This is a genomic window from Duganella sp. S19_KUP01_CR8, assembly GCF_036688705.1.
Classification (GTDB): Bacteria; Pseudomonadota; Gammaproteobacteria; order Burkholderiales; family Burkholderiaceae_D; genus Rugamonas.
Genome location: NZ_JAQQPR010000010.1, coordinates 1 through 56,805 on the forward strand (window position 1 = coordinate 1; position 56,805 = coordinate 56,805).

The 56,805-nt window shown below is 64.0% G+C and carries 52 protein-coding genes (1 of these 52 only partly in view); 33 read left to right on the forward strand and 19 right to left on the reverse strand.

Annotation, left to right across the window (positions count from 1 at the left end; translation table 11 throughout):
* The 4 genes from V6M89_RS11895 to V6M89_RS11910 form a co-directional block, all read left to right on the forward strand.
* Positions 1-1,315, forward strand: a 1,315-nt coding sequence (locus tag V6M89_RS11895; RefSeq protein WP_332853364.1) for a response regulator, incomplete at its 5' end; no start/stop codon positions are given.
* An 18-nt stretch (positions 1,316-1,333) separates the two neighbouring features.
* Positions 1,334-2,152 (forward strand): CheR family methyltransferase, encoded by an 819-nt coding sequence (locus V6M89_RS11900; RefSeq protein ID WP_332853365.1) that lies wholly within the window; start codon positions 1,334-1,336, stop codon positions 2,150-2,152.
* Positions 2,149-2,787 carry a chemotaxis protein CheB gene (locus tag V6M89_RS11905; RefSeq protein ID WP_332853366.1) on the forward strand — a complete coding sequence of 213 codons (639 nt, stop codon included), beginning with the start codon at positions 2,149-2,151 and terminating at the stop codon, positions 2,785-2,787. Before V6M89_RS11900 ends, V6M89_RS11905 begins: the two co-directional genes overlap by 4 nt.
* Positions 2,757-3,956 carry a hybrid sensor histidine kinase/response regulator gene (locus V6M89_RS11910; RefSeq protein WP_332853367.1) on the forward strand — a complete coding sequence of 400 codons (1,200 nt, stop codon included), beginning with the start codon at positions 2,757-2,759 and terminating at the stop codon, positions 3,954-3,956. Before V6M89_RS11905 ends, V6M89_RS11910 begins: the two co-directional genes overlap by 31 nt.
* Here the strand turns inward: V6M89_RS11910 and V6M89_RS11915 are convergent.
* The 7 genes from V6M89_RS11915 to V6M89_RS11945 all read right to left on the reverse strand — a co-directional run bounded on the left by V6M89_RS11915 (position 3,953) and on the right by V6M89_RS11945 (position 10,394).
* On the reverse strand, positions 3,953-4,345 hold the full coding sequence (locus V6M89_RS11915) for an EF-hand domain-containing protein (protein WP_332853368.1): 393 nt from the start codon (positions 4,343-4,345) through the stop codon (positions 3,953-3,955). The two genes, V6M89_RS11910 and V6M89_RS11915, sit on opposite strands and share 4 nt — an antisense overlap.
* A gap of 41 nt (positions 4,346-4,386) precedes the next feature.
* A complete protein-coding gene (locus V6M89_RS11920) occupies positions 4,387-5,955 on the reverse strand; it encodes a S10 family peptidase (RefSeq protein WP_442881970.1) in 1,569 nt (522 codons plus the stop codon).
* 97 nt (positions 5,956-6,052) lie between these two features.
* The gene (locus tag V6M89_RS11925; protein ID WP_332853370.1) at positions 6,053-6,532 is read right to left on the reverse strand and encodes a nucleoside deaminase; all 480 of its coding nucleotides are present in this window, start codon (positions 6,530-6,532) and stop codon (positions 6,053-6,055) included.
* Positions 6,529-7,551 carry an aromatic ring-hydroxylating dioxygenase subunit alpha gene (locus V6M89_RS11930; RefSeq protein WP_332853371.1) on the reverse strand — a complete coding sequence of 341 codons (1,023 nt, stop codon included), beginning with the start codon at positions 7,549-7,551 and terminating at the stop codon, positions 6,529-6,531. The genes V6M89_RS11925 and V6M89_RS11930 overlap by 4 nt, the downstream gene beginning before the upstream one ends.
* Positions 7,548-8,630 (reverse strand): BMP family ABC transporter substrate-binding protein, encoded by a 1,083-nt coding sequence (locus V6M89_RS11935; RefSeq protein WP_332853372.1) that lies wholly within the window; start codon positions 8,628-8,630, stop codon positions 7,548-7,550. Before V6M89_RS11935 ends, V6M89_RS11930 begins: the two co-directional genes overlap by 4 nt.
* 24 nt (positions 8,631-8,654) lie before the next feature.
* Positions 8,655-9,506: an outer envelope protein gene (locus tag V6M89_RS11940; protein WP_332853510.1), complete on the reverse strand. Its 852-nt coding sequence runs from the start codon at positions 9,504-9,506 to the stop codon at positions 8,655-8,657.
* 135 nt (positions 9,507-9,641) lie between these two features.
* Positions 9,642-10,394 carry a GntR family transcriptional regulator gene (locus V6M89_RS11945; RefSeq protein ID WP_332853373.1) on the reverse strand — a complete coding sequence of 251 codons (753 nt, stop codon included), beginning with the start codon at positions 10,392-10,394 and terminating at the stop codon, positions 9,642-9,644.
* A gap of 274 nt (positions 10,395-10,668) precedes the next feature.
* Between V6M89_RS11945 and V6M89_RS11950 the strand changes: the two genes are divergently transcribed.
* From V6M89_RS11950 to V6M89_RS11970, 5 genes are all read left to right on the forward strand, one after another.
* Positions 10,669-12,225 carry an ABC transporter ATP-binding protein gene (locus tag V6M89_RS11950; RefSeq protein WP_332853374.1) on the forward strand — a complete coding sequence of 519 codons (1,557 nt, stop codon included), beginning with the start codon at positions 10,669-10,671 and terminating at the stop codon, positions 12,223-12,225.
* Complete coding sequence (locus V6M89_RS11955; RefSeq protein WP_332853375.1) at positions 12,212-13,300, forward strand: ABC transporter permease; 1,089 nt, start codon at positions 12,212-12,214, stop codon at positions 13,298-13,300. Before V6M89_RS11950 ends, V6M89_RS11955 begins: the two co-directional genes overlap by 14 nt.
* A complete protein-coding gene (locus V6M89_RS11960) occupies positions 13,297-14,223 on the forward strand; it encodes an ABC transporter permease (RefSeq protein WP_332853376.1) in 927 nt (308 codons plus the stop codon). Before V6M89_RS11955 ends, V6M89_RS11960 begins: the two co-directional genes overlap by 4 nt.
* A 197-nt stretch (positions 14,224-14,420) precedes the next feature.
* Positions 14,421-16,067, forward strand: a complete 1,647-nt coding sequence (locus V6M89_RS11965) for a methyl-accepting chemotaxis protein (protein ID WP_332853377.1) — start codon at positions 14,421-14,423, stop codon at positions 16,065-16,067.
* A gap of 42 nt (positions 16,068-16,109) precedes the next feature.
* On the forward strand, positions 16,110-16,415 hold the full coding sequence (locus tag V6M89_RS11970; protein ID WP_332853378.1) for a 2Fe-2S iron-sulfur cluster-binding protein: 306 nt from the start codon (positions 16,110-16,112) through the stop codon (positions 16,413-16,415).
* Between the two features lie 59 nt (positions 16,416-16,474).
* On the opposite strand, the gene V6M89_RS11975 is transcribed toward V6M89_RS11970, so the two are convergent.
* On the reverse strand, positions 16,475-16,783 hold the full coding sequence (locus V6M89_RS11975) for a hypothetical protein (protein WP_332853379.1): 309 nt from the start codon (positions 16,781-16,783) through the stop codon (positions 16,475-16,477).
* 88 nt (positions 16,784-16,871) lie between these two features.
* On the opposite strand from V6M89_RS11975, the gene V6M89_RS11980 reads away from it, so the two are divergent.
* Positions 16,872-17,141: a MoaD/ThiS family protein gene (locus tag V6M89_RS11980; RefSeq protein WP_116991118.1), complete on the forward strand. Its 270-nt coding sequence runs from the start codon at positions 16,872-16,874 to the stop codon at positions 17,139-17,141.
* 1 nt (position 17,142) lies between these two features.
* Entirely contained in the window at positions 17,143-18,231 is a 1,089-nt protein-coding gene (locus tag V6M89_RS11985) for a WD40/YVTN/BNR-like repeat-containing protein (RefSeq protein WP_332853380.1), read from the forward strand.
* 1 nt (position 18,232) lies between these two features.
* On the opposite strand, the gene V6M89_RS11990 is transcribed toward V6M89_RS11985, so the two are convergent.
* Positions 18,233-18,838 carry a TetR/AcrR family transcriptional regulator gene (locus V6M89_RS11990; RefSeq protein WP_332853381.1) on the reverse strand — a complete coding sequence of 202 codons (606 nt, stop codon included), beginning with the start codon at positions 18,836-18,838 and terminating at the stop codon, positions 18,233-18,235.
* 87 nt (positions 18,839-18,925) lie between these two features.
* Between V6M89_RS11990 and V6M89_RS11995 the strand changes: the two genes are divergently transcribed.
* Entirely contained in the window at positions 18,926-19,996 is a 1,071-nt protein-coding gene (locus V6M89_RS11995) for an MBL fold metallo-hydrolase (protein ID WP_332853382.1), read from the forward strand.
* 89 nt (positions 19,997-20,085) lie between these two features.
* On the opposite strand, the gene V6M89_RS12000 is transcribed toward V6M89_RS11995, so the two are convergent.
* Both V6M89_RS12000 and V6M89_RS12005 read right to left on the reverse strand, forming a co-directional pair.
* Positions 20,086-20,427, reverse strand: coding sequence for a hypothetical protein (locus tag V6M89_RS12000; RefSeq protein WP_332853383.1), 342 nt, complete (start codon positions 20,425-20,427; stop codon positions 20,086-20,088).
* Between the two features lie 134 nt (positions 20,428-20,561).
* The gene (locus V6M89_RS12005) at positions 20,562-23,036 is read right to left on the reverse strand and encodes a TonB-dependent receptor (protein WP_332853384.1); all 2,475 of its coding nucleotides are present in this window, start codon (positions 23,034-23,036) and stop codon (positions 20,562-20,564) included.
* Between the two features lie 230 nt (positions 23,037-23,266).
* On the opposite strand from V6M89_RS12005, the gene V6M89_RS12010 reads away from it, so the two are divergent.
* The 5 genes from V6M89_RS12010 to V6M89_RS12030 all read left to right on the forward strand — a co-directional run bounded on the left by V6M89_RS12010 (position 23,267) and on the right by V6M89_RS12030 (position 29,658).
* Positions 23,267-24,274 (forward strand): LacI family DNA-binding transcriptional regulator, encoded by a 1,008-nt coding sequence (locus V6M89_RS12010; RefSeq protein ID WP_036623020.1) that lies wholly within the window; start codon positions 23,267-23,269, stop codon positions 24,272-24,274.
* 104 nt (positions 24,275-24,378) lie between these two features.
* Complete coding sequence (locus V6M89_RS12015; RefSeq protein WP_332853385.1) at positions 24,379-26,703, forward strand: glycoside hydrolase family 65 protein; 2,325 nt, start codon at positions 24,379-24,381, stop codon at positions 26,701-26,703.
* Complete coding sequence (gene pgmB, locus V6M89_RS12020; RefSeq protein WP_332853386.1) at positions 26,700-27,341, forward strand: beta-phosphoglucomutase; 642 nt, start codon at positions 26,700-26,702, stop codon at positions 27,339-27,341. The genes V6M89_RS12015 and pgmB overlap by 4 nt, the downstream gene beginning before the upstream one ends.
* 30 nt (positions 27,342-27,371) lie before the next feature.
* A complete protein-coding gene (locus tag V6M89_RS12025; RefSeq protein WP_332853387.1) occupies positions 27,372-28,640 on the forward strand; it encodes an MFS transporter in 1,269 nt (422 codons plus the stop codon).
* A 10-nt stretch (positions 28,641-28,650) separates the two neighbouring features.
* On the forward strand, positions 28,651-29,658 hold the full coding sequence (locus V6M89_RS12030) for a substrate-binding domain-containing protein (protein WP_332853388.1): 1,008 nt from the start codon (positions 28,651-28,653) through the stop codon (positions 29,656-29,658).
* On the opposite strand, the gene V6M89_RS12035 is transcribed toward V6M89_RS12030, so the two are convergent.
* Positions 29,651-30,049 (reverse strand): RidA family protein, encoded by a 399-nt coding sequence (locus V6M89_RS12035; RefSeq protein ID WP_332853389.1) that lies wholly within the window; start codon positions 30,047-30,049, stop codon positions 29,651-29,653. The genes V6M89_RS12030 and V6M89_RS12035 overlap by 8 nt on opposite strands.
* A gap of 69 nt (positions 30,050-30,118) precedes the next feature.
* Here V6M89_RS12035 and soxR point away from each other — a divergent pair, with 69 nt between their 5' ends.
* The 4 genes from soxR to V6M89_RS12055 all read left to right on the forward strand — a co-directional run bounded on the left by soxR (position 30,119) and on the right by V6M89_RS12055 (position 33,875).
* Positions 30,119-30,562, forward strand: coding sequence for a redox-sensitive transcriptional activator SoxR (soxR, locus tag V6M89_RS12040; RefSeq protein WP_332853390.1), 444 nt, complete (start codon positions 30,119-30,121; stop codon positions 30,560-30,562).
* Positions 30,563-30,907: 345 nt separating this feature from the next.
* A complete protein-coding gene (locus V6M89_RS12045) occupies positions 30,908-32,353 on the forward strand; it encodes a pectate lyase family protein (protein WP_332853391.1) in 1,446 nt (481 codons plus the stop codon).
* Between the two features lie 29 nt (positions 32,354-32,382).
* Positions 32,383-32,997 carry a PEP-CTERM sorting domain-containing protein gene (locus tag V6M89_RS12050; protein WP_332853392.1) on the forward strand — a complete coding sequence of 205 codons (615 nt, stop codon included), beginning with the start codon at positions 32,383-32,385 and terminating at the stop codon, positions 32,995-32,997.
* 146 nt (positions 32,998-33,143) lie between these two features.
* Positions 33,144-33,875, forward strand: coding sequence for an SDR family NAD(P)-dependent oxidoreductase (locus V6M89_RS12055; protein WP_332853393.1), 732 nt, complete (start codon positions 33,144-33,146; stop codon positions 33,873-33,875).
* 396 nt (positions 33,876-34,271) lie between these two features.
* Here V6M89_RS12055 and icmF read toward each other — a convergent pair whose 3' ends face one another.
* The 3 genes from icmF to V6M89_RS12070 all read right to left on the reverse strand — a co-directional run bounded on the left by icmF (position 34,272) and on the right by V6M89_RS12070 (position 42,441).
* Positions 34,272-37,559, reverse strand: coding sequence for a fused isobutyryl-CoA mutase/GTPase IcmF (gene icmF / locus V6M89_RS12060; protein ID WP_332853394.1), 3,288 nt, complete (start codon positions 37,557-37,559; stop codon positions 34,272-34,274).
* 157 nt (positions 37,560-37,716) lie between these two features.
* Complete coding sequence (locus V6M89_RS12065) at positions 37,717-41,280, reverse strand: indolepyruvate ferredoxin oxidoreductase family protein (RefSeq protein ID WP_332853395.1); 3,564 nt, start codon at positions 41,278-41,280, stop codon at positions 37,717-37,719.
* A gap of 228 nt (positions 41,281-41,508) precedes the next feature.
* Positions 41,509-42,441 (reverse strand): LysR substrate-binding domain-containing protein, encoded by a 933-nt coding sequence (locus V6M89_RS12070; RefSeq protein WP_332853396.1) that lies wholly within the window; start codon positions 42,439-42,441, stop codon positions 41,509-41,511.
* Between the two features lie 132 nt (positions 42,442-42,573).
* Here V6M89_RS12070 and V6M89_RS12075 point away from each other — a divergent pair, with 132 nt between their 5' ends.
* Positions 42,574-43,794: an HD-GYP domain-containing protein gene (locus tag V6M89_RS12075; RefSeq protein ID WP_332853397.1), complete on the forward strand. Its 1,221-nt coding sequence runs from the start codon at positions 42,574-42,576 to the stop codon at positions 43,792-43,794.
* A gap of 9 nt (positions 43,795-43,803) precedes the next feature.
* Here the strand turns inward: V6M89_RS12075 and V6M89_RS12080 are convergent, their stop codons facing one another.
* A complete protein-coding gene (locus tag V6M89_RS12080; RefSeq protein WP_332853398.1) occupies positions 43,804-44,847 on the reverse strand; it encodes a GGDEF domain-containing protein in 1,044 nt (347 codons plus the stop codon).
* 465 nt (positions 44,848-45,312) lie between these two features.
* Between V6M89_RS12080 and V6M89_RS12085 the strand changes: the two genes are divergently transcribed.
* From V6M89_RS12085 to V6M89_RS12135, 11 genes are all read left to right on the forward strand, one after another.
* Positions 45,313-45,492 carry a Flp family type IVb pilin gene (locus V6M89_RS12085; RefSeq protein ID WP_332853399.1) on the forward strand — a complete coding sequence of 60 codons (180 nt, stop codon included), beginning with the start codon at positions 45,313-45,315 and terminating at the stop codon, positions 45,490-45,492.
* Positions 45,493-45,548: 56 nt separating this feature from the next.
* On the forward strand, positions 45,549-46,079 hold the full coding sequence (locus V6M89_RS12090; RefSeq protein WP_332853400.1) for a prepilin peptidase: 531 nt from the start codon (positions 45,549-45,551) through the stop codon (positions 46,077-46,079).
* A 100-nt stretch (positions 46,080-46,179) separates the two neighbouring features.
* Positions 46,180-47,544, forward strand: a complete 1,365-nt coding sequence (locus V6M89_RS12095; protein WP_332853401.1) for an AAA family ATPase — start codon at positions 46,180-46,182, stop codon at positions 47,542-47,544.
* The gene (gene cpaB, locus V6M89_RS12100) at positions 47,541-48,377 is read left to right on the forward strand and encodes a Flp pilus assembly protein CpaB (protein ID WP_332853402.1); all 837 of its coding nucleotides are present in this window, start codon (positions 47,541-47,543) and stop codon (positions 48,375-48,377) included. The genes V6M89_RS12095 and cpaB overlap by 4 nt, the downstream gene beginning before the upstream one ends.
* Positions 48,378-48,384: 7 nt before the next feature.
* Positions 48,385-49,926, forward strand: coding sequence for a type II and III secretion system protein family protein (locus V6M89_RS12105; RefSeq protein WP_332853403.1), 1,542 nt, complete (start codon positions 48,385-48,387; stop codon positions 49,924-49,926).
* Between the two features lie 13 nt (positions 49,927-49,939).
* Positions 49,940-50,218 carry a hypothetical protein gene (locus V6M89_RS12110; protein ID WP_332853404.1) on the forward strand — a complete coding sequence of 93 codons (279 nt, stop codon included), beginning with the start codon at positions 49,940-49,942 and terminating at the stop codon, positions 50,216-50,218.
* Between the two features lie 9 nt (positions 50,219-50,227).
* Entirely contained in the window at positions 50,228-51,400 is a 1,173-nt protein-coding gene (locus V6M89_RS12115) for an AAA family ATPase (protein WP_332853405.1), read from the forward strand.
* A 23-nt stretch (positions 51,401-51,423) separates the two neighbouring features.
* Positions 51,424-52,776 (forward strand): CpaF family protein, encoded by a 1,353-nt coding sequence (locus V6M89_RS12120; RefSeq protein ID WP_332853406.1) that lies wholly within the window; start codon positions 51,424-51,426, stop codon positions 52,774-52,776.
* Positions 52,777-52,780: 4 nt separating this feature from the next.
* Positions 52,781-53,758, forward strand: a complete 978-nt coding sequence (locus V6M89_RS12125; protein WP_332853407.1) for a type II secretion system F family protein — start codon at positions 52,781-52,783, stop codon at positions 53,756-53,758.
* Positions 53,759-53,768: 10 nt separating this feature from the next.
* On the forward strand, positions 53,769-54,704 hold the full coding sequence (locus V6M89_RS12130) for a type II secretion system F family protein (protein WP_332853408.1): 936 nt from the start codon (positions 53,769-53,771) through the stop codon (positions 54,702-54,704).
* Between the two features lie 6 nt (positions 54,705-54,710).
* Positions 54,711-55,412: a LytR C-terminal domain-containing protein gene (locus tag V6M89_RS12135; protein WP_332853409.1), complete on the forward strand. Its 702-nt coding sequence runs from the start codon at positions 54,711-54,713 to the stop codon at positions 55,410-55,412.
* A gap of 57 nt (positions 55,413-55,469) precedes the next feature.
* On the opposite strand, the gene V6M89_RS12140 is transcribed toward V6M89_RS12135, so the two are convergent.
* The 3 genes from V6M89_RS12140 to V6M89_RS12150 all read right to left on the reverse strand — a co-directional run.
* A complete protein-coding gene (locus tag V6M89_RS12140; RefSeq protein WP_332853410.1) occupies positions 55,470-56,249 on the reverse strand; it encodes a GIN domain-containing protein in 780 nt (259 codons plus the stop codon).
* A 33-nt stretch (positions 56,250-56,282) separates the two neighbouring features.
* On the reverse strand, positions 56,283-56,486 hold the full coding sequence (locus V6M89_RS12145; protein WP_332853411.1) for a hypothetical protein: 204 nt from the start codon (positions 56,484-56,486) through the stop codon (positions 56,283-56,285).
* Between the two features lie 124 nt (positions 56,487-56,610).
* Positions 56,611-56,805, reverse strand: partial view of a LysR family transcriptional regulator gene (locus V6M89_RS12150; RefSeq protein ID WP_332853412.1) — the 3' portion only. Its footprint extends 708 nt past the window's final position; 195 of the gene's 903 nt are visible here — the last part of the coding sequence; the start codon falls outside the window, past its right edge; the stop codon is at positions 56,611-56,613.

Genomic DNA, 56,805 nt, shown 5'->3' on the forward strand with positions numbered 1-56,805 from the left:
GGCCCGCTGGGCGGTGGAGATGGCGGCCGCCGGCGCGGCGGCGCCATCACCGGTGCCGGCCCCCGCCCCGGCTGTCCCGCAGGTGCGCGCCTTCGCCGACGACCGCGGGCAGATGGCCGGGCCGGGCGACGGCCGCAAGGTGCTGGTGATCGAGGACGACGCCAGCTTCGCCCGCATCCTGTACGAACTGGCGCATGAAAAACAATACCGCTGCCTGGTGGCGTTCGACGCCGACGAGGGCCTGTCGCTGGCGCGCGAGTACCGGCCGGACGCGGTGCTGCTCGACGTCCGCCTGCCGGACCGTTCCGGCCTGTCGGTGCTGCAGCTGCTGAAGGACGACCCCCACACCCGGCACATCCCGGTGCATGTGCTGTCCGGCGCCGACAACGGCGAGGCCGCGCTGCACCTGGGCGCGATCGGCTTCGCCCTCAAGCCGACCACCCGCGAGCAGTTGATGGAAGTGTTCCGCCGCATCGAAAGCAAGCTGACCCAGAAGATCAAGCGCGTGCTGCTGGTGGAGGACGACGACCGCCAGCGCGACAGCGTGGTGCAGCTGATCTCCGACGACGACGTCGACATCGTCGCCGTCGCCAGCGGCGAGGAGGCGCTGGCGCTGCTGCGCACCACCATCTACGACTGCATGATCATCGATCTGAAGCTGCCCGACATGCAGGGCAACGAGCTGCTGCAGCGCATGTCCGGCGAGGCGCTGGCGGCATTCCCGCCGGTGATCGTCTACACCGGCCGCAACCTGTCGCGCGCCGAGGAGGCCGACCTGCACAAGTATTCGCGCTCCATCATCATCAAGGGCGCGCGCTCGCCGGAGCGCCTGCTGGACGAGGTGACGCTGTTCCTGCACAAGGTCGAGGCCGATTTGTCCAGCGAGCGGCAGGACATGCTGCGCACGGTGCGCTCGCGCGACCGCGTGTTCGAAGGCCGCCGCATCCTGCTGGTCGACGACGACGTGCGCAACATCTTCGCGCTGACCAGCGCGCTGGAGCAGAAGGGCGTGCTGGTGGAGGTGGGCCGCAACGGCTTCGAGGCGATCGACAAGCTCAACGAGGTGAACGACATCGACCTGGTGCTGATGGATGTGATGATGCCGGGCATGGACGGCCTGGAGGCGACGCGCCGCATCCGCCAGGACGCGCGCTTTGCCCGCCTGCCCATCGTGGCCATCACCGCCAAGGCCATGAAGGACGACCAGGAGCAATGCCTGGCGGCCGGCGCCAGCGACTACCTGGCCAAGCCGATCGACCTGTCGCGCCTGTACTCGCTGCTGCGGGTGTGGATGCCGAACGGCGAGCGGAGCTGAATATGCAAAGGTTTAGCCATGCACCATAGCGACACCGACATCGAGCTCAAAGTGTTGATGGATGCCATCTACATGAAGTACAGCTATGATTTCCGCGACTACACCGGCGCCTCGCAGAAGCGCCGCGTGCTGCACGCGCTGCGCGAGATGGAGTGCGCCAGCATTTCGGCGCTGCAGGCGCGCATCATGCACGAGCCGGCCGCGTTCAGCGAGCTGCTGCAATACCTGACGATCCCGGTGACGTCGATGTTCCGCGACCCGAGCTACTACGCCGCGCTGCGCGCGCACGTGATGCCGGTGCTGCGCACCTATCCGTCGCTGAAGATCTGGGTCGCCGGCTGCAGCACCGGCGAGGAAGTGTATTCGATGGCCATCCTGCTCAAGGAGGAGGGCCTGCTGGAGCGCAGCATGATCTACGCCACCGACATCAATCCGCAGTCGCTGGACAAGGCGCGCAAGGGGGTGTTCCCGCTGGACGCGATGCGCGAGTACACGGAAAACTACCAGGCCGCCGGCGGCGCCCGCAGCTTTTCGGAATACTACACGGCGGCCTACAACGCCGCGCTGTTCGACCGCGCGCTGTGCGAGAACATCACCTTCGCCGACCACAGCCTGGCGACCGACGCGGTGTTCGCGGAAACGCACCTGATCAGCTGCCGCAACGTGATGATCTACTTCAAGAAGAAACTGCAGGAGCGCGCCTTCGGCCTGTTCCACGAGTCGCTGTGCCATCGCGGCTTCCTCGGACTGGGCAGCAAGGAAAGCATCGATTTCTCCGCTTACGCGCCGGCCTTCGAGCCGGTGGACAAGCGCGAGCGCGTGTTTCGCAAGCGATGAGCGCCTACCTGCCCGCGATCCGCGCGGCACTGGCCGGCCGCAAGGTGGAAGCGGTGGTGATCGGCGCCTCGGCCGGTGGCGTGGGGGCGCTGTTGCAGCTGCTGCCGGCGCTGCCGGCGGGGTACGGTCGCGCGGTGGTGGCGTTGCTGCACCTGCCGGACGGGCGCCAGAGCCACCTGGCCGAGGTGTTCCAGCAGCGCATGGCGATGCCGGTGCGCGAGGCGGCCGACAAGGAGGCGCTGTCCTCCGGGACGCTGTATTTCGCCGGTTCAGGCTACCATCTGTCGGTGGAGGCCGAGCGCTGTTTTTCGCTCAGTTGCGAGGCGCCGCTGCACTTTGCGCGGCCGGCGATCGACTACCTGATGGAATCGGCGGCCGACGCCTACGGCGCGGCGCTGGCCGGCATCCTGCTGACCGGCGCCAACCACGACGGCGCGGCCGGCATGGCGGCCATCGCCCGCGCCGGCGGCCTGACCGTGGTGCAGGACCCGGACCAGGCCGAAGTGCCGACCATGCCGAGGGCAGCCATCCATTTGCGGCAGCCGGACCTGATCCTGCCGCTGGACGCCATACAAACATTGCTGTTGATGCTGGAGGAGAATGAATGCAAGCCGTGCACCCGACCAAACTGCTGATCGTCGACGATCTGCCGGAAAACCTGCAAGCCTTGAACGCGGTCATCCGCGGCGAGGGACGCGAGATATTCCAGGCGGCGTCGGGCGAGGAGGCGCTGGCGCTGCTGTTGCTGCATGACTTCGCGCTGGCCATCCTGGACGTCCAGATGCCGGGCATGGACGGCTTCGAGCTGGCCGAGCTGATGCGTGGCACCGAGCGGACCCGGCAGATCCCCATCGTGTTCGTGACGGCGGCCGGCAAGGAACTCGACTATGCGTTCAAGGGCTACGAGGCGGGCGCGGTGGACGTGCTGTACAAGCCGCTCGACGCGCGCGCGGTCAAGGGCAAGGTGCAGGTGTTCGTCGCGCTGTACGAGCAGCGCGAGGCGATGCAGCGCCAGGTGGCGGCGCTGGAGCTGGCGCGCCGCCAGCAGGAGCAGGCGGTGGCCGAACTGCACGCGGCGCAGGCCGGGCTGCAGCGCGCGCTGGCGATGCGCGACGAGTTCATGTCGATGGTGTCGCACGAGATGCGCACGCCGCTCAACACGCTGTCGCTGGAAACCCAGCTGCGCAAGATGCAGCTCGATCGCGGCAACATGGCGGCCTTCGGCGCCGAGCAGCTGCAGCGCATGGTGGCGCGCGACGACCGCCAGATCCAGAGCATCATCCGTCTGATCGACGACATGCTGGACGTATCGCGCATGCGCAGCGGCAAGCTGTCGTTGCGGCCGGGCAGGGTCGAGATAGCGGGCTTGCTGCGACGGCTGGTGCTGGACCTGACGCCGCAGGCCGGCGTTGCCGGCAGCAGCATCAGCCTGGACGCCGGGACGCCGGTTTACGGCTGGTGGGACGAATTCCGCATCGAGCAGATCGTGGTCAACCTGCTGACCAATGCGCTGCGCTACGGCGCGGCGCGGCCGGTGCAGGTGACGCTGGTGGCGGAGCGCGACGTGGTGCGGGTGGAAGTGCGCGACCAGGGGCCGGGCATCGCGCCCGAACACCAGGAGAAGATCTTCGAGCCGTATGAGCGCGGCGCCGGCACCGAGGCGCCGGCCGGGCTGGGCCTGGGGCTGTATATTTCGCGCCAGCTGGCCGAGGTGCACGAGGGCAGCCTGGTTCTGCACAGCAAGCTGGGCGAGGGCGCGCTGTTCACGCTGACCTTGCCGCGCCGCGAGGCGCCGCCCGGCTAGCGCGAGCGCGCTTCTTCGCGGCGCTGGATGATGAAGGTCTTCAAGTCTTCGAAGGAGACCGCGCCGCGCTGGGCGCTGTCGATGTGGTCGAAGTTCTTTTCGACGAAGCCCAGTCCGGCCTTGTGCGCTTCTTCGCGGCTCAGGCTGCCGCTGCCGTCCAGGTCGGCCTCTTCAAAGCGTTTCTTCAGTTTTTGCATGGCCTGGAATTGCAACACCGGGCCGGAGGCGCCGTCGCGCGGCGGCTTGCGCATGGCAGGCGGGATGTAGGGATCGGGATGGAGCGGCGCCGACATCATGACCGGCGCGGCTTCCCGGTTCGGCGCCTGGGCGTGCGCGCAGGCGCAGGCCGTGGCGGCGGCCAGCATGGCAATGTGGACTAGCAGTTTCATGATCGTCTCCCCCGCGCGGCGTATTGAGCCTGGCGCATGGCTTATGGTGTCACTGTGACGCTGTTATAGAAATTAATCAAATCCATTTGCTGTGCCCGTCGCGCAGTGTCGTCTAGATACGTCATATGGCCGCTTGCATAATATTTGAGCACAATTAGCGGATTGGCACCCAAACGCGCCAGATCGAGCTCGGTCTGGTGGAACGGCGTGGCCAGGTCGTGGTAGCCATTGAGGGCCAACACCTTCATGGCCGGGTTCAGCGCCATGGCGGCCGCCAGGTCCGGGATGGTGTCCGGCAGCTGCTTGCCGTCGTGGCCGAAGTTCCATTGCTCGACGATGTTGTTGCTGCTGGTGTAGCGCGAGCGGGCGCTGTAATGCAGTTCGTCGGACAAATAGGTCGCGATGCCGTTGATGAAGGCGGAGTTGATCACCGTCAGCGAGGGATCGCCGTCGACCGTCAGCGCGCTGCCGTTGGGCGCGGAGACGCGGGCGTCGTAGCGGCCCACCAGCTTGCCCGGCACGGCGCTCTTTTGATAGAAGTCCGGCCCCATGTCGAAATTCTGCTGCCAGGTCAGCACCGGCAGGCCGGTGTAGCCGACCAGTTGCGCGACCACGCCGGCCGGCGGTGCAACCTTGCTGGCCAGGTAAGCCGTCATGGCGCTGCGATAGTCGCCGGCGGCAAAGCTGCGCGCCTGCTGCACGTAGGCGCTGAAATCGGTGGGCGGCGGGTTGCTGCGCTGGTAGTAGGCGCTGGTGGCGGCGTAGGTCGGGATGTAGCCTTCGCAGCTGATGGCGTCCGGATCGAGCACGCCGCAGTTGCTGTTGTAGTCCATGATGGACGACTGCAGCACCACCGCCGCCACCTGCACGCCGGCCAGTTCCAGCAGGTTGGCCAGCACCGCCGTGCGCGGCGCGCCATACGATTCGCCGAACAGGATCTTGGGCGAGGCCTCGCGCTTGTTGACGGCCACGTAGCGCTGCACGAAATCGCGGAAGGCGGCGGCGTCCGCGTCCACGCCCCAGAAGGTCTGGTTGGTGTTGGGCGCGATGGCCTGCGAGTAGCCGGTGCCGATGGCGTCGACGAACACCAGGTCCGACTGCGCCAGCAGGGTTTCCTGGTTGTCGACCAGTTGCGCCGGCACGACGGTGGCGCTGGGAATGGTGCTGACCAGCCTGCGCGGCCCGAACGAACCGAGATGCAGGTAGGTGGAGGCCGAGCCAGGACCGCCGTTGTAGAAGAAGGTGACGGGCCGCTTGGCCGGACTGGCGCTGGCCACGGTGTAGGCGACGTAGAAGAACGAGGCCGAGGCCTTGCCGGTGCGGACGTCGGTGGCGGTCAGGTGGCCGGTGGTGGCGGTGTAGTTGAACTGCTGGCCGTTCAGCTGGATATGGCTGGCGATGACGGCGGCGTTTTCATTGGGCGCGGACAGCGAGCCGCCGGCAAGGCTGGAATAGGCCAGCGTGTCGTCGAAGGCGCCGGGCACCACGGGCGTGGTGGGCGTGACCGGGGGCGTGGGTGTTATCGCCGCGCTGGAGCCGCCGCCACCGCCGCCGCAGGCAACCAATAATGCGGCGCAGGCGGTATAGGCAACAAACGCCGCCGCGCGCAGTTCATATCGCCATCCGTGCAATTTTGTAGGATTTGCCACTGTGCGCTCCATCAGGCCGGATCACAATTATGATCCTGGCTTGCATGAAATGCATCAGCTATTTTTTCCAGAATCCGGCGTGGGCCAGCCGCGCCTCGTCCTCGCGCAGCGGTCCGATGACTTCAGTCGGGCGCTGGCCGCGCGCGAACACCTCGCGACAGGGCAGTGACAGCGTCGGATTTTCGGGATCGCTGCCGGTCAGTGCCAGCAGGCTTGCTTCGGACATCGCATATACCACCCGTCCGACGCCGCTCCAGTAGGTGCCGCCGGAGCACATGGCGCAGGGTTCGGCGTTGGCGTACAGCGTGGCCGTCGCCAGCTGTTCGGGGCTGTGGCGTTGCGAGGCCTGGCGCAGCGCGTTCATCTCGGCGTGCGCGGTGCGGTCGCTGCTGGAGGCGTTCATCGCTTCGGAGATCACCGTGCCGTCGGCGGCGACCACCATGGCGGCGAAGGGATGGTGGCCCTCGTCGCGCGAGCGCTGCGCCAGTGCCAGCACGCGGGTGAGGAATTCGTGGTCCTGGCCGGTGGCGTTTGTCATGTTGTCTCCTGATCGTTGCGCAGCACCCCGTAGCGCAGGTCCTGCTGTTTGAGATAGCCGCGGTAGGCCAGCGACATGCGGTCGCAGGCCACCGACACTTCGGCGCCCGGTATCAGGGGCAGCCTGGCGGGGCTCTGGCTTTCCAGGATCGGCCGGTCCTGCAGGAAGATGGTGTCCTGGAACTGGCGCAGTTCGTCGTCGCCGGAGGTGAAGTCGTCCAGCGCCAGGATGATCCAGACGCGGGTGGTGGTTTCGGTCAGCGGTTGCAGCATCAGCGCGATGGCTTCGCGCACGCTGGCCACAGGATGCTTGGTCAGCACCGCCGTCAGCGGCCGCACCACGCGGTAGGTGTATTCGATGTCGGCGCCGTCGGTGGCGGCCTTGCTGGCCTGCGGCTGCCATGCGCGGCATTGCCTGGCCCAGACGCCGCTGCCGTAATCGGCGTCGTCGAAGTGCTCGACGGTGTAGTTGGCGATGGCGGCTTGTTCCTGCACGCCCAATATGCCCTCGTGGACAAAAGCGAAATGCGCCATGTCGAGGAAGTTCTCGACGATGCGCGGCCCGCTGCTTTGCACGTCGTACGGGCCGCACCAGACCTTGCGCAGGGCCGGGTCGGAAAATTCGGGAAAGCGCGGCGGCGCAGGCGTGGCCACGGCAGGCTCGCCGAGGCAGACCCACACCAGGCCATAGCATTCCAGCACTTGGAAGGTGGCGACTTGCGCCTTGAGGTTGGCCGCGCCCAGCGCCGGCAGCGCGGGGATGTGCTGGCAGCGGCCTTCGCTGCCGAAGGCCCAGCCGTGATAGGCGCAGCGCAGCGTGTCGCCGTGCAGCGCGCCCATCGACAAGCGGGTGCCGCGATGCGGGCAACGGTCTTCCCACGCGTGCAGCGCACCGCCGCTGTCGCGCCACAGTGCGAGGCGCATGTCCAGCAGGTCGGTGGCGGCGATCGCGCCGGCCACGATCTCTTGCGAGAGCGCGACCGGGTGCCAGTCGTTCAACAGGACCGGATCAGGGTTCACTTCGGAATCGAGCCTTCCACGCCCTGCACGTAGAAGTTCATCGACAGCAGGTCCTTCATCGGCACCACCACGCCGGCCGCGTACTTGACGGCGCCCGACTGGTCCTTGATCGGACCGGTGAACGGCGCGAGGGTGCCGGCGGTCAGCGCGGCCTTCTTCTCTTCGAACACCTTGGCCGCGTCGGCCGGCACCACCGCGTTCAGGACCGACATCTTGACCATGCCTTCCTTCATGCCGCCGTGGTAATCGCCGGTTTTCCAGGTGCCTGCGATGACCGCCTTGGCGGTCTCGATGTAGTAGGGGGCCCAGTTGTTGGTGGCCGCTGTCAAATGCGCCTTCGGTGCGAACTTGGACATGTCCGAATCCCAGCCGAATGCGTACACGCCTTTTTCCTGCGCCACTTGCAGCGTGGCCGGCGAGTCGGTGTTCTGCGCCATCACATCCGCGCCTTGCGCCACCAGGGTTTCCGCCGCCTGGCGTTCCTTGGCCGGGTCGTACCACGAGTTCACCCAGATCACCTTGGTCTTGACGCCGGGATTGACGCTCTGCGCGCCCAGCGTGTAGGCGTTGATGTTGCGGATCACCTCAGGCACGGGGAAGGAGGCGATGAAGCCCAGCGTCTTGGACTTGGTCATCTTGCCGGCGATGACGCCGTTCAGGTAGGCGCCTTCGTATAGGCGCGATTCGTAGGTGCCCAGGTTCTTGCCGGTCTTGAAGCCGGTGGCGTGCAGAAACACCACGCCCGGCGTGCTCTTGGCGACTTTCTCGGTCGGGTTCATGTAGCCGAAGGAGGTGGTGAAAATCAGCTTGTTGCCACCGGCGACCAGCTTGCGGATCACGCGCTCGGCGTCCGCGCCTTCCGGCACGTTCTCGACGTAGGTGGTCTTGACCTGGGCGCCGAGTTCCTTCTCCATCGCCAGGCGGGCCTGGTCGTGGGCGTAGGTCCAGCCGGCGTCGCCGACCGGGCCGACGTAGACGAAGCCTATCTTCAGCGGCTCCGCCGCGAACGCGGAGGCGGACAGGCCGATGCTTGCGGCGGCCAGCGCGGCCAGTGCCAGTACTTTGCGACGATTCATCATACGGTTTCCTTTGGTGGGCATGGTTTAGAAGTGGTACTCGGCGCGGACCATCGGCGTTTTAGCCGTTGCGCCAGGGTTGTTGGTGTCGGAGTTGCCGAACTTGTTTTTCCAGAACTGGTATTCGACGCCGACCTTGAAGGTGTTCTTCGGCGCGCTGACCACGGCGCTCATGTCGTACATGATCTGCATGTCGATGTTGGTCTCGCGCGCGGTGTCGCCGCCGAATTCGTTCTTGCCCTTGGTGCCGATGAAGTTGGCGAAGCCTTCGAACGACAGCGGAATGCCGATGTTGAACGGGATGCCCCAGGCGGCGGTCAGCATCGGGTGGGTCTTGTAGGCGTAGCGCGGCGTGGCGGCGCCGGTGAATGTGTTGAACGGCGCGTTGCTCTCCCACAGCGCGAACAGGCTGACGTCGAGGAAGCCCGGCACGTCCAGCATCAGCGTCGGGCCGGCGACGATCATGCGCTTCTTGGAGTTGTAGCCGGCGTCGGTCTTGCTGTTGAAGTCAAAACCGGCGGTGGCGCCGACGCCGCGCACCGGACCGAAGGCCCAGCTGCTGCCGGTGACTTTGCCCAGGTCCAGCGTGTGGCGGTACAGCGCATAGGCTTCATGCGCGCCGCTCTTGGCGCCGGCCGACGACGGGTCGACCTCCGACGACATCAGGAAGTCGACGCTGAAGAAGTTCTTGCCGTACTTGTAGCCGGACACGCTGCTCAGGTTGACGATGTTCTTGGTGATGTCGTTGTTGTTGAACGGCTCTGCGAACTTGGTGCCGTAGCGGTAGCTGAGCGAGGTGTCGCTCCAGTCGGCGGCGTGGGCGGCGCAGGCGCAGCCGGCGAGGAGGACGAGGGCGGTGCGGGTAGCGAGACGGGACATCATGAACTCCATTCAGTGAGATAAGTGACAGCAAGGCGTGACAGCACGGTTTGTAAGAACTTCTTTTGTATCCAATTTGTTGAGGTGATTGGATTCAATCTCATCGACTTCTCTAGCAATTCCCGGGCCACGCCGCTAATACCCGGACAGCGCCTCGGCCAGATTCACTTTCTTGTCCTGCTCATTCAGATGCAGGCGCGCTTCGATTTCCAGCAGGTGGTGCTCGATCAAATGGGTGGCTTCCTTGACCTTGCCCTGCTCGATCAGGGTGGCCAGGTCCTGGTGCTCGTCGTTCTCGCACATGGTGGCGCCGGGCGCTTCGTACAGGGCGATGATCAGCGAGCAGCGCGACACCAGCTCCGCCATGAAGCGTTGCAGCACCTGGTTGCCGGCCAGTTCCGCCAGCAGGATGTGGAACTCGCCGCCGAGGCGTATCCAGCCGGCGCGGTCGCCGGTGCGGCGGGCCTGGTCCTCGGCGTGCAGCGCGGCGCGGATCTGCTTGAGCGAGGCGGGGGTGGCGTTGCGTATCACCAGCGGCACGATCTCCCTTTCGATGGCGCGGCGGGCGGCGAAGATGTCGCGCGCTTCCTCCGGCGTGGGCGAGGCGATCACCGCGCCGCGATTGGGTCGCAGTTCGATGATGTGGTCGTGCGCCAGCCTTTGCAGCGCCTTGCGCACGGTGGTGCGGCTGACTTGATACAGTTCGCAGAAATCGGCTTCGCCCAGGTGTGTGCCGGGCGGCAGGCGGTGGCTCATGACGGCGTTGACGACCGCGCGGTAGATGCGCAGGTCGACGGCGGTGGTGCCGCGCTTGGTGGCGGCAGGCGCGCCCACGGCGACGGCCGCCGGTGCGGCCTTGCGAGGTTTGCGTTTGCCTGGTGATGGCATCGATCGATTCTCCGTGAGGGTGGTACTCACACTGCATAAAGCAGGAACCATGCTAACTACATCGTGTACAACTGCTACTGCGGATCTGTCTTGTATTGTGTACGAAAGTACTTTGTTTTGTCCTCATTTTTGAGCGCCGCGCACGTTTTTGGTGAGGAAGTGTGTCATATTTAGTGCACTCTTTCGCCCAAAATAGCGCGTTTCAGGCGGATCGTGACTGGCATGTTAATTGCGTCTGTTTTTGTATTCAATTTGTATACGATGGGGGAAGCCGATGACGGAAGCGCCGATGATAGAGCCGCGCCTGAGGATGCTGGGCATCTCCAAGATCTACCCTTCCGTGGTGGCCAACGCCGCCGTCGACCTGACCGTGATGCCGGGCGAAATCCACGCCGTGCTGGGCGAGAACGGCGCCGGCAAGAGCACGCTGATGAAGATCATCTACGGCGTGACCAAACCCGATGAAGGCCAGATCATGTGGGAGGGGAAGCAGGTCCACATCCACTCGCCGCACGACGCGCGCAAGCTGGGCATCGGCATGGTGTTCCAGCACTTCGCGTTGTTCGAGACGCTGACCGTGGCCGAGAACATCGCGCTGGCGCTGGACGAGAAGATCGCGCCGGCCGCGCTGGCGCCGCGCATCCGCGCCGTCTCCGAACAATACGGTTTGCCGCTGGACCCGCAACGGCTGGTGCATAGCATGTCGGTGGGCGAGCGGCAGCGGGTGGAGATCGTGCGCTGCCTGTTGCAGTCGCCGCGCCTGCTGATCATGGACGAGCCGACCTCGGTGCTGACGCCGGACGCGGTGCTCAAGCTGTTCGAATCGCTGCGACGCCTGGCCTCCGAAGGCGTCAGCATCCTGTATATCAGCCACAAGCTCGATGAAATCCAGTCCCTGTGCGACAAGGCCACCGTGCTGCGCGCGGGACGCGTGTCCGGCACCGCCAATCCGAAAGAGGAAAGCGCGAAGTCGCTGGCGGAGCTGATGATCGGCCGCGAGCTGCCGGTGTGCGTGCACCGGCCGCGCGAGCCGGGCGAGGTGCTGCTGGCTATCGACAAACTCAATGTGCGCAGCGACGATCCGTTCGGCACGCGCCTGAAGGACATCAGCCTGGCGCTGCGCAGCGGCGAGATCGTCGGCATCGCCGGCATTTCCGGCAACGGCCAGCAGGAGCTGTTGAAGGCCATCTCCGGCGAGCGCGCGCTGGCTGCGGGCAGCGGGGCGATCCGCTTGTGCGGGCAGGACGTCGGCGGTCTCGATGCGGCGCAACGCCGCCAGCTGGGACTGGGCTTCGTGCCCGAGGAGCGGCTGGGACGCGGCGCCGCGCCCGACCTGTCGTTGGCCGATAACGCGCTGCTGACCGGCTATCTGCCGGCGGCCAACACCGGCATGGTCAAGCGCGGCCTGATACAGCGCGGCGCGGTGCGCGAGTTCGCGCGCAAGGTCATCGAACGCTTCAACGTCAAGTGCGGCGGCGAGCAGTCGGCGGCGGCCAGCCTTTCGGGCGGCAACCTGCAAAAATTCATCGTCGGCCGCGAGATCGCGCTGGCGCCGAAGGTGATGGTGTTCGCGCAGCCGACGTGGGGCGTGGATATCGGCGCCGCCATGCTGATACGGCAGGCCATCATCGACATGCGCGACCAGGGCGTGGCGGTGCTGGTGTTGTCGGAGGAGCTGGACGAATTGTTCATGATGAGCGACCGCATCGCCGTGCTGGCGGACGGCCGCCTGTCGCAAGTGGTGCCGGCGGCCGGCACCAGCATCAACCAGATCGGCGTGTGGATGAGCGGCGATTTCGACTACCAGGGAGCAGAACATGTCGCGGCTTGAACGACGTCCCGAACCATCGCGTTCGATGATGCTGGCGTCGCCGCTGATCGCGGCGGCGGCCATGCTGGTGACCGGCTCCGTGCTGTTCTTCTTTCTGGGCCAGGAACCGCTGCACGCCTTCTACGTCTACTTCATCAAGCCGTGGACCACGCTGTACGGCGTCGGCGAACTGCTGCTGAAGGCGACCCCGCTGATCCTGTGCGGCGTGGGCCTGGCGATCGGCTTCCGCGCCAACGTCGCCAACATCGGCGCCGACGGCCAGCTGACGGTGGGCGCGATCGCCGCCGGCGCGGTGGCGCTGTATTTCGACGAGGTGCAGGCGTGGTGGGTGCTGCCGCTGATGCTGCTGGCGGGCGCGCTGGGCGGCATGCTGTGGGCGGCCATCCCCGCGCTGCTGCGCACGCGCTTCAACACCAGCGAGATTCTCGTCAGCCTGATGCTGGTGTACGTGGCGTATCACTTGCTGAGCTATCTGGTGCACGGGCCGATGCGCGATCCGGCCGGCTTTAACTTCCCGCAGTCGAAGATGTTCAGCGACTCGGCCACCTTGCCGCTGCTGGTGGAAGGCTTGCGCCTGAACGCGGCCTTCATCCTGTCGCTGGTCGCGGCGGTGGCGGCCTGGTTCTTCTGCAAGCACACCTTTGCCGGCTACCGCATGCAGGTCAGCGGCATGGCGCCGGCCGCCGCGCTGTACGCCGGCTTCAGCGAGCCGCGCAATGTGTGGCTCGCCTTCATGGTCAGCGGCGCCTTATCCGGCATCGCCGGCGTGGGCGAAGTGGCGGGGCCGCTGGGGCAGATGCAGCCGTCGGTGTCGGCCGGCTACGGCTTCGCCGCCATCATCGTCGCCTACGTCGGACGCTTGCATCCGTTGGGTGTGGTGCTGTCGGCCTTGTTGATGTCGCTGCTGTACATCGGCGGCGAGACGGCACAGATCGAGCTGCAGGTGCCGTCGGCCATCACCGGCATGTTCCAGGGCCTGCTGCTGTTCTACCTGCTGGCGGCGGACCTGTTCATTCACTACCGCTTCAAGCCGCGCAAGCGCCACTTGCCTGTCACCGCCGGAGAAACCGCATGATCAGCACCGAACTGTTAATCGCCTTCCTCGCCAGCACGGCGGGCGCCGCCACACCGCTGGTGGTGGCCTCGATGGGCGAGCTGGTGACCGAGCGTTCCGGCGTGCTCAATCTGGGCATGGAGGGCATGATGCTGGTCGGCGCCGTGGTGGGCTTCGGCGTCACCCTGGGCACGGGGCAGATGTGGCTGGGGTTATTGGCGGCGATTGCGGCGGGCATGCTGATGTCGCTGATCTTCGGCTTCCTGGTGCTGACGCTGCAGACCAACCAGGTCGCCACCGGACTGGCGCTGACCTTGTTCGGCATCGGGTTGTCGGCCTTCATGGGGCGCGGGCTGGTGGGGCAGACGGTGGAGCCTATGCCGCACCTGCATTTCCCGTTGCTGTCCGACCTGCCGTTTGTCGGGCCGCTGCTGTTCCGTTTTGACGCGATGGTGTACGGCTCGGTGCTGCTGGTGGTGCTGATCGGCTGGGTGCTGGCCCGCACCCACATCGGGCTGGTGATACGCGCGGTGGGCGAGTCGCCGCACAGCGCCCATGCGATCGGCTATCCGGTGATCGGCCTGCGCTACGGCACGGTGCTGTTCGGCGGCGCCATGGCCGGCCTGGGCGGCGCCTACCTGTCGCTGGCGCTGACGCCGATGTGGGTCGAGGGCATGACGGCGGGACGCGGCTGGATCGCGCTGGCGCAGGTGGTGTTCGCGACGTGGAAGCCGCGCGGCGTGATGGTGGGCGCCTATCTGTTCGGCGGCGTGACGGTGTTGCAGTTCCACGGGCAGGGCATGGGGCTGGACATCCCGTCGGAGTTTTTGTCGATGCTGCCCTACCTGGCGACTATCGTTGTGCTAGTCATTATTTGCCGAAATCCGCAAACAATCTTGCTGAATAAACCGATGTCTCTGGGCCAAAACTTCAAGCCGGACTGACAGTTGTTGCGTTCATGCACAGCAAAATTGATGTAGATCAAAAACGGACAATAAAAACCAGCAGTAAAAATTCCCTGCGACAATTGGTGACTTTGTTGCGGGGAAAACCTATCTATTCTGGACTCATTGGCCACTGGCCGATGGCGCTCCCCAAACCCCGGCACGCCCTTTTCCCAAATATAAAAAAAGGAACGGCCATGCGTATCAACAGTCCAATCACTCAAAACGAATACCTGATGGACGATGGCAAGACCATCGTCTCCAGCACGGATTTGCAGGGCAACATCAACTACGCGAATCCCTATTTCATCGAGGTCAGCGGCTTCACGGAGCAGGAGCTGATCGGCGCGCCGCAGAACATCGTGCGCCATCCCGACATGCCGGTCGAAGCCTTTGCCGATCTGTGGCAGACCATCCGCGCCGGCATGCCGTGGACCGGCCTGGTGAAGAATCGCTGCAAGAACGGCGACTACTATTGGGTGATGGCGAATGTCACGCCGGTGATCGAGCAGGGCAAGCCGGTCGGCTACCTGTCGGTGCGGACCAAGCCCAGTCGCGAGCAGGTACGCGAGGCGGACGAGTTGTATCGCCAGTTCAAGGCGGGCAATCCGCGCCGGCTGCGCATCGTCAACGGGCGCGTGGTTGCGACCGGCATCGTGGCACGGCTGGCGGGCATGCTGAAGATGGCACTGGCGCGCCAGATCGCCATGGCCACGCTGCTGACCGGCGGCGTGCTGGCCCTGCTGGCGTTTGCCTTGCTGGGACTGGACGACGCGGACATAGTCGCAGCGCGCAGCTGGATGGGGGCGCTGGCGCTGGGCGCCATGCTGGGCATGGTGTGGTTCGGCCGCAGCCTGTACCTGAACGTGGCGCTGCCGCTGCGCGAGGCGACGCGCGCGGCGCGCATGATGGCGGGCGGCGACCTGACGGCGGCCTTCGCTATCCGGCGCGACGATGAAATGGGGCAGCTGCTGGCGGCGCTGCGGCAGACCAATATCAACCTGCACAGCATCATCGGCGACGTACGCGCCAACTTCGACGAGATCTCGGTGGCGACCGATGAAATCGCCGACGGCAACCTCGATCTGTCGGGGCGCACCGAGTCGCAAGCCTCCAGCTTGCAGCAGACCGCGGCCAGCATGGAGCAGCTGACGTCGACCGTCCAGCAAAGCGCCAGCAATGTGGCCAGCGCCAATGAGCTGGCCGAACGGGCGTCGGCGGTGGCGGCGCAGGGTGGCAGCATCGTGTCGCAGGTGGTGTCGACGATGGTCGATATCAGCGCCTCGTCGAACAAGGTGCTCGACATCATCGGCCTGATCGACGGCATCGCGTTCCAGACCAATATCCTGGCGCTGAACGCGGCGGTGGAGGCGGCGCGCGCCGGCGAGGAAGGACGCGGCTTCGCCGTGGTGGCCAGCGAGGTGCGTAACCTGGCGCAGCGTTCGGCCACGGCCGCCAAGGAAATCAAGGTGCTGATCGACCAGTCTATCCTCAAGGTGCAGGCCGGCACGGCGCTGACCACCAGCGCCGGCATGACGATGAGCCAGGTGATCGAATCGGTGGACCGGGTGTCGCGCGTGATGGAGGAGATTTCGAACTCGACCCGCGAGCAGAGCGACGGCATCGTCCAGGTCAACCAGGCGGTGATACAGATCGACGACATCACGCAGCAGAACGCGGCGCTGGTGGAGCAGGCCGCCGCCGCCGCCGGCAACCTGGCGCAGCAGACGCGTTGCGTGTCGCAGGCGATGGCGGTGTTCAAGTTGCAGGGCGGGCTGGCGGTCCGGCGTCCCGTTGCGGCGCCGGTGAGCCAACCCAAGCCGAGGCTGAAGTTGCTGGCGTGAGGGTTTATCATGCTGGTTTGACGCGGCAATTCGGGAACCAGCATGGAGCAAGCGGTACGGGTAACACTGGCGGGGCAGGGATGGAGCTTCGACGCGCAAGCGCCGGCGACGGTGCTGCAAAGCGCCGAACGCGCCGGCGTGCGCCTGCCCAGCTCCTGCCGCAACGGCACCTGCCGCACCTGCATCTGCCTGAGCACCAGCGGCGCGGTGCGCTACCTGATCGAGTGGCCGGGCCTGAGCCTCGATGAAAAGCGCGAAGGCTACATCCTGCCGTGCGTGGCCATCGCCGTCACCGACCTGGTGATCGAAGCGCCCGCCGCCAAACCCGGGGTCAGGTCCCCCATTTGAGCATGAGCTCGGCTTGACTAGCCGAACTCATGCTCAAATGGGGGACCTGACCCCGGATTTTAGTCGCCGCGTTTGCGCAGGCGGCTCAGTAGCGCGTCGGTCGATTCGCTGAGCGGCACGCCGTGACGCCGCATCAGCTGGATATTCAGCACCATGTTTTCCAGCACCAGCTTGGCCGCCACGGCCAACAGCGTCAGGTGCTTGTCCTCCTCGCTGAAGTTTTCCATCGCCTCGGCCATCTCGCACAAGTGGTTGGAGATCAGGCCGCGCAGATCGTGCTCGTCGAACGGCAGGTCGGCGAAATCGATCGGATCTTCCTTTTCCACCTCTTCCATCAGCAGTTCCAGCTCTTGCGGTGTGATCGTCATGCAGTGCTCCATTAGTTGAGGCATTTTCATTTTAGGCCAAACCGGAATAGAATCGCTAATCCCGTCGATCAAACCAACAAGCATAACGATGGCGCAACTTGTTTTTACCCAGCAACTGGGCCGCTTCATGACCGTGCCGCAGGTGGAGACCAGCGCGGCCGATCTGCGCAGCGCCCTCGACGCCGCCTTCGCCGACCATCCACGGCTGCGCGGCTACGTGCTCGACGAGCAGGGCCAGCTGCGCGAGAACGTCGTCATCTTCATCGACGGACAACGCACCCGCGAGCGAAAAATATTGAACGATGCGCTCGCGCCGCATTCCAAAGTCTATATCTTGCAAGCTCTTTCTGGAGGTTGATATGTCCGACCGCGCCTACATCGGCACTCGCAAAGGATTGTTTGAAATCTACCGCACGCACGAGGCGTGGCATATCGACCAGCAGCATTTCCTGGGCGATCCGGTGTCGATGGTGTTGCCGGACCGGCGCGACGGCACTTTGTATGCGGCGCTGAACCTGGGCCACTTCGGCGCCAAGCTGCACCGGCGCGATGCGGGCAGCGACAACTGGGTCGAGGTGGCGGCGCCGGCCTTCCCCGTCAAGCCGACCGACTCCGCCGATCCGGTCGAGTGGACGGTGAAGCAGATCTGGTCGCTGGCGGCGGGCGGGCCGGACCAGCCGGGCGTGCTGTGGGCGGGCACCCTGCCGGGCGGCCTGTTCCGCTCGAACGACCGGGGCGAGAGCTGGAAGCTGGTGGACGGGCTGTGGAACGTGCCGGAGCGCGCGCAGTGGATGGGAGGCGGCTACGACGTGCCGGGTATCCACAGCATCTGCGTCGATCCGCGCGACAGCCGGTCGGTGCTGGTCGGCGTGTCCTGCGGCGGCGCCTGGCTGACCACCGACGGCGGCGAGAGCTGGTCGCTGCGGGCCAAGGGCATGGTCGCCAACTACATGCCGCCGGAAATGGCCGACGTGCAGCAAATACAGGACCCGCACCGCATCGTGCGCTGTCCGTCCGAGCCGGACAAGCTGTGGTGCCAGCATCACAACGGCATCTGGCGCTCGGTGGACAACGGCGCCAACTGGACCGAGGTGCACAGCGCGCCGCTGTCGAATTTCGGTTTCGTGACGGCGGTGCATCCCAAGGATGGCGAGACGGCCTGGTTCGTGCCGGCCGAGGCGGACAGCAAGCGCATCGCGGCGCACGCGGCGCTGGCGGTCACGCGCACCACCGACGGCGGCAAGACCTTCACCGCCTGGCGCGGCGGCTTGCCGCAGCAGCATTGCTACGACCTGGTCTACCGTCACGGGCTGGCGGTCAGCGATTGCGGCCAGATACTGTTGATGGGGTCGACCACCGGCGGCGCCTGGCTGTCGGAGGATGGCGGCGGCCAGTGGCAGACCATCTCCACCACCTTGCCGCCGATTTACTCGGTCAGCTTCGCCTAGCTTATCCGGCATAGGCCAGGAACATATCGACGGTCGCCTCAACCACTTTTTTCTGCATGGCCGCGTCCAGCGGCGGCTGGTTCAGTGTCACTTGCGGCCAGAAGGCGAAGGTCTTCAACTGGCCGGTCAGCATTTGCGGGGCCAGCACCGGGTCGGCCTTGAGCAGCTTGCCGTCGGCCTGGGCGGCGCGCAGCCAGACCACGGCTTCTTCTTCCTTGCGGGTCAGCCGCGTCACCATCTCCTGCGCCCGCTCGGGCGAGTGGATGGATTCGGCGATCGCCACCCGCGCCAGATCCAGGAAGTAACTGTCCTGGAGCATGGCCATCTTTTTCCACAGCAAAGCCAGTAGTTGCTCGCGCATGGGCACGGCCGGATCGTAGGGCTGCTGCTGCTGCGCCATCGAACTATTCCACAACTCATGCAATATCTGCGCGAACAGTTCGTCTTTACTGGGGAAGTGGTTGTACACCGTGCGCTTGGACACGCCGGCGGTGGCTGCAATCTTGTCCATGCTGGTCGATTCGAAACCGCTGACGCGGAATTCAGCGATGGCGGCTTCGACGATGGCCTGGCGTTTGCGGTCGGTCAGTTTGAGGGGCGTGTTCATGCCATTATTTTACACCGAGTAGTTTACTTTTCAAAAAATAAGAACTACACTGTGTAGTGTACATTCTAAACCCTGGAGTCGCCCATCATGACTTATCAATCCGTTATCGCCGAATCCGACCTCGACGGCCTGTCCGTGCCCAGCGCGCCGCGTACCCGCGACGGCAAGTTCCGCAATCCGGTCAAGATGCATCAGATGGGTTTCTTCAAGTCGCTGGGCGTGATGCTGCGCTTTGCTTTCGATAAACCCAAGGACACCGTGCCGCGCCAGGCCATCCCCGTTCATGCGATCACGCAGCAGCAGTTATTGGATGCTCCGGATCGCAGCCTGTTCCGCCTCGGGCACTCGACGGTGCTGCTCAAGCTCAACGGCCATTTCTGGCTGACCGATCCCGTGTTTTCCGAGCGCGCCTCGCCGGTGCAGTGGGCCGGGCCGCAGCGTTTCCACCAGACGCCGATCAGCATCGAGGAGCTGCCGCCGATCAAGGGCATCATCCTGTCGCACGATCATTACGATCACCTGGACTACGCCGCCGTGATGAAGCTGGCCGCCAGGACCGAGCACTTCATCACGCCGTTGGGCGTGGGCGACCGTCTGGTCGCCTGGGGTATTCCGGCCGCCAAGGTGCAGCAGCTGAGCTGGTGGCAATCGACCCATGTTGCTGGGGTGAAGCTGGTGGCGACGCCGGCCCAGCATTTTTCCGGCCGCGGCTTGAGCGACCGCAACAAGACGCTGTGGGCGTCGTTTGTCATCGAAGACCGGGATGTGAAGGTGTTTTTCAGCGGCGATAGCGGTTATTTCGACGGTTTCAAGGAAATCGGCCGCCGCCATGGTCCGTTCGACCTGACGATGGTGGAGACCGGCGCCTACGATCCGCAATGGCCGGATGTGCACATGCAGCCGGAGGAATCCCTGCAGGCGCACATCGATCTGCGCGGCAAGGTGATGCTGCCGATTCATAACGGCACGTTCGACCTGTCGCTGCACGCCTGGCATGATCCGTTCGACCGTATCGCCGAGCTGGCTGCGGAGCGCCGCTTGCCGCTGGCCACGCCGGAAATCGGCAAGGCGCTCGATATCCGCCTGCCGCTGGCGGATGGCCGCTGGTGGGACGGTGTGAAGGAACTGGAAGCGGCGATGCTGGCTCAGCCGCTGTAGAAACCAGCGTCATTCCCGCGCAAGCGGGAATCCATACTCGGTATCCATGGATGCGTTCTATGGGTACCCGCCTTCGCGGGTACGACGGGTCAGGCGACGACGTTGATCAGCTTGCCGATGGTCTCGCCCTGCGCGTTGATCTGCGGCTTGGGCGGCGCCTGCAGGTCGGCCGGCAGCACTTGCTCGGCGCGCGACGGTCTTTCTATCGCATTATTCAAATTCGGGGCTGGCGCCGCCTTCAACGGCGGCGCGGACGCCTGATCGCTTTCGCGCTGGGTATCGCTCAGCGTCTGCTTATCCTTGGTCAGCTGCACCCGGCTTTGCTCCAGCCGGCTGGCGTCCTGGTTCACGCGTGACTGATCTGTCTGCACCTGCCTTTCGGCCTGTGCAATCGATGCTTGCAGCGCGCTGACGGACGTTACGGAAGCCACGATCTAACCCCTAAGCAATAATTCCGGGCATGGTAAGGCAGAATCGTATTGAGTACGATCAATTGCAGAGTAGGCCACAAAAACAAAAAAGGCAAGGCTAACCGCGCCTTGCCTGTGAGGGAGGGAACTACAGCTTAGAAGCGGTACAGCAACGACGCTTCCCAGGTACGGCCAAACAGCGGACGTGCGTTGATCGGACCGGAGCCGCCGGCGGTCAGGCGGGAATTGCCTTCGGTCAGGCCCAGTTCGTTGTTGAGGTTGGTGCCGGCCAGGCGCACTTCGATTTTCTCACCCAGCGAGAACAGCACGCCGGCATCGATGGTGCGGTAGGACGGCAGGTATTGCTGGTTGGCCTGGTCAGCCCAACGCTCGCCGATCGAGGTGTAGGTGCCATAGATCTTGGCCGAGTTGCCGTCGCCCAGAGGAATCTTGTAGGTCGGCGTGAAGCGGAATTGCAGCTTCGGCTGGCGCTGGACGGTTTTGCCTGCGGTATCCGGATTGTCGCGGTATTCCGATTTCTGGTAATCGCCGGTCAGTGCCAGTTGCAGGTTGGCGATAGGACGCACCGCCAGTTCGAATTCCAGGCCGTTGCCCTTGGAGCCGCTGATCGAATGCAGCTCGCGGCCGTCGGCCAGCACCTGCGAGAAGGCGATGCCGTCGAATTCCGTGTGGAAGGCGTTGATGTAGGCGCTGTACATCTGGGTCGCCGTCTTGAAGCCGATTTCGTACTGGCTCACTTTCGGCGTCGGCAGGATGCCGCGGTCGTTGACGGCCTTCTGGTTGCCGGCGCCGCGCAGGTCGTCGAAGGAGATGAAGGTGTGGCCGCGGTTGGCGCGCACGAACACCGCCGTATCCTTGGCCAGCTTGTAGTTGCCGCCGATGGTGAAGGAATTGGCGCTGTCGGTGCGGCTCAGGTAGGTGTTGGAACCGTCCGGCATCGAGGTGCCGTTGTTGTACACGGTCAGCGGATTGTTGTCGGTGTCGGCCGAGGTCAGGTTGGAGATCGTGCCGCTGATCTTCTGCTGTTCGTGGCGCATGCCGAAGTCGACCTTGATGCGGTCGTTGACTTTCCACTCGTCCGAGATGAAGGCGGCGGTGTTGCGGCCGTCGTACGAAGCGACCGGCGCGTAGAACACATTGCCGTCGGTGCCGTTCTTCGACACGACCACGCCGTTGTTCAGGGTTACGTTGATCAGGCTGGCTTGCGGCACGGCCGACATCAGGTGGCTGTTGCCCAGGTACCAGACGTCGCGCGACGAGTAGTCGGCGAAATAGCCGCCCACGGTCACCGTGTTGTCCTTGCCGATTTCCTTGCTGACGCGCAGTTCGTCGGTGAACGAGGTCAGTTTCTTCTCCACCGACCACAGGCCGGCCTGCACCACCTGCTGGCTGCCGTCGACCGCGCCGCCGTGCACATAGGTGGCGGTGCCGGCCGTGGCCAGCTTGCCGCCGGCCGCCGCGACGGTCGCCGCGTTGCCGTTGGCCGAGCTGATGGCCGCCTTCAGGTAGTCGTTCATCGACAGCGGGTTGTTACCGGTGAACATGGCGTTGGTATTCAGGTCGCCGTCGAAGCGGTTGAACTTGTTCGATACGCTCCATTCGCCGATCTTCTGGTCGAAGTCCGCGCCGAACACGGTGGCTTTGAGGCCGCGGCCGTCCGCCAGGTCGCGGTTCAGCGTCTTGCCGGGCGCCGCTTCGATGGTGAAGTTGCGCATTTCGCCGCTCATCAAAGTGCCGGTCAGCGGATTGAAGCCCGGGAATTCCGAGATCGTGTGGCCGCCGTTGCTGGAGATCAGCGGCACGCCGGTGTAGAAGGCGTTCTTGTCGTCGGTGTTGCGGACGTACATGGTCAGCTTGCCGTCGTCGAGCTTGCGGGTCAGTGTGGCGGTCAGCTGGTGGCCGTCGTCGGCCGGGAAGCCGGCGTCGCGCACACCGTCGGTCTTGCGGTAGAAGCCGCCGACCGAGCCGTACCAGCCGTCGCTGATTTTGCCGCCGTAGTACATGTCGACGCGGCGCAGGCTGCCGGTGCCGGTGGTGAAGCGCACCGAGCCTTCAGGCGTGTCGCCGCCTTCTTTCAGGATGAAGTTCATGGTCGCGCCGGGCTGGGCGTTGGACCAGATGGTGGACGGGCCGCCGCGCAGCACTTCAACGCGCTCGACCGTGTCGTCCAGGCGGAAGGCCGACGAGCCTTCGAAGAACGACAGCGTTGGCGGCGGGAAGATCGGGTTGCCCATCAGCTGCACCGAGACGAAGGGCGAATCGCTGCCGGAAGGGAAGCCGCGCACTTCGATGTTGGCGCCGGACTGGCCGCCGGTCGATTCCGCATACACGCCCGGCACCAGTTTCATGATGTCGGCGGTGCTGCTTGGCGAGGCTTGTTTCAGCTGCTCTTCGTTGGCGGTGGTGATGGAGAAGGCCGAGTCGACCTTGCGCACGCCGCGCGCCGAGGCGACGCCGGTGACGACCACTTGCTGGACTTCGGCGGTGACTTCCTTGGAAGTGGCTGGTTCAGATGGGGCGGCGCTCTGGGCTTGCGCGGCGGTCTGGTTGACGAGCGTGAGGACGGCAGCCGTGACTGCGGATAACAAGAACGGATTCTGGCTTTTCATGTGGTCTATGCTTTCTTATGGTGTAAATCGTCTCCTGGACGGCGCGCCACCAGCCAAAACAGCCTCCGGTAGTTCCATCCCCATCTTCCACGATTCGTGAAGATGGGTCATTGAAACAAGAAATGATATCGATGTCAATCGAAATGTTATCGATGTCATTTTCCGCGACAAATTAAAAATTTCTGTCATAATGCGTGCGCCCCCCCCTGTTTTCAACCTATGAGCGATCAATGCCTTCGAATAAGTCTGTAGCCCGCAAAGCCGAAACAGCATTGACGATGGAAGACCTGGCCAAGCTGGCCGGCGTCTCCAAGATCACTGTTTCCCGCGCGCTGCGCGATAGTCCGCTGGTGACTGCGGAGACGCGCGAGAAGATCCGCATCCTGGCGAGCGAGCAGGGCTACCGTTTCAATGTGAGCGCGCGCAATCTGCGCATGGGCCGCAGTTATTCGGTGGCGGTTGTGGTGGAAATGACACCCGTGCGCGGCCGGCCGATGTCCGATCCGTATCCGCTGGAGCTGTTGGGCGGCATTACGCAGGAACTGACGACCGCCGGCTACAGCGTGGTGCTGACGTCCAAGCAGTTGATGAACACGGCGCCGGTGCAGGGCGCCGACGGTTTGATCCTGCTGGGCCAGGGTTCGCACGGCGAAGCGGTGCGCACTTTGCAGCAGACCGGCATGCCGCTGGTGGTGTGGGGCGCGCCGGAAGCCGACACCGACTACATCGTGGTCGGCTCGGACAATAGAAAGGGCGGCATCAGCGCCGCCGAGCGCTTCATCGCGCAGGGCCGGCAGAAGCTGGTGTTCCTGGGCGACGTCGATCACGCCGAGGTGCAGGAACGCTGCGCCGGTTTCATCGACGCGATGGGCGGGCGGGCGACGGTGCATATCATCCGTCCCAAAGCCTTCACCTTCGAGGCGGGCTTCGACAGCATCTCGGCGCTGTTGAAAAAGAAGGGCGCCAATTTCGACGGCGTGTTTGCCGCCAGTGACTTGCTGGCCATGGGCGCGATCCGCGCGCTGGCCGAGAAGAATTTGCGGGTGCCGGAGAATGTTTCCGTCATCGGCTACGACGATACGCCCGGCGCGGCCAGTTTCGTGCCGCCGCTGACCAGCGTGCACCAGTACCTGCGCGATGGCGGCGTATTGTTGGCCAAGAAGATGTTGGGCCTGATCGAAGGCCACCCGGTCGCATCCGAAATGCTGCCGACCACCTTGATGGTACGCCAGACCTAGTTTTCCGCTTTTCCCGTTTCCCCTTGAAATAAGCCAAAAACCTCAATAAACCGGCTTTTTTCAAAATTCAAACCGCTTTGAATCGCATTTTTAAGGAATACGCTGTGCAACAACACACCTATCCCCTCGAAGCCTGGTGCATCCGCGAGACCAGTTTCGACACCGACTCCCACTTTCTCGACGAGACCCTGTTCGCGCTGGGGAACGGCTACATCGGCCTGCGCGGCACCGGCGAGGAGGGCTACAGCGGCCCGGCCGGCACCTCGCTCGACGGCACCTACCTGAACGGCTTCTACGAATCGGAGCCTATCCAGTATCCGGAGGCGGCCTACGGCCTGGCCAAGGTGAACCAGTTCATGCTGAACGTGCCGAATGCGAAGGGCGTCGAGCTGTGGCTGGAGGACGAGCGCTTCGACCTGCTGAGCGGCACCGTGCAGTCGTACGAGCGGGTGCTGGACTTCCACACCGGCGTGCTGACGCGCAGCGTGGAGTGGACCTCGCCGCAGGGCCGCAGCGTGAAGCTGCATAGCCGCCGCCTGGTGTGCTTCGAGAACAAGCATTTGTTCGCGATCGAGTTCGCGGTGACGCCGCTGAATTTCGCGGGCCGCCTGCGGCTGGTGTCTGCGCTCGACGGCGCGGTGAAGAACCAGGAAGCCGGCGACGATCCGCGCGTGGGTTCGGCGGTGTCCGGCCAATCGCTGCACATGGTGCGCTATGAGCAGAACGTCGGCTTTGCGGCGCTGGTGCAGCGCACACACAACAGCGGCTTCATGCTGGTTAGCGCCACCGATACCGAACTGACAGGCGCCGATGCGACCATCGAGATCGCCCAGGTGGAGCAGCGCCTGACGCAGACGTATGAGCTGCAGGTGCAGGTCGGCCAGACCATCACGCTGAACAAATACGGCAGCTATTTCTCCTCACGCGACTACGCCGAGGCGGAGCTGATGTGGCGCAGCAAAGACACGCTGGCCACCGCCAAGGCGGGCGGGTTCGACGAACTGCGCTTGGCGCAGGAGCAGTACCTGGCCGATTTCTGGCAGCAGGCCGACGTGCAGATCGCCGGCGACGACGCGCTCCAGCAAGGCATCCACTTCAACCAGTTCCACCTGCTGCAATCGGTGGGCCGCGACGGCAAGACCAACATCTCCGCCAAGGGTGTAACGGGCGAAGGCTACGAAGGCCACTATTTCTGGGACACGGAGATCTACATCTTCCCGTTCTTCCTGTACTCGAAGCCGGAGATCGCCCGCAAGCTGCTGGAGTACCGCTACGCCGGGCTGCCGAAGGCGCGCGAGCGCGCGCGCCAGATGTCGCATGCGACCGGCGCGCTGTACCCGTGGCGCACCATCGCCGGTGACGAGTGCTCGGCCTACTTCCCGGCGGGGACGGCGCAGTATCACATCAACGCCGATATCGCCTACTCCATCAAGCTGTACATGGAAGCGACCAACGACCAGGAATACCTGGTCAAGCACGGCGCGGAAATCGTCATGGAGACCGCGCGCATCTGGATGGGCATTGGCAGCTATGACCGTGAGGGGCGCTTCTGCATCAACCAGGTGACGGGGCCGGACGAATACACGGCGCTGGTCAACAACAACTACTACACCAACGCGATGGCGCAGATGCACCTGAACTTTGCGGCCTCGATCGCGGAGCAGTTGCAGGCGCGGGAGCCGGTGGAGTTTGCGCGCATCGCCGCCGCCACCGCGCTGGATGCGAACGAGCCGGCCGCATGGCGCCGCGCCGCATCGCTGATGAATCTTCCTTACGACGAAGCGCTGCAAATCCACGCGCAGGACGACAGCTTCCTGTCGAAGAAAGTGTGGGATTTCGCCAACACGCCGAAGGAGAACTACCCGCTGCTGCTGAACTATCACCCGATGGTGATCTACCGCCACCAGGTGTGCAAGCAGGCGGACGTGGTGCTGGCGCTGCTGCTGCTGTCCGACCAGTTCACGCTGGAGGACAAGCGCCGCGACTTCGATTACTACGAGGCGGTGACGACGCACGATTCATCGCTGTCGTCCTGCATCTTCAGCATCATCGCGGCGGAAGTGGGCTACCAGGACAAGGCTTACGACTACTTCATGGAGACCGCGCGCCTCGACCTGGACGACACCCACGGCAACACGCACTACGGCGTGCACACGGCGGCGATGGCCGGCACCTGGATGGGCGTGGCGTATGGCTTCGCGGGCATGCGCGTGGTGGGCGGCGAGCTGCATTTCGCGCCGTCGGTGCCGAAGCAGTGGCAGCACTACACGTTCAAGATTCACTTCAAGGGCGCGCTGCTTGAGGTGCACGTGGAGCCTGGCCGCGCTGACTACCGCCTGCTGCAAGGCGAGGCGCTGAACTTTACCCAAGGCGGCGAACCTGTCGCACTGACGCTGTCGCAACCGACGCAATCGAGGAGTTTTGCATGAGCCGCTTTAAAGCCGTTATCTTTGACCTGGACGGCGTCATCACCGACACCGCCCACTATCACTACCTGGCGTGGAAGCGCCTGGCGGAATCGCAGGGCGTGCATTTCGATCACGCTTTCAACGAGAACCTGAAGGGCATCGACCGCATGGGATCGCTGGACTTGATCCTGGCGTCGTCCAAGCGGGCGTACACTAGCGAGGAAAAGCTGGCGCTGGCCGACGAAAAAAACCTGCACTACCAGGAGCTGATCGCCACCATGTCCGCGGCCGATCTGCTCCCGGGCGCGGTGCGGGCGCTCGACACGGTGCGCGCGCGGGGCTTGCGTATCGGCCTGGCATCGGTCAGCAAGAACGCCTTTACGGTGTTGGGCCGCCTGGGCATCACCGATAAATTCGATTACGTGGTCGATGCGGCGACCATCGCGCGCGGCAAGCCGGATCCGGAGATTTTCCTGAAGGCGGCGCGGGAACTGGGCGTGGCGCCGGAGGACTGCCTCGGCGTCGAGGATGCGGTGGCGGGGGTGGCGTCGATCAAATCGGCCGGCATGTTCGCACTGGGGATAGGCCATCCCTTTGTGCTCACTCAGGCCGACGTGGTCATCACGAGCCTGAGCGACTTCAATCTCGAATCATACTAAATAATATAAATTATAAAATTCGGAGACAGTATGAAGAACAATCGCATTCTATTTGCGCTATTTCTGATTTACTTTGTTTTTGCGATCCTGCTCAATAGCGTGGGCACGGTCATCCTTCAGGTCATCAACAACTACGGTATCAGCAAGTCCAGCGCCAGCATTCTGGAAGGGTTCAAGGATTTGCCGATTGCAGCGGTGTCCTTCCTGATCGCGTCCTTCCTGCCGCGTTTGGGCTACAAGAAGGCCATGCTGACCGGGCTGGCCATCGTCACCGCCGCCTGCGTGGCGATGCCGTTGCTGCCGTCGTTCGCCACCACCAAGCTGTTGTTCTTCTGCGTCGGCGTAGCGTTCGCGCTGGTGAAGGTGTCGGTGTATTCGACGCTGGGATTGATCGCCGCCGACCGCAAGCAGCACGCCAGCATCATGAATCTGCTGGAAGGCTTCTTCATGGTCGGTGTGCTGAGCGCCTACTGGGTGTTCGGCTACTTCATCGATTCATCCGATCCGCTGTCGCGCAGCTGGTTGCAGGTGTACTGGGTGCTGGCCGTGCTGTGCGCGCTGACGTTTGCGCTGCTGCTGACCACTCCCTTCAACGAGGACATGGCGGCGCTGCCGCAGGGCCGCAGCATCGCGCAGGACTTCGCCGCCATGCTCAAGCTGTTCTTCAAACCGCTGGTGTGCGTGTTCGTCATCACGGCGTTTTTGTATGTGCTGATCGAGCAAAGCGTAGGCACCTGGCTACCGACGTTTAACAACGAGATCCTGAAATTGCCGGCGGCGATGAGCGTGCAGGTGACCAGCATCTTTGCCGCCTGCCTGGCGATCGGGCGCTTGTCGGCCGGCGTGTTGATGCGCAAGTTGAACTGGTATCCGGTGATGAATGCCTGCGTGATCGGCATGGCGGCGATGGTGCTGCTGGCGCTGCCGCTGACGCACGACGTGGTGGCCGATCCGAACATCAGCTGGTCCAGCGCGCCGCTGGCGACCTTCCTGTTCCCGCTGATCGGATTGTTCATGGCGCCTATCTACCCCGGCATCAATTCGGTGATGCTCAGCTCCCTGCCGAAGAACCAGCATTCGGCCATGACCGGCTTGCTGGTGATTTTTTCAGCACTGGGCGGCACCACCGGTTCGCTGATCACCGGCTACGTGTTCGGTAATTTCAGCGGCCATTTCGCCTTCTACCTGACCCTGGTACCCATTTCTATCGTCTTGATTATGTTGTATTTTTTCAAAAAAGCGGTAGATGACGGTGGTGGTGGTTTCGACCCGTCCGCTATAATCAGCGGTCAACATTGAGCAATTGTCTATGAACCTGGAGCGCCTCGCGAATTTACTCGGCATGTCGAAAACCACGGTGAGCCGGGCGTTAAACGGTTACCCGGAGGTCAACGGCCGGACCCGCGAGCGCGTGCTGAAGGCGGCCAAGGAGAACGGCTACCAGGCCAATCCGATGGCGCGCTCGCTGGCGCTGGGACGCACCAATGTGTTCGGCATCATCTATCCGCTGCTGCCGGCGGACTTGGGCGATCCGATGTTCCTCGACGTGGTGGCCGGCATGTCGGCCGCGCTGGAGCAGGTCAGCAAGAACCTGATCATCGCGCCGGTGTCGCCGGCGGCGGAGCAGCCGTCGTACCAGCAGATCGTGCGCGGGCGGCGTGTGGATGGACTGGTGGTCAGCCGCACGCTGGTGCGCGACGAGCGCATCGCCTTCCTGAGCAAAGCCAAATTTCCCTTTGTCGCGCATGGCCGCACGCAGCTCGATGCGCCGTATGCGTGGTTCGACTACGACAACGCGGCGGGCATCCGCATGGCGATGGAGCGCTTGCTGGGATTGGGCCATCAGCGCGTGGCGCTGGTCAGCGCGCCGCTGGAATTGAACTTCGCCCGCCAGCGCAAGGACGCCTTTGTGGCGGCGATGGCGTCGGCCGGGCTGGAAGTGGATACGCGCTACCTGATCGACAACACGCTGGACCGCCGCAGCGGCTACCAGGCGATGCAGCAGTTGCTGGCGTGTTCGCCGCGGCCGACCGCGGTCATCGTCGACAATCATCTGTCCGGCGTTGGCGCCGTGCGCGCGCTGCTCGATGCCGGTATCGATATCGGCAAGGAGATGTCGGTGATCGTCTGGGGCAGCATGGCCGACACGCTGGCCGGCGTCGACGTCACCACCATCGACCAGCCGGACGCCCACAAAGCCGGCGCCCGCATGGTCGAGATGCTGCTGGCCCTGGTGGATGGCAAGCCGGCCGGCGAGCTGCAAGAGCTGTGGCAGCCGGTGCTGTTGGCGGGATCGACCGTTGGCGCACCTACTTAGCAATAACCGCTGTTGCTTCGATCTCGAATAGCATGCCGTCCAGCGCCAGGCGCGGCACGGGAATCAGCGTGCAAGCCGGGGCGGGATGCTCGCCCCAGGCGGCGCGCAGTGCGTTGCTGAAGATACCCAGGCGTTCTTCGTTGTGATCGACGATCAGTGCCGTGACCTTGGCGACTTCGCTCAGCCTTGCATCGGCGGCGGTGAGCGCGGTTTGCAGATTGGTCAACGCTTGCTTGACCTGCGCTTCAAAACTTTCCGACAGCACGCCATCGGCACTCTCGCCGCCTTGACCCGCGATGTAGATGATGCGGGCCGGCGCTTCGGCGACGACGACGTGGCTGTAGCCGTTGGGGCGTGGATCGTACAGACCGGGTGGGTTGATGAATTTCATGGCGTCCTTCAGGCAGTGAATGTGCAGACACTATAAAATCTCAACTTAACTTGAGGTCAAGGATTTTATATGGCATCTCCTCCGAAGGAACTCGGCGTCGGCGAGCTGGCCGAGCGAGCCGGCGTGGCGGTATCGGCGCTGCATTTTTATGAAGCCAAGGGGCTGATACATTCGGTCCGTTCCAGCGGCAACCAGCGCCGCTACGCACGCTCTGTGTTGCGGCGGTTGGCGGTGATAAAGGTCGCGCAACGCGTCGGCCTGCCGCTGGCGGCGATCGCGCAGGCCTTGGATGCCCTGCCGTCGGGACGAACACCCACCGTTGCAGACTGGCGCCATCTCTCCGCCGCGTGGAAGCTGGAGCTGGAAGAACGCATCAAGACATTGATGCAATTGCGCGATCAACTCGACGGCTGCATCGGTTGCGGATGCCTGTCGCTGAAGGCCTGCCCGCTACGAAACGCGCAGGACGCGCTGGCGCAGGAGGGCGCAGGACCGCACTTCGAGTCCCGTTGAAAGCTTGTTGCATATTTTTTTCCGACAGATTAGTATCAATTTATTCGACGCCGGTGTGAACCCTCGGCCGGCTTCGATCCTTGACCTGCGCGACCTCGGCTACCAGCCCTCGTCGCAACGGCGACAGGTACGCAAGGTGCCTGTTTCAGTCATCGCAGTCGGATGCTGAATGTTTATCCAGACCCACTCAGTTGGCAGATATCGGTCGTGATTCGTTCCGGCTGATATCTCACGTCGGTTTTCGATTCGAAAATCGATTTGGCATTGCGGCGCGCAAGGCACCAACACGTGGGTACGAATCGTCACTTGCATTGCCAGTTACCTTCTAAAAAAATGGAGACAACCTTGAAATATTCACTCATCGCCGCCGGCATTCTGCTGGCATCGGCCGCGCAGGCCGCAACGATAGACGCCAAGACCCTCGTCGGCGCCAGCACTCCCTTGCAAACGGCCCAATACGGCGTGCGCAATTACTCGGCCCCGGTGCTGGTCAGCGGCTTGCACGATCCCGCCAACTACATGGCCGCGCCCAAGCTGCCGGTGTGGCAGTTCGCCTCGGCCGATCCGACCGGCGGCGTGCTGACCTTCGAGCGCAACAGCGCGCCTGCCACCGGTTGGCATTCCCGCTCGCGCAAGACGCCGGTGCTGGTGACGGGCGGCGGTTCGGCCACCGCCAACCGTGTCTACACCGTGTACAACGGCCAGCAGCTGGTCGCCGCCATCAACGAAGCCGGTAACGAACCGAAGATCATTCGCGTGATCGGCCATATCGATCTGCGCTGGAGCCAGAACAACACGGTGTTCAAGGAATACACCAGCTATTCGGACCAGAAGCTGGGTGGTTCGATCAGCCTGCCCTCGAATACGACGCTGGTCGGCATCAACGACGCCCAGGGCCGCGCGGCTCGCATCACCGGCACAGCGCTGCTGATCGGCGGCGAACTGGCGTTGACGGTTGGCGGCGACCCCGAGGCCGACTTCAAGAAGTGGATCGCCGACGGCAAGGATGGCGACGACTATCCGACCTGGACCCGCAACGTCATCGTGCGCAACCTGGTGCTCGATACGCCGTGGGACGTCAATCCTGAGGACTCGGCGAATGCCTATGCCGACGGCCTGACGGTATCGCGCGGGCAGAATATCTACCTCGATCACCTGACCATCAGCGACGGCGACACGCCGGACTCGCTGGCCGTCGCCCCTTACACCACGCGGCACGATGGCGCGCTCGATGTGGTACGGGGCAGCGACTACGTCACCATATCCAACAGCTACTTCGGCAAGCACCACAAGACCACGCTGGTGGGGAATGGAGACTCCGGCCGCGCATGGAGCGACGAGGGCCGCATGCATGTGACTTTCAGCGGCAACTGGTGGGACGGCGCGACCACGCGTTTGCCGTTGAATCGCTATGGACAGGTTCACATGTTCAACAACCTCATTACCGGCAACGTCACCACCAAGGATGCCGATATCAAGTTCGAAAGCGGTACCGACGCGCGCTACCACTCGAACATGCTGATCGAAAACCACTACTACAACATCACGGGCCTCAAGCTCACTGAGTTCTGCGGCAAGGCCATCAAGGGCAAGGACTACACCGGCTTCCGTTCGTCCGGCCATGTCTTCGTCAGCGACAAGGCGGGCACCAATCTGGTAGACGGCCAGTGTGGTCTCGCATTGCCAAGCGCTGCCAATCTGTGGACGCCGCCGTATCTGTACGCGCTGCAAACCGCGACCGCCACGCTGAGCTCAGTGCCGGCCAACGCCGGCGCCGGTAAATTGAAGTAATCGCATCCACATCTGAAAGGCGGAAACGCATGTTCTTCAAACGATTGAGTTTCATTTTCGCGCTGTGCCTGGCGGCTGGGGCGGCACAGGCTGCGCTGGTGGTCGACACGGGAACGCCGTCGAACGCCGCCGGCAGCGGCTGGGCGTTCAACAGCAACCATAGCTACGCCGGCCAGTTTTCGGTGACGGGCGCGCTGACCATAGCCGGCATCTCCGGTTATTTCAGCACGGATGCGGGCACGGTGGGCGTCAGCTTGTTCAGCAACAGCGCGGACGGCGACGGTGGCTTCATACCGGGTAGCGTGCTGCAATCGGCCAGTGTCGCCACCAGTGCTGGCGCGTTGGCCTGGAATGGCGTGTCGGCGTTGGACTGGAAAGTGGGGCCGGGTACTTACTGGGTGGTGTTCACGTCGAGTTATGGCGCGGGCAGTCAAAGCAGCATGCCTGGCATGGCGCCGCAAGCATTGGGTGGCTATGCGCTGATGCAGGGCGGCCAGTGGTATGACGCGACCTTCCTGGGACTGGACCAGGGACTGCGGGTGGATGGTGTGGTGGTGTCCAGCGTGCCCGAGCCGGCCGGCATGACGATGTTTATCGTTGGCCTGGCCGGCATCGGTGCGCTGGCTCGCCGCCGCAAGCAATAATGAGTGCTGATGGAGCCACTATTCATTACATGACGTAACTACTTTTTGTCCGTTGTCCGTATTTATCTGGCTCTACCTCCGGCGTACAGTGGTTTCATCCGATCGATAGAGGTCGGATGAAACCGACCACTTACTTGGAGAGCATCATGAGCCAGCAACAACAAAAAACCATCATCGTCACCGGCGCGTCGCAGGGCATAGGCGCGGGCATCGTCAACGCCTTCCTGGCACGCGGCTACAACGTCGTCGCCACCTCGCGCAGCATCAGCAAGAGCGCCCCGTTCGCGCCATCGGACCGGCTGACGCTGGTCGATGGCGACATTGCCGAACGAGCGACCGCAGTCAGCATCGTCGATACCGCCGTAAAAAAATTCGGCGGCATCGATGGTCTCGTCAACAACGCCGGCATCTTCATCGCCAAGCCCTTCCTGGAATACACCCAGGATGATTTCAATGCGCTGGTGCGTACCAACCTGGATGGCTACCTGCACATCAGCCAGTTGGTGATCCAGCAGATGCTGGCGCAGAAGCGCGGCGGCAGCATCGTCGGCATCAGCAGCACGCTGGTCGATGCGCCCAACGCGGCCCTGACGGCGGCCGTGCCGATGATTACCAAGGGCGGCATCGATGCCGTCAGCCGCAGCCTGGCATCGGAGTTCGCCAAGGATGGCATCCGCGTCAATGTGGTGTCGCCAGGTTCGGTCGACACGCCGCTGTTGAAAGGCATTCCGCAAGACTTCCTGAAGTCGTTGCACCCGATGGGCACCATCTCCAACGTCGAGGACATTGCCGATGCGGTGGTGTACCTGACCGAGGCCAAGCAAGTCACCGGCGAAGTGCTGCGGGTGGACGGAGGCGCCCACAATGGCAAATGGTAGAGGGACAATCACCTGCCCGCTGCGCAATGCGCAGGACGCGCTGGCGCAGGAGGGCGCCGGGCCGCATTTCGAGTCGTGAAGGCTTGTTCTAGTCCGATGCAGCGACTATATTGAATTGAGATCAGACCGTCGGGGATAGCACCATGACAAACGCGCACGACTCATTGACGCTGCAGATGCTGGACTGGCTACAGCAGCGGCCGCATTCGTATTCTGAGGTAATGGAGGTGTGGCGCAGCTCGTGTCCCAGGCTGACCATATGGGAGGACGCTTGCGCCGATGGCCTGATTGCCAGCGAAGGCGGTTATTCCGGCCGCGTCTTCGTTTCGGAAAAGGGCCGGAGACTGCTGCAATCGGCTGACGGGAGGCATTGAGCCGCCTCCCGCCTGGTTGGCCTTACATATTGCGGCGATATTGACCGCCGACTTCGAACAGCGCCGTCGTGATCTGGCCCAGCGAGCAGACGCGCACGGCGTCCATCAGCTTTTCAAACACGTTGGCGTTGTCGATGGCCGCTTGCTGCAAGGCTGCCAGTGCTGCCGGCGCCGCGTCCGCATTGCGGGCGTGGAAGTCGTCCAGGCGCGTGAGCTGCGACTGCTTCTCGTCGTCGGTGGAGCGCGCCAGTTCGATCTTCTGCGGCTCGCCGGTCGCCTTCGGATTGCGGAAGGTGTTGACGCCGATGATAGGCAGCGTGCCGTCGTGCTTCTGGTGCTCGTACAGCATCGACTCTTCCTGGATCTTGCCGCGCTGGTAGCCGGTTTCCATCGCACCCAGCACACCGCCACGTTCGGCGATGCGTTCGAACTCCTGCAGCACCGCTTCTTCCACCAAGTCGGTCAGCTCTTCCATGATGAACGAGCCCTGGTTCGGGTTCTCGTTCTTGGCCAGGCCCCATTCGCGGTTGATGATCAGCTGGATCGCCAGCGCGCGGCGTACCGATTCGTCGGTCGGCGTGGTGATGGCTTCGTCGTAGGCGTTGGTGTGCAGCGAGTTGCAGTTGTCGTAGATCGCGATCAGCGCCTGCAGCGTGGTGCGGATGTCGTTGAAGTCGATCTCCTGCGCGTGCAGCGAACGGCCCGACGTCTGCACGTGGTACTTGAGCTTCTGCGAACGGTCGTTGGCGCCGTATTTGTCGCGCATCGCCACCGCCCACAGGCGGCGCGCCACGCGGCCCAGCACCGTGTATTCCGGGTCCATGCCGTTCGAGAAGAAGAATGACAGGTTCGGTGCGAAATCGTCGATGTGCATGCCGCGCGCCAGGTAGGCTTCCACGAACGTGAAGCCGTTCGACAGCGTGAACGCCAGCTGCGAGATCGGGTTCGCGCCCGCTTCGGCGATGTGGTAGCCGGAGATCGACACCGAGTAGAAGTTGCGCACCTGATGGTGGACGAAGTATTCCTGGATGTCGCCCATCACCTTCAGCGAGAACTCGGTCGAGAAGATGCAGGTATTCTGGCCCTGGTCTTCCTTCAGGATGTCGGCCTGCACGGTGCCGCGCACGTTCTGCAGTACCCAGTCCTTGATCTTGGCCGCTTCGTCGGCGCTAGGCTGGCGCTTGTTCTCTTCGACGAACTTCTCAACCTGCTGGTCGATGGCGGTGTTCATGAACATCGCCAGGATGGTCGGCGCCGGACCGTTGATGGTCATCGAGACCGAGGTGCTTGGGCTGCACAGGTTGAAGCCGTCGTACAGCACCTTCATGTCGTCCAGCGTGGCGATCGACACGCCGGAGTTGCCGACCTTGCCGTAGATGTCGGGACGCAGCGCCGGATCGGCGCCGTACAGGGTCACGGAATCGAAGGCGGTCGACAGGCGCTTGGCGTCCATGCCGGTGGAGACCAGCTTGAAGCGGCGGTTGGTGCGGAAGGCATCGCCTTCGCCGGCGAACATGCGGGTTGGGTCTTCGCCTTCGCGCTTGAAGGCGAACACGCCGGCCGTGAACGGGAAGGAGCCCGGCACGTTTTCCAGCATCAGGAAGCGCAGCACTTCGCCGTGGTCTTCATAACGCGGCAGGGCCACCTTGCGGATCTTGGTGCCGGACAGCGTGTGCTGGATCAGGCGAGTGCGGATTTCCTTGTCGCGGATTTTGACGACGTAGTCGTCGCCGGCATACGCGGCCTGCATGTCCGGCCACTGGGCCAGCAGCTTCTTGGCGCCGCCATCCATTTCCGCATCGCGTTCGGCGATCAAATCGTCGAAGTCGGCGGTCTTGTGGGCGGTGGCCAGCATACGTTTCGATTCGGTCAGCTGCTGGCGTTCGCGTGCCAGCGTGACCTGCTTGCGCGTGAAGCGGTGGTAGCCGCGTACGGTGTCGGCAATCTCCGCCAGGTAGCGCGCGCGTGCCGGTGGCACGATCACGTGTTTGCCGCTGGAGAAACGCACATCCACCGGCGCCAGCTTGCCCGGCTTGGCCTTCAGGCCGAATTGCTCCAGTTTAGGCAGCAGGCCTTGATACAGAGCGGTGACGCCGTCGTCGTTGAAGCGCGATGCCTGGGTACCGTAGACCGGCATTTCTTCCGGACGCTTGCTCCACATTTCGCGGTTGCGTTGGTATTGCTTGGCGACGTCGCGCAGCGCGTCCTGCGAACCTTTGCGGTCGAATTTGTTGATGGCGATGAAGTCGGCGAAATCGAGCATGTCGATTTTTTCCAGCTGCGAGGCGGCGCCGAATTCCGGCGTCATCACGTACATCGACACGTCGACGTGCGGCACGATGGCGGCGTCGCCCTGGCCGATGCCGGAGGTTTCGACGATCACCAGGTCGAAGCCCGCTACCTTGCACGCGGCGATAACGTCAGGCAGCGCCTGCGAGATTTCGGAGCCCGCTTCGCGCGTGGCCAGGGAACGCATGAAGACGCGCGTCTGACCATTCCATGGATTGATCGCGTTCATGCGGATACGGTCGCCCAGCAGCGCGCCGCCGGATTTGCGGCGCGACGGGTCGATCGAGATGATGGCGATGTTGACGGCGTCGCCCTGGTCGAGGCGGATGCGGCGTATCAGTTCATCGGTCAGCGAGGATTTACCGGCGCCGCCGGTGCCGGTGATGCCCAGCGTCGGCACGGCCAGGCCTTCTGCGGAGGCCAGCAGTTCGGCGCGCAGGGCAGGGGAGGCCTTGTCGTTTTCCAGCGCGGTGATCAGCTGGGCCAGCGGGCGGTGGCGGGCGGCGATGTCGCCTTCCTTCAACGGCGCCAGCGTAGTAGGCGAGTAGTTGGACAGGTCGATGTCGCACTGCTGCACCATCCACTGGATCATGCCGACGAGGCCCATGCGCTGGCCGTCTTCCGGGCTGAAGATCTTGGTGACGCCGTAGGCATGCAGGTCGGCGATTTCGTCGGGGACGATGACGCCGCCGCCGCCGCCGAATACCTTGATGTGCGCACCGCCGCGCGCGCGCAGCAGGTCGATCATGTATTTGAAGTATTCGACGTGGCCGCCCTGGTAGCTGGAGATGGCGATGCCTTGCACGTCTTCGGCCAGCGCCGCGGTGACGACTTCGTCGACCGAGCGGTTGTGGCCGAGGTGGACCACTTCGACGCCGTTCGATTGCAGGATGCGGCGCATGATGTTGATCGAGGCGTCGTGGCCGTCGAACAGCGAGGCGGCGGTGACGAAACGGACTTTATTGTTCAGGCGCGGTTGATCCGGCACGGCTACAACTTTAGGAGCGGAGAGGTCGTTCATGGTGTCCCTTGGGCTTTTGTGCTTTGTTTGGTTCATTATATGACGTTTACGTTAACGTCAATCAAGTCGGTATTGCGTCGTCCCCGCGAAAGCGGGGACCCATGCTGAGCGCGCGCCGTATGGGTTCCCGCCTGCGCGGGAACGACGGCGCGGCTCCTTACGCTGCGCGTTGCTGGCTGAATTGCGCCAGCAGGCGCGCCTTCTCGGTACGGAAGGTGGCGACGGCCTTTTCCTTCACGTGGCCGAAGCCGCGCACTTTCTCCGGCAGGCCGGCCAGTTCCACGGCGGTGGCGTGGTTTTCCGGCGACAGCTTGTCCGTCAGCGCGGCGACCATGTCACGGTACTCGACGATCAGCGCACGCTCCATCCTGCGCTCCTCGGTGTAGCCGAAGATATCGAACGCGCCGCCGCGCAGGCCTTTGAACTTGGCCAGCAGCTTGAACGCGCTCCACATCCACGAACCGAATTCCGCCTTGACCAGATGGCCCTTGGCGTCCTTCTTGGCGAACATCGGCGGCGCCAGGTTGAACTTGACCGAGAAGTCGCCTTCGAACTGTTGCTTGAGCTGCTCGACGAAACGGCCGTCGGTGTACAGGCGCGCCACTTCGTATTCGTCCTTGTAGGCCATCAGCTTGAAGGCGTACTTGGCGACGGCGGTGGACAGCTTGTTGCCCAGGCCCAGGGCGGTCTCTTTCGCGCGCACCTGCGACACCAGTTGCTCGTAGGTGGAAGCGTAGGCGGCGTTCTGGTAAGCGGTCAGGAACTCGACGCGCTTGTTGATGACGTTTTCCAGGCTTTGCGGCATCTGCATCACGATCGCTTGCGTAGGAGTGGCCACGCGCTCGACGCGCTTCAGGTCCACGGCGGCGCGGCGGCCCCACAGGAAGCTTTTCTTGTTGGAGGCGATGCCGACGCCGTTCAACTCGATCGCGCGCAGCAGCGATGCTTCGGTCAGCGGGATGCGGCCCTTCTGCCATGCATAACCGAGCATGAACAGGTTGGCGGCGATGGAGTCGCCCATCAGCGCGGTGGCCAGCTTGGTGGCGTCGATGAAATCGGCGGCGCCGGCGCCGACCGATTCCTCGATCAACGCGCGTACTTCCGCCACCGGATACTGCCAGTCGGCGTTCTGCGCGAAGGTGCCTGGCGGCTGCTCGTGCAGGTTGACGATGGCCAGCGTGCGGCCCGGACGCATCTTCGATACCGCGTCGGCGGCGCCGGCGGTCAGCATGTCGCAGCCGAGGATGACGTCCGCTTCGCCGGTGGCGATGCGTTGCGCGCGCAGGTGGGCCGGGGTCTTCGCGACTTTGACGTGCGACGTGACCGAACCGTTTTTCTGCGACATGCCGGTCATGTCCAGCACCGACGCGCCTTTGCCTTCCAGGTGCGCGGCCATGCCCATCAGCGCGCCGACGGTGATCACGCCGGTGCCGCCGATGCCGTTGATCAGGATGTTGTACGGCTGCTCGCACGATGGCAGCACCGGTTCCGGCAGGGCGCCGAAGCCGTCGTCGGCGTTGTCCTTGGTGACGCCGGTCTTGGTCTTCTTCAGCGATCCACCTTCGACGGTGACGAAGCTCGGGCAGAAGCCCTTCACGCACGAGTAGTCCTTGTTGCAGGACGACTGGTCGATGGTGCGCTTGCGGCCGAACTCCGTTTCCTTCGGCAGGATGGAGGTGCAGTTGGACTGGATGCCGCAGTCGCCGCAGCCTTCGCACACGGCTTCGTTGATGACCATGCGCTTGGCAGGGTCGGGGAACTCGCCTTTCTTCCGGCGACGGCGCTTCTCGGCCGCGCAGGTCTGGTCGTAGATCAGCACCGATACCGCGCCGATCTCGCGCAGCTCGCGCTGGACCGCGTCCATGTCCTTGCGGTCGTGCAGGCTGACGATGGATGGCAGGGCGCTGCGGTCGGTGTAGCGGCTCAGGTCTTCGGTGACCAGCGCGATGCGTTTGACGCCTTCGGCCGCCATCTGCTGCGCGATCATCGGCACCGAGGTGATGCCGTCGACCGGCTGGCCGCCCGTCATCGCCACGGCGTCGTTGTAAAGGATCTTGTAGGTCATGTTGACCTTGGCCGCCACGGCAGCGCGGATCGCCAGGTAGCCGGAGTGGAAGTAGGTGCCGTCGCCCAGGTTCTGGAACACGTGCGGGATCTTCGAGAACGCGGCCTGGCCTATCCACGGCGCGCCTTCGCCGCCCATGTGCGTGGTCAGCTTGTTGAACTCTGGGTAGATCGAGGTTGCCATCACGTGGCAGCCGATGCCGGCCAGCGCCAGGCTGCCCTCAGGGACTTTGGTCGAGGTGTTGTGCGGGCATCCGGAGCAGTAGAACGCCGGACGGAACGGGGTGTTGATGGCTTTCTTCAGCACCGCGTCTTTGGCGTCGAGGAAGGTCAGGCGGGCCTTGATATGGTCGCAGGTGACCGGGTCCGAGATCAGGCGCTTGACGCGCGAGGCGATCACGCGCGCCACTTGCGACACCGAGAAGTCGGCCTTGGAGGTCAGCAGCCATTCGCCGCGCGGGGCGACCCATTCGCCTTTTTCATCGAACTTGCCGATCACGCGCGGACGCACGTCGTCACGCCAGTTGTACAGCTGTTCCTTCAGCTGGTACTCGACGATCTGGCGCTTTTCCTCGACCACCAGGATCTCGTCCAGGCCCTGCGCGAATTCGCGCACGCTGTCCGGTTCCAGTGGCCATGGCATCGCGACCTTGAACAGGCGCAGGCCGACGTCGGCCGCCATCTTCTCGTCGATGCCCAGTTCTTCCAGCGCTTCCAGTACGTCCAGGTAGGACTTGCCGGAGGCGATGATGCCCAGCTTGGCGTTCGGGCTGGTGATGGTGGTGTGATTCAGTTTGTTCTCGCGCGCATAGGCCAGCGCGGCGTAGATTTTGTAGTCCTGCATCAGCGCTTCCTGATTGCGCGCCTGCTGGCCCAGCGGGATGCTGGACAGGCGTGCATTCAGGCCGCCTTCCGGCATGACGAAGTCCTGCGGGATCTTGACCTCGACGCGGAACGGATCGGCATCGACCGAGGCCGACGATTCGACCGTATCGGCCAGCGCCTTGAATGCCACCGTGCAACCGGAGAAGCGCGACATGGCCCAGCCGTGGATGCCCAGGTCCAGGTATTCCTGCACATTGCATGGATACAGCAGCGGGATCATCGAGGCCGAGAACAGGTGGTCCGACTGGTGCGGCAGCGTCGACGAGTAGGCGCCGTGGTCGTCGCCGGCCACCAGCAGCACGCCGCCGTGCTTGGACGTGCCGGCGTGGTTCATGTGCTTGAAGACGTCGCCGCAGCGGTCCACGCCCGGGCCCTTGCCGTACCACATGGCGAACACGCCGTCGTACTTGGCCTCGCCGATCAGATCGACCTGCTGCGAACCCCAGACGGCGGTCGCGGCCAGATCCTCGTTCACGCCCGGCACGAACTGCACGTGGTGCGCTTCCAGGTGAGGCTTGGCTTTCCACAGGTTTTCATCCAGGCCGCCCAGCGGCGAGCCGCGGTAGCCGGAAATGAATCCGGCGGTGTTCAGGCCGGCCGCCTGGTCGCGCACGCGCTGCATCATCGGCAGGCGCACCAGCGCCTGGATGCCGGACAGGAAGATGTCGCCCTTGATTGCAGTGTATTTGTCGTCGAGGCTGACGGTGGTCAGGCGGGATGGGGCGGCGTCTCTGGTGGACGTTGCTGGGCCGTTTGCCGTGGTATCGGGCATGGTGGTGTCTCCGGTTTTGTGTCAGATCGCGCCCAAACTTGGTGGCGCCGGGTAGGCGCGCCAGGATCAGGCCATGGGCCGCATGGTTAGCGGCGGTGCAGGTATTTTAGGCTTAAAAAACCCGCTTTGTGGCAGAGTATGGGCGTTAGTTGACGTATACGGAAATACGGATTGCCGATGGGGGTATAAGAAAAAGTGATGGCTCAGGCGAAGTACTGGGGCGATGCGTCAGCCGATGGCGGTCGCGCCCGGCCAGGTGTCGCCGGCGCACAACTGTGCGCTGACCTGCTGCACCAGCCGGCTGACTGCCGCCGCGGCATTGGTCAGCGGAATATTCTTGGAGGCGCACAACACCACCGTGCGCGAAATCGACGGGCTGTGGATGCGGTGGGAGCGCATGGCGCCGCGTTCCAGCTCGTCCAGGACAGGCGCCGACGGCAGGATGGTGGCGCCCATGTCGGCCAGGATGGCCGACTTGAGGATGGCGATGGAATTGATCTCGATGACGTTTCCCAACGTCAGTCCGGCCTCGCGCGCCACGCTTTCGATGCGCGGGCGTACGCCGTGCTGCAGGCCGGGTAGGATCAGCGTGGTTTTCAGCGTCTGCGTCAATGTGAGTGCCTGCTCACCTTGCGCATAAGTCGCATCCGCGCGACAGATGAAGCGCAGCTCCTCTTCCACCAGCGGCGTGGTAGCGAACTGGGCCAGTTGGCCGTCGTCGAACAGCACCGCCAGGTTGACGCGGCCGGACTTGAGCTGGTCGCTCAGGTTGCCGGTCAGTTCTTCCGTCAGTTGCAGGGTAATTTCAGGATATTGGGCGCGCGTTGCCGTCAAAAGCGGCAGCGCCAGCGCGCCGGAAATGCTGTGCGGCAGCCCCAGCGTGACGGCGCCGCTGGGGCGTTCGGCCGACTGCGCCACGGCCGAGCGGGCGTCCGCCACCTGCTTGAGGATGGCTTGGGCATGTTCGTAGAAGATCTTGCCGGCATCCGTACTGAGCACGCCTTGCGCCGAGCGGTGCAGCAATTGCACGCCCAGCTCTTCCTCCAGTTGCCGTAACTGTTGCGTTAGTGCCGGTTGTGCAACATGCAGCACCAAGGCCGCCCGTGATAGCGAACCGTGGTCTACTATGGCTACAAAGTAACGAAGTTGGCGTAATTCCATGGGTTTTGGGGGTAGTGTTAACCTAGACAAACAAATGGTAGCACCTGTAAATCTAATCCTGATGGGAAACTATTTGCTATACTGGCATCAGCGCTTTCCGCTGCTTCCAGCCTTTGAAAAGTGGGTACCAGTATGTTAAAGAAAGTCGACTCTTCGCAGCTAAAAGTGGGCATGTACATCCATGACCTGAGCTGCGACTGGATGACCCATCCGTTTGTCCGCAACCGTTTCCTGATCTCCAGCGAAGATGAAATCCGCAAGATCATCAACGCCGGCATCCATGACGTTGTCATAGACAGCGGCAAGGGACTGGACGTGCAGGACGCCCCGACGGTGGATGAAGCACAGGCTGCAACCGAACGCGAAATCGTGGAAATCGTCGCCAAGGCGCCAGTCATCACCCGCGTCTCGCTGGGCGAGGAAATGAAGCGCGCGGTACAAATCCGCCACCAGGCATCGACGCTGGTGCGCACCGTGATGCAGGATGCGCGCCTGGGCAAAGCCATCGAGCTCGATCAAGTCCAGCCAGTGGTGCAGAATATCACCGAATCTATCCTGCGTAATCCAGGTGCGCTGGTTGGTTTGCTGCGCATCAAGAACAAAGACGATTACACCTTTTTACACTCGGTTAGCGTTTGTACGCTACTGGTTGCGTTCTGCCGTTCGCGCGGCATCGATGCGGAAACCACCCACCAGGCCGGCCTCGGCGGCTTGCTGCACGACACCGGCAAGGCGCTGGTGCCGGACGCCATCCTGAACAAGCCCGGCCCGCTGACGGACGAGGAATTCGCCATCATCAAGCGCCATCCCCAGGATGGCTACAACATCCTGCTGCAATCGCCGGAGGTTGGTCCGATTCCGCTGGACATCACGCTGCATCACCACGAACGGCGCGACGGCAGCGGTTACCCGAACAAGCAGGCCAACGACGAAATCAGCGAATTGGCGCAGATGGCGGCGATTGTCGACGTATACGACGCCATTACGGCGGACCGCTGCTATCACAAGGGCATGTCGGCGGCGGCGGCTTTGCGCAAGATTTATGAATGGAGCAAGTTCCACTTCAATCCGCAGTTCGCGCAGGAATTCATGCGTTGCGTAGGGATCTATCCGGTTGGCACCATGGTGATGTTGGAGTCAGGACGCCTGGGTGTGGTGATTGAACCACACGAGACCAACTTGCTGGCGCCCAAGGTCAATGTTTTCTTCAACACCAAGAAGAATCTCTATATCAAGCCGGAAACCATCGATTTGTCGCGGGGACTGGGGTTTGGCGGCGGCGACAAAATCGTCGGCCACGAATCGCCGACCAAGTGGAATGTAGACCCGATGCGCTTCCTCACGCTGGCCTGAGGCCGGCGTTTAGAAGAATTCGGCGGTGTCGTTGGATTCGATGGCTTGTAACAGGCCGCCATCGACCAACTCGTCGTAATGGCAGGCCAGGTTGCGGCCGTGGCTTTTCGCGTAGTACAGCGCCTGATCGGCGTGTCCCAGGATGATCACCGGCGCCTCCAGCGCGCTGATGCTGACAAACCCCACACTGACCGTCACTTTGCCCACTTGCGGGAAATCATGCGACGCCACGTTCATGCGGAAGCGGTCGATGATCTTTTTGGCGTTGTCCAAGGTGGTCGAACGCAGCAGCACGACGAATTCCTCGCCGCCGAAACGGAACACGCGGTCTTGTGCGCGGAACGAGGAGGTGAGCAGGTTGGCGATCAGGATCAGGACCTCATCGCCGTATAAATGGCCGAAACGGTCGTTAACGTGCTTGAAATGGTCGACATCGACCACGGCCAGCCATTGCTTTTCCTGCTCGTGGTGGCTGCGGCGCTCCGGCTCGCCCGGCAGCGTCAGGGCATCCTGCTCGGTGCTGGCGGCCAGCATCTTGGCCAGCTGGTCGTCGAAGGTCTTGCGATTGAGCAGGCCGGTCAGCGAATCGCGTTCGCTGTAGTCCAGCAAATTCTGGAAGTTGCGGTAGACGCTGACGATGCCGCCGATGACGTGGATGGTGTCGCTGGTGTACGGGGTCGGGTTGACGATTTCCAGGCAGGTGTCGGCCTTGTCGCCCAGCCAGATCGGCAGCCACAGCGTGTGCTCGCCCGCCTCGTTGGCGACGTCGGCGCCCGATTCGTGGTTGGCGATGCATTCGGCCAGGGCCGGGAAGTTCTCGATGGGTTCGCCGGGATTGTGCAAGTCCGTGGTATCGACCATGCGCGCCGCTTGGCCGGCGCAGACGATGGCGCGCGGCCGGACGAAAGTCTTGCCCCTGACTGTGGCCAGCGTCAGTACGCGGGCCTGGCTGGCGCGGGCAAGCTCCTGCACCGCCGAGATCACGGAGATGTCGAGCATCGTGTGATCGCGGTGGCCGGTCATGTCCACCATGTGTTTCAGTAGGGAATCCATTTTCTTCTCTGGAAAATAATCACACAACCTTGTGTCTAGCCACGTTTGGTTCACGCCTATCAAGCCAATCTCTTTGATAGTCAGGCGCACAGTGAAGCTGCAACACGGGGCCTTTCCAAAGAACAGCTAAGCAGGATAATAGCTTTTTGCAATCAAGGCAATTCATGTGTGCGAAAAAAAACATTCCTTGCAACTGTATGCGACCTTTTTCCGACAGCTGGATAACCCTTTCCAGCTTACCGGCCGGGAAACTGATGCAGTTTGACATAAGCCAGCCGTGAAGTGTGCTTCGCACGCATATTTTCATCATACCCGTAAAATAAATGCCGTACGGAAAACTTGCGGCACGTCAACTCTCGGAAAACTCTGATCCGTATAGTAGGCCTTAATGGCAGGGCACTGGCGATTTGATAGTCCGCCAACCCCGCCAGGGGTACTTTTTTGACTTAATCCAAGGAGTAAATCATGAACTCGCTTATTGCAGCTGCAAAGGTGTTCGCACACGACGAAGACGGGATCACCGCCATTGAATATGGCTTGATCGCGGCAACGATGGCGACGGCGGTGATCGCCGTCTTCGCTTTGCTGGGCCCGGCGCTGACCACGGCTTTCACCAGCATCGCGACCAAAATCACCTCGGCGTAACCACCTGGCTTTCCAGTCGCAGTCAGGCTGGAAAGCCTTTCGTTGGAGAGACCGTCATGATGAATGCGATCGAAGTGATATTGATCTGCCTGGTTGCGCAAGCGGCCGTGACCGACCTGGCCCTGCGCAAGATCCCGAATGTGCTGATCCTCAGCGGCCTGCTGCTGGCGTTGATGCTGCACATGCTGGGTAACCAGCACTGGGCGCCGCTGACGCAATGGGTAGCCGGCAGCCTGGCCGGCTTTTTTTTATTCCTGCCGCTGTATCTGCTGCGCGGCATGGCCGCCGGCGATGTCAAATTGATGGCCATGGTCGGCAGCTTCGTCGGCCCGCTGATGGCCCTGAAGGTGGCGGCGCTGGCCACGCTGATCGGCGGCCTGATGGGCCTGCTGATGCTGTTGTTTAACGGCCGCTGGCGCGACGGCTGGCGCAACGTGGTGACGATCTGCAAACCACTGCTGCTGCGCAGCCTGGGCATGCCCCTGCAAGCGGTGCCGCTGGCGCCGGGCGCCAGCGTCGGCGGCATTCCCTACGGCCTGGCGATCGCGCTGGCCACGATGACGCTTGTCGCACTCGCACATCGCTGAGCGATTGCTAGCCACGAATTTGCTGCGCGTCAATATCCACAAAGCGCGGGCCGATAGACTTGATTCCTCAACGTAACTAATTCCACCGCCGGAGATCGCCATGCTCGCCGTAGAATCGCCTTCCACCGCCATCCATGCCGACCCCGCCGAGCTGCTGCCGGCCCAGCCGAAGACGGTGCGCGACAGCGGCTTGTCGCAACAGCTGATCGTCGAGCTGATCGCCAAGACCATCTTCATCACCGGAAAAATTCATTTGCCGGTGCTGACCACGCGGCTGCATCTGTCGATCAATGTGCTGCGCGAAGCGCTGGAGTTCATGGTGGCCGAGCATGTGGTCGAAGTGGCCTGGCGCGGCGAATCGGACATCGACGTGCAATACCAGCTGACGTCGGCCGGCCGCCTGCGCACCAGCGCCTGGATGGACCGCTGCCCCTACGTCGGCCCGGCGCCGGTGACGCTGGACGCCTACCGCGCCGTGGTCGAACGCCAGGCCGGCCAGGCGCCGCAGCTGTGCGCCGAAGAACTGGCCGCCGAATTCGCCGACGACTTGCTCAGCCCCGCCGTGCAGCGCATGCTGGGCGCGGCCATGCATGCGGGCCGCACGGTGTTGCTGCATGGTCCGTCGGGCAGCGGCAAGTCGGTGCTGGCGCGCCGGCTGGGGGCCCTGCTGCAAGGCGTGATCGCGGTGCCGCATGCGCTGGTGGTGGGACAGGAGATCATCCAGGTCTACGACGCGCTGCTGCACCGCGCGCCGGCGCAGCAGCATGTGCGCCAGCTGCGGCAGGCGCAGGAACGCCGCAGCAGCGATCCGCGCTGGGTGCTGTGCGCGCGGCCCGTGGTGGCGCTGGACGCCGACCTGAGCGCCGACATGCTGGAGCTGCAGGCGGACAGCCATAGCGGCTGCTATCGCTCACCGCCGCAGCTGAAGGCCAACAACGGCTTGCTGATCGTCGATGACCTGGGCCGGCAGCGCATCGCCGCCGCCGATCTGCTGAACCGCTTCTCGCAGGCGCGGGAACTGGAACGCAGCCAGCTGGCGCTGGCCGGTGGCTATCACTTCAGCGTGCCATGCCGCATGCAGCTGGTGTTCGCCACCAGCCTGGCGCCGGAGGCGCTGCTGGACGCGTCGGCTTTGCGCCGGGTCGGCTACAAGATCCCGGTCGGGCCGCTGGATGTGGCCAACTACCGCACCTTGTTTCGTCAACAGTGCGTAGCCGCCGGCGCGGCGTTCGACGAGGCGGCGTTGCGCTACCTGATCGAAGAGCTGCATGCAGGCAGCGGCCTGCCGCTGCTGGCCTGTTATCCGCGCGAGATCATCGGCCGCATCAATGATTTCGCCGGCTTCCTGGGCGAGCCTGCGCGCGTCAGCGTGGAGACGCTGGAGCAAGCCTGGATCAGCATGTTCGCCACCGGCGTTGCCGCGCCGGCCGACGCCATCGACCAACTGCAACGGCGCATAGCATGAACAACCGCCGCGCACTGATGATGATGGCGCTGGCCATCGTACTGGGACTGGTGGCGGTGGTGCTGGCCTCGCGCTGGCTGCTGCGCCAGACGCCGACGTCGGCCAACAAGATCATTGTCGCCGCCACCGATGTGAACCTCGGCCAGCGGCTGACGCCGGAGATGCTGAAGGCGATCGACTGGCCGGCCGACAGCCTGCCGCGCGGCGCCATCCGCGACGGCTCCAAGCTGGTGGGACGCGTGCTGAAAACCAGCGTGCTGCGCGACGAGCCGTTGAGCGAGGCCAAACTGGCGCCGGCCGGCACGCTGGGCGGCTTGTCGGCGCTGATCTCGGAAGGCAAGCGGGCCATCACGGTGCGCGTCAATGACGTGGTGGGCGTGGCCGGCTTTGCGTTGCCGGGGAATTTTGTCGATATCCTGGTCAACACGCAGGCCGCAGCCACCGGCAACGAGAACGCGATTTCCAAGATCGTGCTGGAACGGATACTGGTGCTGGCCGTGGCGCAGGAAGTGGGGCGCGACGAGACCAAGCCGCGCGTGGTCAACGCCGTCACGCTGGAGGTGACGCCGGCGCAGGCCGAGAACATCGACCTGGCGCGCAGCGTCGGCACGCTGTCGCTGGTGCTGCGCAACCAGGTCGATCCGCGTCCGGGCGTGACGGACGGCGCGACCAAGACCAGTTTGCTCGGCATCGCCAGGCCGCCAGTGGTGGCGCCGGTGGAGACGCTCGCCGTCGTTGCCAAACCGCGCCCGCAACTGGCGCAAGCCGTGCCGCGTGCCCGTGCCTGCGTCGGCGTGATCGCCGGCGTGCAGCGCACGCAGGAATGCCTGTGAGCCGGCCATGACGACGCTACGACACACGGTGCTGTTGTTGGCGATGGCTAGCCTCGGGCCGGCCGCCGCCGCCGCCCCTACCGCCGCTACCACCGCCGCACCGTCCCCCGCAGCCGTTCCGGCCGTGGCGTCGTCCGGCGCCGCCCCCGTTCGCGCTGTGCCGGACGCGCCGCAGTCGCAACCAGTGCCGGGCCGCGACGCCGTGAGCTTGCGGTGCAGCGGCCAGGCGGCCACGCCGGGCAGCCTGACGCTCGCTCTGGGCAAGTCTACGCTGATGCGTATGCCGGAAGCGGTGCTGGCGCGCAGCGTCGGCAATCCGGCCGTGCTGCAGGCGATGCTGGTGGCGCCGGACACGCTGTACGTGGTCGGCGTCGACATCGGCAGCAGCAATATGATCGTGCAGGGCCGCAGCGGCGTATGCAATGTGATCGAGGTGGTGGTCGGCGTCGATCCGGTGGCGCTGCAAAACGCACTGGCCGCGCTGATGCCCACGCAGAAGGACATCCAGGTCAGCGCCGCCGGCGATACGCTGGTCCTCAGCGGCACGGTCGACGACGCGCAGACCGCCGCGCGCGTGCTGGAACTGGCCGCCGCGTTCGTGCGGCGTCCAGCGCAGGCGCTGGAGGCGGCCAAGGGAGACAAGGGCGGCGCTGCGGCGTCTGCATCGCCAACGCCGCCGGCATCGGCATCGGCGGCCGGCGGCGCCACGCGCATCGTCAACTTCCTCAACGTCGGCGCGCCGCAGCAAGTGATGCTGGAAGTGAAAATCGCCGAGGTCTCCAAGACGCTGCTGGACAAACTGGAGACTGGGCTGTCGCTGAGCTTTGGCGGTGGCAGCTGGAGCACCACGCTGGCGTCGAACTTCATCAGCGGCACGCTGAAAGGCCTGCTCAGCGGCGGCAAGGCCGCAGGCAACCACGTCGGCATCTCGGCCGAAAAACAGGATGGCCTGGTGCGCATCCTGGCCGAGCCGACGGTGATGGCGATCAGCGGCCAGGAAGGGAGCTTTCTGGCGGGCGGCAAGATTTTCATCCCGGTCGCGCAGGACAACAACAAGATCACGCTGGAGGAAAAGGAGTTCGGCATCGGCCTGCACTTCACGCCCACCGTGCTGGCCGGCGGCCGCATCAACCTGCGCGTGGCGCCGGAGGTGTCGGAGCTGTCGCGCGAAGGCATCGGCATCTCGGCCGCCGGCTTCTCCGGCGGCGCCATCCTGCCGCTGATTACCACGCGCCGCGCCGCCACCACGGTTGAACTGTTCGACGGCCAGAGCTTCGCCATCGGTGGCCTGATCCGCAACACCCAGACCACCAACATCCACGGCCTGCCGGTGCTGGGCGAGCTGCCGGTGCTGGGAGCGCTGTTCCGCAGCAGCGACTTCCAGCAGGATCGCACCGAGCTGCTGTTCGTCGTCACGCCGCACCTGGTGAAGCCGCTGCCGCCGTATTACAAGCTGCCGACCGACAGTGTCACCCCACCGAGCCGCGCCCAGCTCTTCCTCGAAGGGCGCATGGAAGGGCCACCGGCCCAGAGTACCGACCACAAATAAACGGGATACGACGATGCGATACCTACTTAGCCTGCCACTGGCATGCACGCTGGCCTCCTGCGCCCTGCAACTTACGCCCACCACGCCGCAATGGGACCGGCACTTCGGCGACGTCGCCCGTGTGACGCTGGCGCAGCAGGTGATCGACCCAGACGCGGGCCGCAACCGCGACCCGGTGGCCGGCATGGACGGCCGCGCCGCGCACTCCGCTTTTGTGCGCTACCAAAAGGCCAGCAGCGATCCCGCGCCGCAGCCGTCCGCATTTACCATCGGCGTCAGCGGCGCCAAGTGAGGAACGACCATGAAAGCACTGATGATCAGCAAGGACAGCCTGCTGCACGCCGAAGTCGCCGCGCAAGGCTCCGCGCGCATGCCCGCGGTGCAGCTGGTGGCGTCGCGCAACGGCCTGCGCGATGCGGTTGAACGCCAGCTGCCGGAGATGCCGGAGCTGGTGATCGTCGACGCCAGCGATGTCGCGCCGGACGAGGCGGAACTTGTCGAGCGCCTGAGCAAGCTGTATCCATCCTCCTCCTTCATGCTGTTGACGCGCGAGCCGCAGCAGGACCTGCTGATCCGCGCCATGCGCGCCGGCATACGCGAGGTGCTGCAACTGCCGCTGGTGCACAGCGCCTTCCATGAAACGATGAGCCGCATCGAAGTGGCGGCCGGCGTCAGCCAGACGCGCGAGGGCAAGGTGCTGGCCTTCATCTCCTGCAAGGGCGGCAGCGGTGCGACCTTCTTGTCGACCAACTTCGGCTACGCGCTGGCCGCGCTGGCCGACAAGAAGGTGCTGCTGATCGACCTGCATGGCCAGTTCGGCGACGCCACGCTGTATGTGTCGGACCAGAAGCCGGCGATGACGCTGTCCGACATCTGCGCGCAGATCGGCCGCATGGACGGTTCCTTCCTCGATTCCTGCCTGGTGCACGTGGCGTCCAACTTCGGCGTGCTGGCGGCGGCCGACGATCCCAACCACGCGGTCGACATGAAGCCAGAGCACATGGACACCATCCTGCGCGTGGCGCGCCAGCACTACGACTTCATCGTGCTCGATGTGGGCCGCCAGATCGACGCCATCTCGCTGCGCGCGCTGGACCAGGCGGACACCATCCACCCGGTGCTGCAACTGGCGCTGCCGGATATCCGCGACGGCCGCCGCCTGCTGGACATCTTCCGTTCGCTGGGCTATCCGAGCGAGCGCACGCGCCTGATCGTCAACCGCTACGAAAAGGGCGGCAAGCTGCGCCTGATGGACCTGGAGCAGGCGCTGGGCGCGGAGGTGGTGCACACCGTGCCGAACGATTATCTGTCGGCCACCGATTCGGTCAACCAGGGCATCCCGGTGCTGCAGCTGTCGCGCAGCAGCGCGGTGGCGCGCAGCCTCGCCGAGCTGGTGGAGCAGGTGACGGCGCGCCGGGTGGCCGAGAGCAAAGGCCTGTTCGACCGCCTGTTCGGCCGCAACGAGAGCGAGTAGGAACAACCACAGCGGAGAATGACATGAGCTTACGCGAACGACTGGCGACGGCGGACGACAACCGCCAGGGCCTGATTATCGGCGGCCTGCCGGGACTGGCGGCATCGGCCTACCAGGAGCTGAAGAAGAGCATGCACCAGACGATACTCGACCGTATCGACCTGGAACGCCTGAAGCGGCTGACGCCGGAGCAGTTCAAGCACGAGCTGGCGCTGCTGGTCCAGCGCATCATCGAGGAAGAGCGCATCGTGCTCAATCAGCATGAGCGGCATAGCCTGGTGCTCGACATCCAGCACGAGATGCTGGGCTTCGGGCCGCTGGAGCCGCTGCTGGCCGATCCCAGCGTGTCCGACATCCTGGTCAACACCTGCGCCAAGGTCTACGTCGAACGCGCCGGCCGGCTGGAGCTGACCGACGTCACCTTCAACGACAACTCCCACCTGATGAAGATCATCGAAAAGATCGTCTCGCGCGTGGGCCGCCGCGTGGACGAGTCCAGCCCGATGGTCGACGCGCGGTTGCCGGACGGTTCGCGCGTGAACGCCATCATTCCGCCGCTGGCGATCGATGGACCCATCCTGTCGATACGCCGCTTCGCGGTCAATCCGCTGACGGTGCAGAACCTGCTCGACTACCGCAGCCTGACGCCGCCGATGATGGAGGTGCTGAAGGCGCTGGGCCAGGCCAAGGTCAACATCCTGATCTCCGGCGGCACCGGCAGCGGCAAGACCACCATGCTGAACGTGCTGTCCGGTTTTATCCCGGTGGCGGAACGCATCGTCACCATCGAGGATGCGGCGGAACTGCAAATGCGCCAGCCGCATGTGGTGCGGCTGGAGACGCGGCCGCCCAACATCGAAGGCAAGGGCGAAGTCAATCAGCGCTCGCTGGTGCGCAATGCGTTGCGCATGCGGCCGGACCGCATCATCCTCGGCGAAGTGCGCGGGCCGGAGGCGCTGGACATGCTGCAGGCGATGAACACCGGCCATGAAGGCTCGCTGGCCACCATCCACTCGAACACCGCGCGCGACGCCTTGTCGCGGCTGGAGAACATGGTCGGCATGACCGGCTTGAACCTGACCCCGCGCGCGACGCGGCAGCAGATCTGCTCCGCCGTGACGGTGGTGATGCAGGTGTCGCGGCTGACCGACGGCACGCGCAAGCTGGTCAGCCTGCAGGAGATCACCGGCATGGAGGGTGACGTGATCGCCATGCATGAGATCTTCCGCTACGAGCAAAAAGGCGTGGACGCGAACGGCAAGGTGCTGGGCCGTTTCTCCGCCACCGGCGTGCGGCCGCGCTTCGCCGACCGCTTGCGCATGTTCGGTGTGCCGGTGGCCGATTCGGTGTTCGACCCCGACAAGATCTACGAGTAGCGGCATGGATGCGATCTTCTCCGCCTTTGCGGTGCTGCTGTTCGCCGCCGTGATCCTGATGATCGAAGGCGCCTGGCTGTGGTGGTCGGGCGCGCACGGCAGCGGTGCGCGGCGCATCTCCAAGCGCCTGCGGTTGATGGCCGCGCGCGGAGAGCACGGCGGCGAGCGGATCGATATCCTCAAGCAGCGCAGCTACAGCCGCAATCCGGCGCTGGAGAAAACCCTGCGCCGCTTCAGGCACCTGGCCGCGCTGGACCGCCTGCTGCTGCAAGCGGGCGTGCGCTGGTCGGTGGCGCAGTTCCTCGGCTGTGTGCTGGCGTTGCTGGCGCCGGCGCTGCTGCTGCCGGCCATGCTGGACTTGCCCGCGCTGGCGGCGAGCGGCATGCTGGCGATGATATTGTCGCTGCCCTGGGCGCTGTTGATGCGCACGCGGCGCGCGCGCCTGATCAAGCTGGAGGAGCAGCTGCCGGAAGCCGCGGATTTTCTCGGCAGGGCGCTGCGGGCGGGCCACTCCTTCGCCAACGTGATGCAGATGGTGGGCGAGGAAATGCCGGAACCGATCGCCGGTGAATTCAAGTTCGCCTACGAAGAGATCAACTACGGCGTGCCGATGAACGAAGCCTTGCACAACCTGGCGCTGCGCGTGCCGCTGACCGACCTGCGCTATCTGGTGATCGCGGTGCTGATACAGCGCGAGTCCGGCGGCAACCTGGCCGAAGTCCTGGGCAACATCAGCCGCTTGATACGCGCCCGCCTGCGGCTGCTGGCGCAGGTGCGCGTGATGTCGGCCGAGGGTCGGATGTCGGCGTGGATACTGGGCTTGCTGCCGCTGGGCGTGCTGGCGCTGATGATGTTGTCCAATCCCGCTTACGTGAAGGTGCTGTGGACCGATCCGGCCGGCGTGACGCTGACGTGGTACGCGCTGACGATGGCGGCTGGCGGCGTTGTGTGGATGCGCAAAGTCATACGCATACGGGTTTGAGGAGCGCGGCATGGATATCCGGCAGATAGGTTTTCTCGTTATCGTGTTCGCGGTGGTGGTGGGCGTCGCGCTGGTGGCGCTGCTCAGCTTTTCGTCGGTGCCGATACGCGAGCGGCTCGGTGATTTCATCGGCAAGTCTGAATCGTCGGCGCCGGTCGAAGGCGGTTGGATAGAGAAGGTCGCGCAGGCGGCGCAACCGTTTTCACGGCTGTCGTTGCCGGAGGAGGGCTGGGAGCGTTCGCCGTTGCGCACCCGCTTCATGAACGCGGGCTGGCGCGGCGCGTCGGCGCCGTCGCTGTACTTCGCCGCCAAGACGCTGCTGGCGCTGGGGCTCCCGGCCTTGCTGGCGGGGCTGGGCGCCGCCGCGCTGGAGCACACGCTGAACCGGGGCTTTATCCACCTGCTGTTGATGACGGCGGCCATCGGTTATTACATACCGAACGTCATATTGTCGCGCAGGGCGGCAACCCGTTGCCGGGATATTTTCGAAAACTTCCCCGATGCGCTGGATCTGTTGACCGTCTGCGTGGAAGCGGGCCTGAGCCTGGAGCGCGCCATGGCCAAGGTGGCCGGCGAAATCCACATCAAGAGCGTGGCGCTGGCGCAGGAGCTGCAACTGGCTTTGATGGAGATGCGCGCGGGCTTCAGCAAGGAGAAAGCCTTGCGCAACCTGGCTTTGCGCAGCGGCGTCGACGATGTCGATACGCTGGTGGCGATGCTGATACAGTCGGAGCGCTTCGGCACCAGCATGGGCGAATCCTTGCGGGTGCACTCGGATAATCTGCGCACCAAGCGCAGCATGATCGCCGAGGAAGCCGCCGCCAAGATCGCGTTGAAGCTGCTGTTCCCGCTGATCTTCTGCATCTTTCCAACGCTGATGCTGGTGCTGATCGGCCCCGCCGGCATACAGATTTACCGCATGCTGCCGGCCATGTTGGGAAAATAGGAGGCGATGATGAAACGTACACTGGGCGCCGCGTGCACCGGCGCGTTGCTGATGGCGTGCAGCGGCATGGCCCCGGCGCCCGTACCGGAGACCGGCCAGCAAGCCGGCGCCGTCACCGCGCTGGAACAAGCCTGCCTGCTGGAGCCTACCGACCCATCGCGCTGGGAGCAGCTGGGCGCTGCGCTGGAGGCGGGCGGAGAACGCGTGCGGGCGGCGACCATGTTCAGGCAAGCCGCCACACTGCGCGCGCATGACGTGCAGCGTGACTACGCGCTGTTGAAGGAAGGCGCGGCGCAGGCCAGGGCGGCCGTCGTCGACGCCTCGATGCCGCGCACGGAAGTAAGGAAGATCGGCGCGGCGCTGGTGGAAGTGCTGCGCGTGGCCGCAAGTGTTGAAGCGGCGCCGGTGGCGCAAGGCGTCGAAGTCAAACTGGAAATCAGCAACGGCAATGGCGTGGCCGGCGCCGCCGCGCGGCTGGCGCGCACGCTGGATGCGGAAGGCATCAAGACCACGCGCCTGACCAATATGAAGCCGTTCGTGGTGCCGGTCAGCCGCATCGAATATCGGCGCGACCGGCAGCTGCTGGCGCAGACACTGGCGCAGCGACTGGGCCTGCCGCTGCAAGCGCAGAGCGGCAAGCCGGTGTACGCCGACATGCGCATCGTGCTGGGACGCGACGCCATAAAAAAAACCGTCCGAGAGGAGTGAGCCTCGCGGACGGTAAAAACACACCCATGTGTTTCCTGCTGCGGATTACCGCATTCTTTACTGCCAGCTGATGCTGCCCATGCCGCGGGCGCTGGCGCTACGATTGGCCGGGTTGCCATACACCTTGGCCGAACCCATGCCCGATAACTTCATATTCGCGCTGGTCTTCGCGTACACCGACGCGCTCCCCAGTCCTGACATACTGACTTCCACCGTATCGGCATGCAGCTGCTCTGCATCGAGGCCGCCGACACCGCCAAGGCTGGCGTGCAGCTGCTTGGTCTGGCCGGTGATTTCGATGTGGCCGGTGCCGCGCAAATTCAGGTCGACGTTGTCGCTGTTGCCGGCGTTGACGGTCATGCTGCCGACACCGCCCAGCTTCACATCGACGTTGCGGTACTGGGCGTTGACCTTGACCGAGCCGGCGCCGTCCAATGCCAGGCGCAGGTTGTCGCCGCTAAAGCCGTTCACTTCGGTGGAACCGACGCCGCTCGACACCACTTGGCGCAGATTTGGCAGCGTCAGTTCCGCCCGCAGGTCTTGCTTTCTTCCGAAGCCGAAGTTGAAGCTGCCGCGGGACTTGCTGGTGCCGATGTGCAGGGTATCGCCCGTCTGCTCCACCGTCACTTTTTTCAGCGCGTCAGCCTCTCCGTGTAGAGTCAGCGACGCGACTGGACCTTGCTTGATCTTGAGGCTGATGACGCCATCCAGATCGATGTTGACGGCGCGCGCATCGACGCTGCGGTTCTCGCTGATCACATCGGCGGCCAGCGCGGCGCTGGCGCCGCTGCTGAGTACCGTGGCCAGCATCGCAGCCTTCAGATATTTTTTCATCATGCGCTCCGTCGTTCAGCGTGAGTTAGTCGTCGATTACAGTGCGGCTTTTTCAGCGGCGGTCAGGCGCTTGGCGCTGACGGTCACCACTTGCATTTTCGTGGTGTCGGCCTTGGCGGCGACTGCTGCCACTGGGGCGGTGCTGTGCACTGCCGGTACGGCGGCGGTGGCGAACGAGGTAGCGCTGGCGACGACGATTGCGGCTACGAAGATGGCTTCCATGTTTTTAGCGATGTTCATTTTGAGCTCCTTGGGTTGTTTGGTTCACTGCGTTTTGTCTTGCGTTGAGTGAACTATAGACAAGGGCCCCCTGTACATCCACCGGGATGTGACGAACTGCAAAAACGAGGGGTCAGAATGCGGATTAGCGGTGTGAAACCGCGCCGCACAACAGGTCCTGGCTGCTGGCGTAGAGCTGCGACAGCCAGCTGGAGACGGTTTTGAAGCGGGCGATGGAGCCGGCGTCGCGATGGCTGAGCAGCCAGATGTCGCGCTGTATCTCGACGCCGCCGCCGATGCGCACCAGCCCCTCCTGCTGCCCCATGATGCAGGGCAGGAG

Excerpts from the sequence above, each read along its gene's own strand:
- V6M89_RS11900 (WP_332853365.1), top strand. The coding sequence starts at position 1,334 with ATGCACCATAGCGACACCGACATCGAGCTCAAAGTGTTGATGGATGCC.
- V6M89_RS11905 (WP_332853366.1), top strand. The coding sequence starts at position 2,149 with ATGAGCGCCTACCTGCCCGCGATCCGCGCGGCACTGGCCGGCCGCAAG.
- V6M89_RS11910 (WP_332853367.1), top strand. The coding sequence starts at position 2,757 with ATGCAAGCCGTGCACCCGACCAAACTGCTGATCGTCGACGATCTGCCG.
- V6M89_RS11915 (WP_332853368.1), bottom strand. The coding sequence starts at position 4,345 with ATGAAACTGCTAGTCCACATTGCCATGCTGGCCGCCGCCACGGCCTGC.
- V6M89_RS11925 (WP_332853370.1), bottom strand. The coding sequence starts at position 6,532 with ATGACAAACGCCACCGGCCAGGACCACGAATTCCTCACCCGCGTGCTG.
- V6M89_RS11935 (WP_332853372.1), bottom strand. The coding sequence starts at position 8,630 with ATGATGAATCGTCGCAAAGTACTGGCACTGGCCGCGCTGGCCGCCGCA.
- V6M89_RS11940 (WP_332853510.1), bottom strand. The coding sequence starts at position 9,506 with ATGTCCCGTCTCGCTACCCGCACCGCCCTCGTCCTCCTCGCCGGCTGC.
- V6M89_RS11945 (WP_332853373.1), bottom strand. The coding sequence starts at position 10,394 with ATGCCATCACCAGGCAAACGCAAACCTCGCAAGGCCGCACCGGCGGCC.
- V6M89_RS11950 (WP_332853374.1), top strand. The coding sequence starts at position 10,669 with ATGACGGAAGCGCCGATGATAGAGCCGCGCCTGAGGATGCTGGGCATC.
- V6M89_RS11955 (WP_332853375.1), top strand. The coding sequence starts at position 12,212 with ATGTCGCGGCTTGAACGACGTCCCGAACCATCGCGTTCGATGATGCTG.
- V6M89_RS11960 (WP_332853376.1), top strand. The coding sequence starts at position 13,297 with ATGATCAGCACCGAACTGTTAATCGCCTTCCTCGCCAGCACGGCGGGC.
- V6M89_RS11965 (WP_332853377.1), top strand. The coding sequence starts at position 14,421 with ATGCGTATCAACAGTCCAATCACTCAAAACGAATACCTGATGGACGAT.
- V6M89_RS11970 (WP_332853378.1), top strand. The coding sequence starts at position 16,110 with ATGGAGCAAGCGGTACGGGTAACACTGGCGGGGCAGGGATGGAGCTTC.
- V6M89_RS11975 (WP_332853379.1), bottom strand. The coding sequence starts at position 16,783 with ATGACGATCACACCGCAAGAGCTGGAACTGCTGATGGAAGAGGTGGAA.
- V6M89_RS11980 (WP_116991118.1), top strand. The coding sequence starts at position 16,872 with ATGGCGCAACTTGTTTTTACCCAGCAACTGGGCCGCTTCATGACCGTG.
- V6M89_RS11985 (WP_332853380.1), top strand. The coding sequence starts at position 17,143 with ATGTCCGACCGCGCCTACATCGGCACTCGCAAAGGATTGTTTGAAATC.
- V6M89_RS11990 (WP_332853381.1), bottom strand. The coding sequence starts at position 18,838 with ATGAACACGCCCCTCAAACTGACCGACCGCAAACGCCAGGCCATCGTC.
- V6M89_RS11995 (WP_332853382.1), top strand. The coding sequence starts at position 18,926 with ATGACTTATCAATCCGTTATCGCCGAATCCGACCTCGACGGCCTGTCC.
- V6M89_RS12005 (WP_332853384.1), bottom strand. The coding sequence starts at position 23,036 with ATGAAAAGCCAGAATCCGTTCTTGTTATCCGCAGTCACGGCTGCCGTC.
- V6M89_RS12010 (WP_036623020.1), top strand. The coding sequence starts at position 23,267 with ATGCCTTCGAATAAGTCTGTAGCCCGCAAAGCCGAAACAGCATTGACG.
- pgmB (WP_332853386.1), top strand. The coding sequence starts at position 26,700 with ATGAGCCGCTTTAAAGCCGTTATCTTTGACCTGGACGGCGTCATCACC.
- V6M89_RS12025 (WP_332853387.1), top strand. The coding sequence starts at position 27,372 with ATGAAGAACAATCGCATTCTATTTGCGCTATTTCTGATTTACTTTGTT.
- V6M89_RS12030 (WP_332853388.1), top strand. The coding sequence starts at position 28,651 with ATGAACCTGGAGCGCCTCGCGAATTTACTCGGCATGTCGAAAACCACG.
- V6M89_RS12035 (WP_332853389.1), bottom strand. The coding sequence starts at position 30,049 with ATGAAATTCATCAACCCACCCGGTCTGTACGATCCACGCCCCAACGGC.
- soxR (WP_332853390.1), top strand. The coding sequence starts at position 30,119 with ATGGCATCTCCTCCGAAGGAACTCGGCGTCGGCGAGCTGGCCGAGCGA.
- V6M89_RS12050 (WP_332853392.1), top strand. The coding sequence starts at position 32,383 with ATGTTCTTCAAACGATTGAGTTTCATTTTCGCGCTGTGCCTGGCGGCT.
- V6M89_RS12055 (WP_332853393.1), top strand. The coding sequence starts at position 33,144 with ATGAGCCAGCAACAACAAAAAACCATCATCGTCACCGGCGCGTCGCAG.
- icmF (WP_332853394.1), bottom strand. The coding sequence starts at position 37,559 with ATGAACGACCTCTCCGCTCCTAAAGTTGTAGCCGTGCCGGATCAACCG.
- V6M89_RS12065 (WP_332853395.1), bottom strand. The coding sequence starts at position 41,280 with ATGCCCGATACCACGGCAAACGGCCCAGCAACGTCCACCAGAGACGCC.
- V6M89_RS12070 (WP_332853396.1), bottom strand. The coding sequence starts at position 42,441 with ATGGAATTACGCCAACTTCGTTACTTTGTAGCCATAGTAGACCACGGT.
- V6M89_RS12075 (WP_332853397.1), top strand. The coding sequence starts at position 42,574 with ATGTTAAAGAAAGTCGACTCTTCGCAGCTAAAAGTGGGCATGTACATC.
- V6M89_RS12080 (WP_332853398.1), bottom strand. The coding sequence starts at position 44,847 with ATGGATTCCCTACTGAAACACATGGTGGACATGACCGGCCACCGCGAT.
- V6M89_RS12085 (WP_332853399.1), top strand. The coding sequence starts at position 45,313 with ATGAACTCGCTTATTGCAGCTGCAAAGGTGTTCGCACACGACGAAGAC.
- V6M89_RS12090 (WP_332853400.1), top strand. The coding sequence starts at position 45,549 with ATGATGAATGCGATCGAAGTGATATTGATCTGCCTGGTTGCGCAAGCG.
- V6M89_RS12095 (WP_332853401.1), top strand. The coding sequence starts at position 46,180 with ATGCTCGCCGTAGAATCGCCTTCCACCGCCATCCATGCCGACCCCGCC.
- cpaB (WP_332853402.1), top strand. The coding sequence starts at position 47,541 with ATGAACAACCGCCGCGCACTGATGATGATGGCGCTGGCCATCGTACTG.
- V6M89_RS12105 (WP_332853403.1), top strand. The coding sequence starts at position 48,385 with ATGACGACGCTACGACACACGGTGCTGTTGTTGGCGATGGCTAGCCTC.
- V6M89_RS12110 (WP_332853404.1), top strand. The coding sequence starts at position 49,940 with ATGCGATACCTACTTAGCCTGCCACTGGCATGCACGCTGGCCTCCTGC.
- V6M89_RS12115 (WP_332853405.1), top strand. The coding sequence starts at position 50,228 with ATGAAAGCACTGATGATCAGCAAGGACAGCCTGCTGCACGCCGAAGTC.
- V6M89_RS12120 (WP_332853406.1), top strand. The coding sequence starts at position 51,424 with ATGAGCTTACGCGAACGACTGGCGACGGCGGACGACAACCGCCAGGGC.
- V6M89_RS12125 (WP_332853407.1), top strand. The coding sequence starts at position 52,781 with ATGGATGCGATCTTCTCCGCCTTTGCGGTGCTGCTGTTCGCCGCCGTG.
- V6M89_RS12130 (WP_332853408.1), top strand. The coding sequence starts at position 53,769 with ATGGATATCCGGCAGATAGGTTTTCTCGTTATCGTGTTCGCGGTGGTG.
- V6M89_RS12135 (WP_332853409.1), top strand. The coding sequence starts at position 54,711 with ATGATGAAACGTACACTGGGCGCCGCGTGCACCGGCGCGTTGCTGATG.
- V6M89_RS12140 (WP_332853410.1), bottom strand. The coding sequence starts at position 56,249 with ATGATGAAAAAATATCTGAAGGCTGCGATGCTGGCCACGGTACTCAGC.
- V6M89_RS12145 (WP_332853411.1), bottom strand. The coding sequence starts at position 56,486 with ATGAACATCGCTAAAAACATGGAAGCCATCTTCGTAGCCGCAATCGTC.